Here is a 47,660-nt window from a genome sequence, read left to right on the forward strand (position 1 = left end):
CTTTCCGGAGAGCACGTTCTTGAGTTTGGTGCGCACGAACGCGCCGCCCTTGCCCGGCTTGACGTGCTGGAACTCCACAACGGCCCACAGCTCCCCGCCGTCGAGCTTCAGCACCATGCCGTTCTTGAGGTCGTTGGTCGTCGCCACTCGTTCTCTCCCGCGTGTGGCCGCTCTAAAGGACGAGCAGCTCCTTGGTCGTCTTGGTGAAAAGTTCCGGCCCGCCCTCACGTGTCACGAGGGTGTCCTCGATGCGAACCCCACCCCGGCCCGGGAGGTAGACCCCGGGCTCGACGGTGATCGGAACTCGATCCTCTAGTCTACCGGTCCTGGCGGGGCCCAGGAACGGCTCCTCATGGATCTCCAGGCCGACACCGTGGCCCAGGCCGTGCCTGAAGTGACCGCCGTGGCCGGCGTTCTCGATGACGGAACGGGCCGCCGCGTCCACCTCTCCCGCCCCGGCCCCGGGGGTGAGCGCGTGCCGGCCGGCCCGCTGCGCCTCGGCGACGAGGTCGTACAGCTCGCGTTGCCAGGTTGCGGGCGGGCCGATACTGACCGTTCTGGTCATGTCGGCGTGGTAGCCCCGGTAGCGCGCGCCGAAGTCCATGGTCACCAGGTCGCCGGCGCGCAGCTCCCGCTCGGTGGGCACGTGGTGCGGGACGGCACCGTTCTCGCCGGCGGCCACGATCGTGTCGAACGCGGGCTTGTCGGCGCCGAGCTCGGTCATGCGGTCCTCCAGGAGGCGGGCGAGGCCGCGCTCGGTGAGCCCAGGGGCGATCCGCGCGGAGACGTCGGCGAACGCCTGGTCGGTGATGGCGCAGGCGGTACGGATCCGCTCCAGCTCCCCGTCGTCCTTGACCGCCCGCAGCAGCTCGACCACCGGCCCCAGCGGGACGAGCCCCTCCCCCAGCTGGTGGTAGGTCGCCACGCTCATGCTCCCCGCCTCGATCCCGACGCCCGGCGCCGCCAGCCGGCCCGCCACGTCCGGCGCCTCGACGCACGGCACGTCCAGAGTGCGCGCCGCCTCGATGTAGCGGTTGTCGGTGGCCAGCAGCGCCGTCCCGTCGGCCCTGACCAGGACGGCCGCGTTCGAGCTGACCAGCCCGGTGAGGTACCGGACGTTGACGGGGGAGGTGACGAGCAGGGCGTGGACCTCCCGGCCGGGCAGCAGCCCGGCGAGCCGCGCCCGGCGGGCCGGGTAGTCGAAGGTCATTGGGACAATGTACGCGTCATGACCCATGCGTCACTATTGCCCGCCTCGTCCCATCGGATCCCCGGCGGCCGCTACCTCTGCGGGAGCCGCCAGTCCCTGAGGAAGTCCGAGGCCGGCCCGGTCGGCTCCATCTCGCCCTTCTCCTGAGCCCTCAGCAGGTCGTCGTAGATACCGGCGATGTGGTTCAGCGTGGAGTCGACTTGGCCCTCCTGGAGCTTCCTGGCCGCCTTCCTGAGCTTCTCGCGGGCCTTGCCGGCCACTTCGGGGCTGATGCCGTTCATGCTCTGCTGGGCCATCAGCGCCTGGTCGAACTCCGCCAGCCACTTGCCGTACCCGCCGGCCGGGATCTCCCGGCCCAGCGTGGCCTTGGGCGGCGCCGTCCCGCGCAGGGAGGTCGGGTCCTCGCCCCCGAGCGTGGTCACGATGCCCGGGGAGGGCTCGCCGGTGGGGGTGGGGGTACTGGCGGGCGGGGTGCTGGCGGGCGGGGACGTGGTGGTGGGGACGGCGACGGGGGTGGGCAGCGCGACCGGCGGCTCCTCCCGCGCCCCCGCCCACAGCACCATGCCCACGGTCACGGCCGCGATGGCGGCGACGGCCGCGCCGAGCTGGATGACGAGCTTGCGGTTCGGGGCCGGGTCACGGCCGGGTTCGAGGTCGCCGGCCTGGTAGACCGCGGTGTCACCGGCCCGCGGCGGCCGGCCGGGGCCTCCGGCCGCGCCGACGTGGAAGACCTCGGTGGCCCCGTGCCCGCCGCCGGCACCTCCGGCACCCGCCCCCGTGAGCCCGGCGCCCGCGCCTGACGGCAGGGCGCTCTCGCGCAGGGAGACGCCGGTCACGGGCGGGCCCGCCGGACCGGCCGGACCGGCCGGACCGGCCGGGGCGGCCGGGGCGACCGGGGCGACCGGGGCGACCGGGGCGACCGGGGCGACCGGGGCGACCGGGGCGACCGGGGCGGCCTTCGGGCGGGCGATGGCGGCCAGGGCGCGCCGGATCGACTCCCCGCTGGCCGGCCGCTTCGCGGGATCCGCGGCGATCATGGCCAGCACCAGCCGATCCAGCTCGGCGGGCACCTCGGCCCTGATTGTGCTGGGCGGCGCGACGGGCTGTCCCGCGCGAGCCGGCTCGTCCTCGAGCTGCTGTGCGGGCGGCCGCCCGCACAGCAGCTCGTAGCAGACGCACCCGAGCGCGTACACGTCCCCGGGGGCCTGCGCCGCCTCCCCGGCGGCCCGCTCGGGCGCCTGGTACCGGCCGTTCCCCTGGGCCCGCTCGTCCATCCCGAACCCGACCACCTTGAGCACGCCGCTCGCGGCCAGCCGGAAGCTGTCCGGATCGACCTGGCCGTGCACGATCCCGGCCCGGTGGGCGGCGTCGAGCCCGGCCGCCGCCTGCCCGACCAGGTCGCACACTTCCACGATCTTCATGGGCCCGCGCGCGGCCAGCTCCTCGCCGAGGCTGAGCCCGGTGAGGTACTCCATCACCAGGAAAGGGGCGCCGTCGTGGTCGCCGACGTCCAGCACCATGGCCACGTTCGGATGGATGACCCTGGCCACGGCCTGGGCGTGCTGCCTGAGCACCTCCCGCGTGGCGGCACCGGCGGCCTTGGCGCCGAGCACCTTCACGGCCACGACCCAGTCGGCCCGCGTGTCGTACCCCCGCCACACCTCGCCCATCGGCCCGCTGCCGATGCGCTCGTCAAGCCGGTACCGGTCGGCGACCAAGGACGGCGTGCGCTCCGTAGCGTCGGACATATCCCCGCCAATTACTCGAACATCAGGATTTCCGACCCACCATAGGCCCCCACGGCACCTGACGCCCCACGATCGCCGGCGCACGGATGAGGGGGGCGGTCGGCCCGCCCCCCTCGCACGTCGGATCAGGCCGCCGCGGCCGCGGGCACGCGCGGGGCTGACGCCTCGTCGAGCGGCTGCGACGGCGCGTTGAAGACCGCCGTGTCCAGGCGGCCCTCCGAGCGCGCCACCAGCACCGGCACCACCATCTGGCCGGTCACGTTCGTAAGGGGACGTTGCATATGATGTGAAGGCAGGGTCTGATGACCGCTCCTCCCCCCATCATCTCTCCGGAGGCTTCCCCAGGCCCGGTCTTGGGCGCAATCCTCGAATACGTGCGAGTCCGCATCCACATCACCGAGGGCCAGCGCGCCGCGCTGATCGCGGTGCTCGACCGCTCCCCCGAGGAGGACGTGCGCGTCGCGGCGTTCACCCTCTCCATCGACCACGCGGACCCGATCGGGTGGCTGGAGGCCCGGCTCGCTGAGTGGCCCCGTGGCGCGTTCCCGCGGGCCAGCCTGTACGCGGTCCAGCGGAAACTCTCGCAGGCGATCCAGGGTCAGGTTGAACCTGACCTCTCGGCGACCGAAGCGACTGAGCCCCTGGGTCAGGCTCAGCCTGACCTCGGAACGCCGAGCAGCGAGGAGGCGGGGTCATGACCGAGCTGACCTCTGTCGCGACTGCACGGCAGATCGCCGACCTGGCTGAGGAGCTCGCGTCGCTCACCGCCGAGGGCCTGCCCGACATCCTGATCGCGCTGAGCAGGGCCACCACTCACATCGCGGACTTCGTGGCCGCCGCCCCCGCGCACTACCCGCACGTGGCCAAGCGCGCCGCCAACCAGCTCCATGACGCAGCTGGTGCGCTGGAGCTCGCGCTGAACGAAGAGCTCAACCCGCCGGACCCGGCCGACGACTCCGAGCGGCTGTATCTCGCCGAGGTCGAGCGCCAGAACGCGGCCGAGGTCGTCGAGCTGCTCGACCTGCCGTCTGGTCGGTACCCGGAGCTCATGCTGGGCGGTGAGCTCTGATGGCCCGCCGCGACCACGTGACCGAGCCCGAGCAGCTCGCCGCCAACCTGATCCGGTTCTTCCGAACCATGGAGAACCACGCCGCGGGCGACCCGGCCAACCTGGTCTACATCGACGAACTCCAGGAGGCGCTGCGCGAGGCCAAGCTCCGGGCGATCGCCCGGGCGGGCAGCGCGGCCCAGGAGGGCGGCGACTACAGCATCAACCACATCGCCGGGATCCTCGGGATCCGGAAGCAGTCCGTGCACGAACTGATGCGCAAGGGCATGGCGTTGATCGCCGAGCAGCGGGCCCGGCTCGGTGTCGTATCTCTGCGGGAGCGGCGCCGGGCCCGCCTGGAGGCCGCCGGTGTGCCGGACCGGCGCGCGAGCTGAACGCGAAGACTGCCCCGCCGGGTCCACGAGCCGGGCGGGGCAGTTGGCATCCAGATGTATCAGGATTCTTCTACTTGGTGGAACGATCTTCTACCTCGGCGGAGAGTGGTGCACCCGCACCAGTTGTGCAGCGATGCACACGAGCTACCGTCATGTTTCGGCCGCACCACCGGGTGCGCCGCACGGTCAGGCAGCCCCCCAGGCGTCGTCCTGGCCGTGCGGTCCACGGGGAGTCATACGCTTTGCCTGTGCTGACCTTCGCCTTCGACGTCGGCGAAACCATCGTTCGCGACGACCGCTACTGGGCTTCCTGGGCCGACTGGCTCGACATCCCCCGCCATACGCTCTCCGCACTCGTCGGCGCCGTGGTGGCCCAAAACCGAGACAACGCCGACGCCCTCCGCCTCCTCCGCCCCGGAATCAACGTCGACGCCGAGTACGCAGCCCGCGAGGCAGCCGGCCGCGGCGAACGCATCGAGGAGGAGGATCTCTATCCCGACGTCCGGCCCGCGCTGACCGCGCTACGAGCGGCCGGCCACCGCACGCTGATCGCGGGCAATCAGACCGGACGTGCCGCCGACCTGCTGCGCGGTCTCGACCTGCCAGTTGACGGGATCGCCACGTCGGGCGAGTGGGGCGTCGCCAAGCCGGACCCGGCGTTCTTCGCCCGCCTGGCCAAGTTCGCGGATGCCCCACCAGACCGGATCGTGTACGTTGGCGACCATCCGGCCAACGACGTCATGCCCGCCCGGGCGGCCGGACTGCGGACTGCGCACATCCGCCGCGGGCCATGGGGCCACCTCTGGGCCGACACCCCCGTTGCCGCCGCGGCTGACTGGCAGATCAACAGCCTGCTCGATCTCCCGAGTCTCGCCAGGTAGCGCGAACCTCTGGGCGAAGCCGTCACCAGGCAGCTACAGTCCGAGGTGACACGCCTCCCACCGGAGCCCCCAATGCCTTCAGCCCCACGCGGCAGGCTCGGCAAGCGCATCGCCTACCACCGCAGCGTCGCCCGCCTCACGCAGAAGCAGCTGGCCGACGCCGCCGACATTCACCTCGGCACGCTGACGAAGATCGAGCGCGGGGCGCGGGGGGCGAGCGACAGCGTCGTGGAGTCGATCGCGGCCGCGCTCGGCATCGACCCGTCGCTGCTGCTGGCCGATCGGGCGCAGGCGAGTTCCCGCATCAAGGCGGCAATCCCCGCCCTCTCCGCCGCGATCGCGGCCTACGACGTGCCCGACGACACGCCGGTCCGGGCCCTGCCCCTGCTGCAGGGTGCCGTGGCAGAAGCGGTGGCCTGGCGACTGGCCGCCCAGTACGTGCGCATCGCCCGGCAGGTGCCCGAACTCCTGGGCGAGCTGTTCCGCGCGCTCCAGGCCGCGCCGCCCCAGCACCAGCCCGACGTGGCACGGCTGGTCGCGTCCGCATGCAGGTCAGCCGACGCCGTCGCCTACAAGTTCGGCGCCCACGATCTCAGCGCCCGGCTCATCGATCTGATGCGCTGGGCCGCCCCGCACGCGGACGACGACATCCTGAACAGCGTGGTCGCCTACGTCCGTACCGAGACGTTCTTCGCCGCCGACGCCCACGCGCAGGGCCTCCGCGCCCTGGAGGTCGCGCTCGACTCCGCTGCTTCGCCGGGCAGCGCAGCAGCCATCGCAGCCCGCGGTGCCCTCCACATGCGGGCAGCGGTCATCGCTGGGCGGGCCGGCGACGTGCACGCGTCCGACACCCACCTCAGGGAGGCGCGCCTCCTCGGCGACCAGGTGCCCGAAGCGATCTACTCGGGGACGGCGTTCGGGCCGTCGTCCGTGCGCATCCATGAGGTGTCGGTCGCCGTGAGCCTCGGCAGCGAGCACGTACACCGGGCCCTGGAGGTCGCCCGCGAGTGGGCGCCGCCGCCGGAGCTTCCGGCCGAGCGGCGGTCCGGGTTCTACATCGAGCTGGCCCGCGCTCAGCTCTGGTCGGGTCTACCGGACGACGCGTTCGAGTCGCTGAAGGTCGCGCGGAAGATCGCACCGCAGCACACCCGCGACCACCAGTGGGTGCGGGAGGACACGGCCACGCTGCGCAGGCTGAAGCGCGCCGACGCCGAGAGCCTCACCAGCTTCGCCGAGTGGTGTCACGCCACCTGATACAGGGGTAACCCACACTGGGTTACTTACGGCCTCGCCGCGCCGCCACCATCTGACCCATGACGGAGTCAGCAGCACCGGCCGCACCGATCGAAGTGCGCGACTCCGTCAGCATCGCGCGTCTGCACGGCTTGGCCTGCATCGACTGCGGCGCCGTGACGAAGTGCCTTCAATCTGCCGGATTCGTGATGCACCGCGGCCGCCTCTGGCCCGTCGTCGCCTGCGAAACCCACGTCGCCAGGCATAAGCCGCCCCTGGGCCACGCGACGTCACCGCGCGCCCAGGGACTTGATCAGGAAGCGAGGCTCCTGACCCATGAGCAAATCTAGTCCGCCGAGGGTGCTCCCTGATGAGGACTTCCTCTACTCCTGGGCCGCCCGCGATGAAGAGCGCGGGTCGTGCGGTGTGACCCGGGAGCGGGGTCGGGCAGCCCGAAACGTACGCCAGGCCCTGGCCACGCTCGCCCCGGACGCCTCCGGAGAGATCGAGGTGGTACGGCTCGACCGTGACGCCCGCCGACCGACCTACGTCCACGGAGCGGTCGTGGCGCGATTCGGCCGACCGACGACCGAGCCTGACGGCGGCGATGCCGCATGATGAGCGACGCCGAGCTGGACAACCTCCTGGCCACCTCGCAGCGGGTACTGCGCACGATCGTCGACAAGCTCGCGCTCTCGCCGGCCGCGGCCGACCGCCAGCTGGCGCTGATGCAGATGGCGTTCCCTGAGTGGCGGCTCTTCCACCAGGCCAACGGCCTGAACCAGGTGTCGTGGTGCGCCGCGTTGCGGTTCAGCGTGACGACCACGATGCGGCAGGCAGGCGTCGCCCGAAGGGTCCGGTGCACCAGCGCGCATCGCCTCGGCGAAGTCCTCCTTCGTCAGCTGGAGCTGTTCGACCGGATCCGCGAGGCGGGATAGCTGATGTATCCGGCCCGTGCGATACCCGTATCTCCGCCGCCCGCCGTTGAGGACGTGTGCCGCTTCTGCCGGGCCACGATCCGCCAGGTGAAGGCGGTGCCGATCGCCACCGAGTATTGGGAAGCGACCGAGCCACAGCCCGGCGTCCCCCTGACGAACGCGTGCGCCGCGCGGCCGACGACCCCTGGCGTCTTCGGCCCGCACGAGCCCGCATGACGGCCCGTCCTGCCTGCCTGCGAATGGCCGGCTGGCCGGGCGGTGGTCCCGCACGCACCCCTCCGGGTGCGGGGCCACCACAAGCAGGCGCGGCGGCAGTCCAGGAGCCGCCACCGCGTCACCGACCGGCCCCCGCCTTGTGCCCTGCGGGGCGGGGGCCATCCAACCGTCCGGCTCCTGGGCAGGCTGCCGGGCACGGGGGCCGGGGTCCGTCCTCACGTCGATTCTGCAGACCCCGGCCCCTCCACGAGCAGGCGCGGCGGCGAGCCCTCCCAGGCGTCCGCCGCCGCGCCGCCCTGAGGGAGGCAACCAGAGCCATGATCACCGCGACGGACTTGGTAGGCCCGCTGATCGTGATAGCCGCCGCCATCAGCGTCCGGCCGATCGTCAGGCGGATGGACGTGCTCGCCCTGGCGAACCCGTCGCACATGTGCGACAGATGCCGGGCCGACCGCCGCACCCTCCCCCTCCAAGCCCGCGCGCTCATGCCCGGCTGCGGCAACCCATCCTGCGCCACCCACCCCCGCTACGCAGAAAGGACGCGACCATGACCAGCCCGGCACCCCCCGCCCTGGATTTCATGTGGCTGGAGATCACCGGCAAGTGCCAGCTCGAATGCCGCCACTGCTACAACGAGTCCGGGCCGAAAGGCACAGACGGCAGCATGGGCTACAGCGACTGGATCGCCGCCATCGACCAGGCCGCCGCCCTCGGCGTAAGCATGGTGCAGTTCATCGGTGGCGAGCCGACCTTGTACGCCGGCCTGCCTGGCCTGCTCACGCGCGCCCTCTCCGTTGGCATGGAGGTGGAGGTGTACTCGAACCTCGTGCACGTGCGCCCTCAGATGTGGGAGCTGTTCTCGCAGCCGAGGGTCCGACTCGCGACCAGCTACTACAGCGACAACGCGGCCCAGCATCGGCAGATCACCGGCCGCCCCAGCCTGCCCCGCACTCGTGCCAACATCGCCCGAGCAGTCGAGGCTGGCATACCGCTCCGGGTTGGCATCATCGACCTCGGCGACGAACAGCGCATCGAGCAGGCGCACGCCGATCTCACCAGTCTCGGAGTCACCAACATCGGGACCGACCGCATGCGCCTCCTCGGCCGGGCGGCACACGGCGGATGCGACGTCTCGGAGCTGTGCGGCCGGTGCGGTGATGGGATCGCGGCGATCCTGCCGGACGGCACCATCGCGCCCTGCCCTCTCGCCCGCTGGCTGACTGCCGGGAACGTCACGAAGGACTCGCTCGCCGAGCTGGCGCCCCGCGTGCGTTCCATCGCCGCGAGTCAGATCGGGCCGGCCCATCCGGACGCCTGCAGGCCGCCGTGCGAGCCGCAGTGCACGCCAGGCTGCAACCCTTCCGTGGATGAGCCAGGCGGCGGTGACGGGTGCACCCCCAAGCAGAACTGCCAACCGAACCAGTCGTGCAAGCCCCAGATGCCGTGCCAGCCCGACGTATCCTGCAAGCCGAAGTGAGGATCCCCATGACCATCGATCCGTGGGTCGACGGGCGCATCGACGCCCTGGACGAATACCTGGTCGCCGCGGGCGTGCTCTCCCCCAACTGTCCCGATAGCCGCTTCTGGCGCGGCGCTCTGCGCAGGGTCCCCCGCCACCTGTTCGTCCCGCGCCGCGCGTGGATGCAGCCGCAGGACGACCGGGAAGAAGAGCTGATCGACCAGGACACCGATCCTGCATTCTGGTACCACACCGTCTACAGCAACACCGCGCTCATCACACAGAGGGGCGATGGGACCGCCGACGTGGCCGACAGGAGCGCACCCCCCACCTCCTCCACGTCGTCTCCTCACGTCGTGTTCGAGTTCCTGCGCCTGCTCAACCCTCAAGACGAGCACCGGGTCCTGGAGATCGGCACCGGCACCGGGTGGACGGCTGCTCTGCTCGCTGAGCGGGTGGGTGACAGCCAGGTCACCACGGTGGAGGTCGACAAGAGCATCGCGGAGGTGGCCGCTGAGAACCTCAAGGCGGCTGACTACGGGCCGACACTCCTCGTCGGCGACGGCGCCCTGGGCGCCCCGGACCATGCGCCATATGACAGGGTGCACGTCACCTGCGGCGTGCGGGACATCCCTTACCCGTGGGTCGAGCAGGCCCGGCCCGGCGCGGTGATCGTCATGCCGTGGATGCCAGCGCACGGCGGCTGGGGTCAGCGCCTGCGCCTGGACGTCCTCGACGACGGCACCGCAGTGGGCAGTTTCCACGGCACCTGCAAGTACATGATGATGCGCGCTCAGCGGCTGGAGGCCTGGCCGCCCTACCCGGACGACGGCATGCAGAGCAGCACATGGGTTGACCCTCGCGAGCCGTGGAACGCGCTCGATGACGGTTTCGGCCTGCACCTGGCCGTCGTCGCGCCTCACCTCACCATCACCACTGCAGGCTGGGAAGGCCAGGAAGACGCGAGCTCAGCGTGGGTGATGCGGCTGCGGGACCTCGCGCACCGCGACGCCTGGGCCGTCATCACCGCCCGCCCTGGCCAGGACGCGCAGGTCTCTCAGAGCGGCGGCCGCCAGCTGTGGCACACCATGGAGGCGACCTACATGGAGTGGCTGAGGGCAGGCCGGCCTGGACCGGGCGCGTACCGAATGACCGTCACACCGAGGGGCCAAGACGTGTGGCTGCGCTAGTCCTTGCCCCGCTGAACGACGTAGATGCCCATGCCGGTGACGGTCTCGACCAGCCCTTCGTCCTTGAGGAGCTGCACAGCCTTGCGGAGGGTGTCTCGGGCGACGCCGAACTCGGCCTCGAGCTCGGTGAGGGAAGGGATGCGGCGACCGGGCGGGATCTGGCCGGACATGATGCGCTGGCGCAGCACGGCGGCGACCTGCTTGTACGGCGGGACCGGTCCCTCCCTGTCGATCATGCGCCGAGCCTATGAGTCTAGGGCAGACGGACCATAGCTAGCCCGGACCACCCCAGGGGCTAGCCGGGGCTAGTAGGGCTGACCTAAAGTCCCATTTGGGACTCCAAGAACCCCCCGGCAGGGACCGGAGATGGGACACCGCCTATGTGAGGTGTGCCGTCCCGGGCGTCAAATCCCTGTCGGGGCCTCCCCTCACGCCGTCTCGGCGCCAGCCTCATCGGGCCCACGCAACTCGGCCAGCGGCACCAGCTCAGCGAGGGCCTCGACGTCGCGGACGTACCCGGGCCCGAGTGCCGCACCGCGCTGGGTGACGCGGAACCACTCCTCCCCCGGAGTTGCCTCGGGATCCACCATCCGAGCGAAGATCAGGTGCGCGCCGAACAACTTCACCGGCTCCACCCTGATGCCGTCCGGCCCCACCAGGTACTGGCCCATGCCGGCCAGGCTACGCGGCGCCCGAAGGTTCGTCACCGGCCGCCCTGGCCGCCTGCCTGAGCGCCGCCTCCGCCTCCTTGGGACCACCGTCACCGTCCCACCGCTTCACCGCCAACAGCGCGTGCAAGGCGGCCATGCGAGCATCCCGCGCCGCCTGCAGTTCGACCCGTTGCTCCTCCGTCACGATCGCTTCTCCAGCAGCAACGGCGACGCTGGACGGCAGCGCATCCGAGATGCGGCGGCACTCGGCATCGGCGGCATCAAACGCCCTCTGCGCCTCGATCGCGGCCGGCGGCGGCGGTGTCAGGTCAGCCATGATCTCCCCCTGCGATGCGGTTCAAGGGGGATCATATGGACACGCCTGCGAGCGATCTTGCGGCGGGTCGAGGATGAGCCCATGCAAGAGGAAGACCTTGACGAGCTCGTGCCAGCCGAGCGCCTGCGCACGGAGCTGGAGGCGCACATCGGGGATGTAGAGCAGCCACCCTCCGAGGTGGGCCAGGCCGTGCGCGCCATGTACCGAGAACGCATGGGTAAGTAGCAGCAGGCCCGCATCACGCTCAACCAGTAGCCCCACACGCAAAGAAGCGGCCCGGCCCTCCGAAGAGGACCGGGCCTTATGTTGCCCCTTGGCCGAAGCCAGCGCCTGAGGCGCATCAGCCGGGGCGGCTGAAGTCTGCGTGCTGGACGGGCTGCAGCTTTGGCCAGCCATTCAACCCGCGCGCAGTGCGGGCACCCCTCCAGCAACCCGCCGCTAAGCCGCCAACCTTTCAACTCAGCGTTGAACGTTGGGCGGGCGCCACGGTTTCCCACGGCAGAGGCGAGGCTCGGCGAACCATTTCCGATCTGGAAATAGTTCGACCAGGCGTTCAGAGTCGTGCAGGGCCAGGCTACCCCTCGACGCGGCCCTGGATGACGAGCGGACGGCCCTGGGCGTCGCGCGGGTCAGCAGTCGGCGTCACCGACCGGCGGATCAGCCACACCGCGATCGCGCCAGCCACGAAGTCCAGCGCGCCGGCGAGCATGGCCGGGTCGAGGAAGCCGGGCAGAGTCACGCCGAAGACGACGACCAGGACGTGCACGAGCGCGGCGAGCACGCCGACGATCGCGCCTTTGATAGCTGCGGGTTCACGGGACATGTCCCCTCCTCAGGGGTTGGATCACAGCGCCTTGACGGCGCCGAGCTTCTTCAGGTCCTGCGGCGAGCTGCCGATGGACCAGTCGGTGATCTCGCCGGTCTTCTTGTCGAGGGTCACCGTGAGCGTGTCGCCCTTCGGCGCCCGGTCGCCCTTCGCGACGGGGGCCAGGTTGCCGACGAAGTCGCCGCGCATCTGGATGGTGACCACCGGCTGGTCGTCCGAGACGCCCGCGTTCCCCTTGACCTTCTTGCGGGTCGTTTCCACCGCCTCGATGCTGTCCGGGGAGGCGTCACCGTTGTACTTGGCGAACGCCACCGCCTGCTTCCGGACGCCCGCCGCCGCGACCGGCTCCCCCGCAGCCTGCTTGGCCGCGGCCGGTGCCGGGCTGCACATGTTGTTGAGCGACGTCTGCTCCATCTCCGTGGCGGACGCGGTGGTGTAGTACACGTCGGCGAAGTCGTCCTCGATCGAGTCGAGCGTCGCCCCGGACCAGGTGCCGGTGGAGATGGACCGCTTCTGCAGGTAGCGGCTCTTGCCGTGGGAGTAGACGTACGGGTCGGTCGTCTCACCACCCACCTGGATCACCTGGCCGGTGGTCGGGTACGTGTACGTGGTCGTGCCCACCTGCGTACCGCCGAGGAAGATGTTCCAGGTGCCATTGGCGTTCGAGCGGCCCGTCACGTTCTTCCAGGTGCTGACCTGCGCCAGCGAGATGAAGTGACCGTGATAGGTGCCGGACACTCCGCGCAGGTACTCGCCCCAGAAGTAGCGGAAATGCGTGGTCGGGTTGTCGATGTTCGCGATGGTGCCCTTCAGGTAGCCGGCCTCCCAGGCGGCTGGCGCTGTCACGTACCAGACCTCGTGCGACGCGAAGTGCGTCGACGGGGTGTCCAGGTGGAGGCAGTCCGTCCAGAGGTCGAGGCCGAACCGGTCGAAGCTGGGCTCGTGATACTCGGCGATGCCGTAACAGTGCGGCGCCGGGTTCAGGCCGCAACTCCACGCCCCCGCAGGCACGGCCGGGACGGTGAGGGCGGCCCCGAGCAGCGCGGTGGCAGCAACAGCGGCGAGCTTGCTACTGATCTTCAAAGTGGTGTCCGTTCTTGGGCATGAGAAAGCCCCGACCGGGTCCCGGTCGGGGCTGGGTGGAAGAGGTCAGGAGACGGGGCGCTCCCAGGCGGCCCGCCACGTCGCCGGGCCCACCACACCGTCGTCGTCGAGCGGCCACCCGTGCGCGGTGCTGTCCCGCTGGAACGCCATGCAGATGTCCCGCGAGCGAGGCCCGTATGAGCCGTCCGGGATCAGGTCCCAGCCGCGGTCCCGCATCTTGACCTGCCAGGAGTAGGCGTCGGCACCGGTCGTCTGCGGCGGGTACTTGAGCAGGCGGCCGGGGAACGGCGGCGCTGCCGGGCTTTGGTTGCCGCCCGGGCGGGGCGCGCCGCGCTTCACCCAGTCGTACAGCCGCGGCCCAGGGCAGTCGGTGGCGTAGCCGTCCCGGTGGCCCTTGATCTCCGAGCCGGCACCGCCCTCGGCACGGAGCCACTCGATCGCGTCACGGATGCCGTGCAGCATCCCGTCAGGCGGGACGGTCAGGCCGGAGTTGCCGACCAGGCCGAGGACGGCGTAGTGGCCGGCGTTCAGGCCGGCCCCGTTGGCGGCGGGAAGCACGAGCGGGCCGCGGCCGACGAATACCTTCCGGTGGCTGCAGACCGCCGCGGTGTAGCCGATATCGAGCCAGCCGTTGCCGTCCTGGTGGCCCTTCTGGATGCCTCGGACGGCGGCGATGCACAGGTCGTGGTCGTCCACGGTGGCCGGGTCGACGCGTCCGCCCGTGTAGTGGACCTTCACGCCGCGTGTCCGGGAGAGCCGGTCGTACGTGCCGCGCGGCGCCCGGGCCCGCCACTCGGCGCGTGAAACAAGGTCGATGGCCATGAGGGTCTCCTACGGTTTGAGCCCGAGCGCCAGGAGCAGCGCGGCGGCGACGATGGCGACGATGAGGGAGAGCCCGGCGGCGATGAGCGCGCCGACGACCATGCGCCGGTCGGCGGCCTTCCGCTCGCGCTCGGTCTTGAGGTCCTCGCGGAGCTGGGCGATGTCCTCCAGCAGGGCGGTCCGGTGGGCCTCGTACAGGTCGCGGGTGACGAGGATGCCGATGGTCGCGTTCAGCTCCGAGAAGCGGCGTTGGGTGTCTTCCACGAAGCGGTTGAGCGTCCTTGCTACTTCGCCGAGGGTCGGCTCGTCTGCAGGCATGGTCAACGCGCGCCCTCTCCCTCGGCTCGATGCCATCGAACGGGGGCGGTTCTCAAGACACCCTCGTGAGTCTCAGCATGGAGTTTGTCTTCACAACAGACGGCGTCACGTTGCTGGTCCATTGACACCATCGAAAACGCAACGTTCCCGCCGTTCCTGCCACCTGCAATACGCCCCTGGGCAACGCGACCATGTCGATCGGGCTGCTCGTGCTTGCCACCACGAGATCGGATCCCGAATAACACCTTCTGTCGACGTCACCACTTACAGCAGGCGGTTCAAAAAGGGCGTCATTCGTCCACCGGAACGTCGATCCCACCGGAAACGACCACGTGAATTGGATGTCAGCAGCGGTGGGTCCGTTGTAGATGATGAACCCCTCGACCCAGTACTTGGTGTTGGCCGCCACGCTGAGGAACAGGTGCGTGTCATCGACAGGGCTCGTGGTACTGGCGATGTTCTGATCAGCGGCCTTGAGCACGAGGTCGTGCTGCGGCAATCTCATCAGGTCGGCGGCCGACAGGATTTGCCCGGAGACCCAGTTAACGAAGCCCGGCATGTCCTGCCCTTCTGTCAGAAGCCGAGAGCGTTTTCATTCAGCCGCCCCAGGATTGAGTTGTTCAGCACGAGGAATGATCCGTATTTGGTGGCGCTCTGGAGGTTCCAGGTGGTGATCCAGGTCGCGCCCGTCGTCACGTGCGAGATGCCGCGAATGAAGCCGTCGCGGACGATCTCATCGCCGCCCCCGGACGGCTGTCGGATGATGCGGATGCGGTCGCCGATCTCGCGGCTGAGCACGATCGGGAACAGCGTGTCCGGGTCGGCGTGCGCGTGGATCTCGATCGAGTCGAAGCGCACCTCCGGCTCCCGCGACACGTACAGGATCCAGTTCGCGTAGCCCGCCGCTGCCGTGTCGTCCTGGAGGAGCAGCCCGGTCGCCGGGAACGTCTTGACCAGGAACTCTGCTTGGCTGGCTGCATCGCCCGCGACCTGCTCGACGCCGCCCTCGCGCTGGGCCCTGATCTCGTTCCACAGGGTGGCGTCGTCGGTCGAGAGCTTGGCCCGCGCCGGGGTGAAGACGCCGTTGGTGCCGAAGGTGGCCTGGACGGTGTTAGAGCGGCTTTCCAGGATCACCGCCTGGCGGTTCCGGAAGACGACCCGCCCGGCCGCGTCGATATACAACTCGCCGATCTCGCTCTCAGCGACGGCCTGGAGCTCGGCGAGCGCCTCGCCCTCCAGCTCGGTGGCTTGGAGCGTGGAGTTGCCCGTGGCGATCACCCGGTCGGCCGCGGGCCAGCCGGCGCTGTCGAGGATCCGGTTGACGCGGGCGCCTGCGTTCTCACCCGCGCCGACCGGAGCAACGGCGGGCCGCCGGCGATTCCTCAACACCTTGAACCCGTCCGACGCGGTGACCAGGACTTCGCTGTAGACGTCGGCCACGTGCTCGATATCGAACTCGTCGACGAAGCCACGCCACAGGTCGTAGGTGACGGAGTTCCAGGTGGCCTTGTATCTGATCGGCCGCATCGCTGTGACCTTGGTGCGGAAACCTGTCGCGTACACGCCGTCCAACACGGTCGGATCGAAACGCCTGTCGGTGTTTTCGAGCGTGCACGACGCGATCCCGGCGTCGTATCGGATGACCGGGCTCTCCACCCTGGACGAGCCGCGCCGGGTGGTGATCCCGTGCTTGCCATGCAGAGTGACGTTGGTCCACGTGCCCATCACCGGGCCGATCCGCTGGTCGGACACGGCGATGTTGTCCATGTGCCAGTAGCCGCCCGCGTCCCGTTGCAGGTGCCACTCGACCATGCCCGGCTTGCCGCTCGGCCAGGCCAGGGTGGAGCTGACGGCGTAGTCGGTGGCGATCGCGCTGTCCGGGTCATCGAAGCGCCAGATCTCCGCCGTACCGTTCCCGGCCGAGTCGATCGTGTAGCGCAGCTCGACCCGCACCCACTGGCCCGTGGGCACAGGGGTGGTGAGCGCGGCCGCGATCGATATGGAGAACCCCAGGTAGACGCGCAGAAGCCGCCCCGTGGTGATCCATACGCCGCTGACCACTCCGCTGGGCCCTTGCACCACGGCCACGCGCTGGATGGCGCTGGTCGCGCTCACGAGGTACATGTACAGGCGCAGGCAGATCGTGTCCCCCGTCTGTGTGACGCCTGTCCAGTCCATGTGGCAGTCGGCGCCGCTGGTGGGGTTCATGGCCGACAAGCCCGACCCGCCGAACACCTGCGCGTTGCTGAAGCGCGGGCTGCCGGTGATCACGTTGAAGGCGCTGCCTGACGAACCGCCGCTGTTGCCTGTGCTGATCGTGACGCCGTTCGTGCCGCCGTCGAAGGAGTTCGTCTTCGCGTTCCCGGCCGGGGCCGCGTTGTCGAACATCACCTCGACGTTGACGACGGGCAGGCTCACGTCGTCCGCCTCCACGCCGCACCCGACCGGCGCTCGTACTCCTGGATCGCGCCGACCACCCGCCGGCCAATCTCCGGCCCCGAATCCAGACCGCCGTGCACCGTGACGTTGTAGACCGGCGCCGGGCGGTACACGCCGCCGCCGCCCGCGGACACAGGCGTGCGGCTGATCGGCATTGTCTTGTAGAAGCGGCCACCGAACCGCTCGGCGACCTCCGACAGGATGTCCTCGCTCCGGCCGCGCTTGCTCATCGCCAGCGGGATGTACGCCTCGCCATGCGTCTCCGGTTCGTTCCAGATCCGGATCGTGCCCGGTGAGGCGATCTGCGCGACGTGGTTCTCGGCGCCGCCGGCGAAGTACCGGATGCCGCCGTTAGCGTAGGTCAGGATGCCGCCGTCCGCCTGCCAGCTCGCCCGCGCGCCGTGCTCCTGCAACTCGGTTCGGATCGTGATCACGCGGTCGCCCATGATGCCTTCGTCGATCGACAAGCCGATCCGGCGGGCCGCCTCGAACACGCCTACGCGGCCGTTGTCCATCGCTTCCCTGACCTTGTCGGCGACGGCCTGGCCGTGCCGGTAGCCGATCTGGCGCAGCACGTCGTCCGCCTCATCGAGGTTCTTGGCGAACTGCTCGCCCGACTCCTTGCCGGATCGGCCGTACAGGCCGATCAGCTTGGCCAGCTCCGCGTCCGACATCTGCGCCGCCGTCGCCACCACACCCGCCGCGCCGGGCCCGAGCTTGGCCAGCTCGTCGAGCATCTCCGGCGGCACCCGGCCCGCGAGGTGCACCAAGTTCGCGCGCCAGTTCTCCTGGTCCTTGACCTGCTTTTCGAGCTGCCTGAGCAACTCGTCCGAGGTCAGCTGCGCATCGCCTCGAAGCTTCGCCCACGACTCCAGCACGCTGTCGTTGGCGTCCCTCGTGTCCCGGGCCACCTCTTGCCGGGTATCCCGCACCGCCCGCTCGGCGTCCGCGATCTCCCTGGACGCGTCCCGCACCGCGCGCGCCGCCTCAGCCTGGGCTTCCGCGACCGTGCGCGCGGAGTCCTTCGCCACCTCGGCAGCGTCGGCCTGCGCTTCGGCGACCTCCTTCTGGGCGTCGGCGACCTGGCGGGCGTTCTCCGTCCGCGTGCGGTCCAGCTCCGCTTCGGCGTCCGCGAGCGCCCGCGAGGCGTCCTCCCGCTGCCGGGCGGCGTCCCGGTGTGCATCCGCGAGGGCCTGCTCAGCGTCGGCGACCTGGCGGTTCGACTCTTCCCGCTGCCTGGCCGCGGCGTCCGCGGCTTCGGCCTCGGCGCGGCGGGCGTCCTCGATGCGACCGATGGCGTCGACGACCTCAGCGCTGCCGTCGATGCCGCGCCGCTGCGCGTCGGCCAGGTCCTCGCGCAGCTCCTGGTTACGGCGGCGGACCTCGTCCAGCCGGGCGAGCGCCTGCCGGAACGCGAGCTCCGCCTCACGCCGGTCGAGGTCACTGGCCTCGGGGTCGGCGTTGACCTCGTCCATGCGCTGGCGGGCCCGCTCGATGGCCAGCGCGGCGCCCTCTTCGTCGAGGGCGGCGCCGGACTCGGCGGCGATCAGGTCTTCGAGCCGTTCTCGCGCCCGCTCCCGGGCGAGAGTGAGATCCTCGACCGCGTCTTGCGTACGCCGGTGGGCGTCCTGCACGCGCCGCTCGGCGTCTTCCTGCCGAGCAGCAGCATCCGTCACAGCGTCCGCGAGTCGGCGCTCAGCGTCGGCGATGCGGCGGCCGGCGTCCTCGGCGACCCTGGCCGCCTGCTCCCGGGCGTCCTCCACGCGCCGCTGGGCGTCGGTCTCCCGCTGGGCGCCCTGCTCAACCGCGGCGGCGACTCCGGCCTGGGCCTCCCGTACGCGGTCCTGAGCGGCCTCGACCGCCTCGGCGGCCTGCCGGTGCGCGTCCTTGACGCGCTGCTTCGCGGCGGCCACCCGCTCCGCGCTCTGCTCCTGAACGTCGGCGAGCTCCCGCTCCGCCCGGGCGATCCGCTCGGCGCCCTGGCGCTGCACCTCAGCCGCCCGGGCCTGCGCCTGCGCGAACGCCTCCTGCCCGGACGCGTGCTGCTGGCCCGACGACAACAGCTCACCGAGCTGCGCGAACCCCGCGTACGCCGACGCCCAAGCCTCCTGCATCTCCTGGCTCGCCTCGTCGGCAGCCGTGGAGATCACACCGAAGTCCTGGGCGGCCTGAACGGTGGACTGGCTCATCGCGACGTTGGTCCGCTCGACCTTGCCCGCCTCGGCGATGAAGGCGCCCGTCGCCGCGGCGGCCGGGTTGATCGCGGCCGTCAGCGCCAGCACGGCCGCGGTGTTCTCCTGGGCCCACCGCACGAACTTGGTCAGCGACGCGATCGCGTCGCCGGTCCACTTCGCGATCCGCGACATGTTGACCGCGAAGTCGACCAGCAGCTGCGGGTCGTCCTCGATGGCCTTCGTCACCGCCATGATCGCGGCGGCCAGGTTGCGCATGATTTCCGGCATGCGCGGGCCCAGCTGCTCGAGCACAGCGGAGAACGCGCGCTCGACGGCATCGATGGCGGGCGACAGCTCCGACAGGGAGTCGATGCTCTGCTCGGCGAAGTCCTCGACCTCGGGCGCTAGCTTGGCCAGGTTGCGGCGTACGACCGGCGACAGCTCGCCGAGCTCGCGTTCGGCGGCGAGGACGATCGCGGTCCAGACCCGCTCGAAGGGCTGGCCCATCTGCTCGGCTTCGCGCTTCACCGACTCGCGTAGCTGGCCGATCGCGTCCTGCGCCGCATCGCTGCCGTGCGCGGCGGCCAGACCTAGGCCGGCTAGCGCGGCGCCGAGTCCTGTGGTGACTGCCCCGGCCGCGAGGGTGGCCACGGCCGGCAGCGACACGATCGCGGCCCCGACCTCGAACATGGTCGAGGGGCCGGACGACCGGATCATGGCGAACGCGGAGTTGATCAGTCCGAGCGAGGACGCCGCCGACTGCGCCCCGTCCACGTCCACCTGGACAGTCACACGGCGGTCAAGGTCGCGAGCTTCCCGCTCGACCTTGTCCAGGTCGCGCAGTGCCCGCTCGACGTTCGCGCCGACGAAGACCTCGGGGTTCATCGCGGCCAGCTCGGTGAGCTCCCGGCGGATCCGCTCGGCTTCGTCAGCGGCCTGGCGGCCGTCGAGATCGATGCCGATCTTCTTGCCGGACAGCTCACCCAAGCGCTTCTTGAGGTCCGCCACTGCCCGCTCAGCATCGCTGCTGTCGGCCGTGATCTCGATCTCCGGCAGGCGCTTGGTGGCGTCCTCCAGCAGCCGCCTGGTCTTGATCGCGGTACGGCCAACGTCCTCCAGCCGCTGCCCGAACCGATCCGCCTGGACGCCGGACTGCGCGAGCGCTGCACCTTGCTGCCGGGCCTGCCGCTCCAGCTTTTCAAGCTCGCGCGTGGTGCGCTTGGAGCCCTCCTCCAGGCCCTTCAGGCCCTTCTCACCGCTGGTGGTGCCAGTGCCGTCCCACTTGCTTCGGATCGCGAGGATCAGGTCACGTGTCGTCACTGGTCACCCCCTCGTTCCGGGTCAGCACGATGTGGACGCCTTCGCCGTCCTCGGGCGGCACCGAGCGCCGCGCGCCCGCCTTCACTTCGCAGCCACGACACCACCGCGGCTCAGCGACGTACGCCCAGCGGTGGCCGCCGCGGCTCTCGTCCCACTCCTCTTCGCGGGTATGGCAGTCCGGGCACTCCTGCCGCCGCCAGATCCAGTGCCAGATCGCCTTGTCGCGGTCGTCCTGGGACCACGAGAGGAACTTGCTGTGCGGGATGCGGTACTCGGCGCAGACGTCCAGCTCCAGCGCTAGGGTTCGATCTGCGCCCAGCCTTTTGGGAGCGACTCATCCGGTGTGCGCACGTTGAGCCGGATCGCGGTGTTGCATAGCTGGATCTGCTCCGGACCCGACAGGACGTGCTTGAAGATGTGCTCCCAGTCGGCCTCTGACCGGCCGGACTCGTCGCAGGCCAGCAGACACGCCCGTGGAAACGTCGCGTTGTTCCAGATCTCGTCAGCGGAGTCCGGCCGCGGCTTGTGCTCCCCGACCAGCGCCTCGTAGTCGTCGACCTCCATGGCTCGCAGCGGGATCCACTCGTAGCAAGCCCTGACCTTGGCCTCGGCGCGCTTCAGGGCGGCCTTGGCCTTGCGGACGGCCGCCTCATCCGGGTCACCCTGCGTGCGCAGCAGCGCCAGGGTGAACTGCGCCTGCTCAACCTCGCGCCGCGCCTCAGTGTCGTCGTCGATCCGGATCGGATGCTCAGCCGACAGGCGCGGCCGGCTGAGCAGGCGGTCGCCCTTGCTCACGCCGGGATCGTCACGTTCTCGGCGGGCTCGGTGGTGACGCTGTACTGGATGACCAGCCTGGCCGCCTCGGCCCCCATGGTGCGCGGGTTGCCCAGGGAGAGCACGCGCACCGGGAACACGTCCATTTTCCTTCCGGCGACGTCGCCGCCGTCGAGCCACAGGATGTGCCCGTTGGTGTCGCGCGGCATCAGCGAGCGGACATCGACGCCGGTCACGCCCTGGTAGAACGAGATGCTCGACTCGTCCGCCTGGGTCAGGCCCGGGATGTTGCCCACGAAGCGGCTGTTCAGGTCGGGCGTGGCGATCGCCTGACCGCTGACCATCCACCCGGAGATGTCCAAGATGTCCTTGGACAGGTCCGAGCCCGCGTTCATCTCCAGCCGCGTCGGCGCGGCGATGTTGGCGATGCTGACGACCCAGTAGCACTTGGTGATGCCGGGCCTGAAGAACCTCGAAGCCGGAGTGATCGGCGTTGCGGGCATTAGCTATCCCCCCTGGTAGAGCGCCGACCCTTCGGCGTTTCGGGCAAAGAAGAAGCCCCGGCGTCTGCCGGGGCTTGGTCGGACTGGTCGGACCCATCAGGCGGCGGGTCAGGCATCGCCGCCATCACCGCCTTGCGGGCCTCCTCGGGTTCCCAGCCACCCGCGATCAGCGCGGCGATCGTCTCCGGCCGCCGATCGGGCGCGTCCACGAGGACCCAGCCGGCGCGCTGGTGCTCCTGCAGGGCGGACGCCGGCACCTCGGACGGGCCCCGGTCGGCGAGGTTCGGATGCGAGATCCACACGGTGTTCATGCGCCCCCCTTAGGCCGACGCGCCGACGATGACGACGTCGTACGTCACCGGCGTGCCGGCGGCGGCGTTGACGAAGTCGATGAGGTCGCCCGTGCCCGCTGTCACGGCCACACCGGCGGCGGACGGCGCGTACCAGAGGAAGGCGCCACCGGGCGGGACAGGCATGTTGGCGCTGACGGCGCTGAACAGCGGGACGCCGTTCGTGGCCGGGCGCTGCACCAGCAGGTTGTTCGTGTTGCCGGGCGCGGGAAACACCGCCAGCATCTTGATCCTTAGGAAGGTCAGCGTGCCGCCCAGAGGCGCCGACAGTGATCCCGCCAGGTCCACCGTGTCCGTCGCCGACGCGGCGACCGTGCGCTGATCGGACCACATGAGGTCCGCCTGGCCGACGCCCGTACCCTGCGCCAGCGCGAACTGGCGGGCGACCCGCAGTGCGGCGGTCGGCGTGGTGAGGTCGAGCGGAGACGTTAGTTCGGCCTCCAGCTCGAAGAACGATTGCAGCCTGAAGGCCATCAGCACTCCCCTTTGATCATCGGAACCCGTTGTCCCGCGCCACCTGGTCCACAACCCCGACCGTCTTCGCCAGCACGGTGTCCGCCGCCGCCCGCACCGCAGGCTCCAGGTACGGCCGTGTCCCTTCGGCCACCTCGCGGTCCCGATGGCCGAACACGGGATGGATGAAGTCCGAGGCCCCCGTGATCCCCTCGTAGGCGCGGCCGTGCGGTGCCACCGACCTGCGCACCCGGATGAGCACGCCCGGGTCGCGGGAGAACCGCACCGACATCGAGATCGCGCGCGGGATCCTCGTCGACCACGATGCCCGCGCCCGCGCGTCCGCGACGACCGGCTCAGCAGCCGCCCGCAACGCCGGCCGGAGCTTCTGACGCAGCTCCTTCGGGATGCCGTCCAACTGCTTGGCCAGCAGCCGGATCGCCGCCGACGGGTCCTGCGGATCGCTGAACGTCGCCATCATGCGAACGCGTCGATGTGGACGACGAACCTGACGGTGGCGACGGGGCCAGCCTTTGTCTGGTCCGTCATCATGTCCAGCGTCGACATGCGGGCCAGCATCACCGCGCCGCCCAGACGATCGTCACGGGCCAGTTCGGCGCGGAACCCGGCGATCAGCTCCAGCGCCCTCTCGCGCACCGTGCGGGTATCCGGCCGGCCGCCGCGGTGCGCGTCGCCGCGCCAGGCGCTGGCCATGCACATCACGTCGTACGACTCGCGGTCCGGCTCCATGGTGAGCTGTTCCTGAGCGAGCGTGTTGCGGACGTCGGGCTCACTCGGCGTACCGCTGTATCCGATCGCGATCACGTCGGGCTCGACATCGACCGTCGGCGGCCCATCGAGGATCATGACGTCCTCCGGCCAGGCGCGCTCAGCGAGCGCCACGAGCGCGTCGAGCGCGGCGGGGATAGTGGACACGCGGGAAGTCCTCCCAGGTCATTGGAGGTCAGGTTGAACCTGACCCTGGAATGGAGAGCACGGGCGGCCCGAGGTGGTCAGCCGACGTACAGCTGATCGCGCTCCTGGTCGCGCTTCAGGCCCAGGAGCTCGGACACCCTGTACGGCAGGGCGTAGGGCCGCCCGAAGCCAGCCGAGATCGCGTCGGAGTCGCCCAGGGCCGGGCGGCCGCCGGCCTGGTTGTGCTGGCTGCCCTGCCAGAGATGCTTGACCAGGTCGAGGGCCGCGAGCCTGAAGTTCGGTGGGAGCGGGCTCCTGCCCGCCCTGTAAGTGACGCGCACCAGTCCATGGGTGGCGGGCACGCTCATCACGCCCTCGGCGTTCTCCAGTGTCCAGCCGGGCGTTCCGGCGAGCGCGTCGGCCGCGAGCACCGCCGCGCCGCCTGGCAGCGTCACAACCGACGTCACCGAGATGACCGGCCGCTCCGGCAGCACCACCACGCCCCGGCGAGCAGACCGGTCCGCCACCACCGTCGTCGGCGTGACATGCCCCATCCGGTCCGCGATCACCTGGCAGGCCGCGCCGACGAACCGGCGCAACGCCTCGTCGTCCTCCGTGACGATCTGGTTCTTGCGTAGGTGCTCCTTGGTGTCCACCAGCGAGATGAACGGAGCTCCTTCGGCCGGCTCGACATCGATCACGTCAGTGATCGCGCACGCGTTGGCGCCTGTGGCCAGCCACCGCACACGGTGCAGGCCCGCCTGCACCGTGGCGTAGTTGAAGTCGTAGACGCCGGTCGAGCTGGACGCGACCGGATCGTGTGTCTCCAGGGTGCCGTCCGGCAGCGTGATCGTCAGTGCGACGTTGCCCGCATTCGCCGGGGCGCCCTGGTCGTCCGTGATCGTGATGCTCAGCGGCACCGGATCGCCGAGATCGAAGCTCATGCGCCCTCCATCCTGGGGCCACGGCGAGCACCGAGCCTCATCGAGACGCCCGCCCGCGCCGTGCCAACCGCCGAAGGGCCGCGCCTGGTCCGCATCGCCATCGACCCGCCCTGTGGCGGCGCCTCCGCCGCGACGTGCGCTGACGTGATCGCCGCGAGCGCCAGCGCCCCGGCAGGCGCTACCTTCCGGGCGCCCGCAGCTCCCGCGACCGCGACCACACCGCGGCCTGTCACCACAGCCACGTGGCCCACCTGCACCCGCCCGGCCAGCGCTACCGGCGTCACGCCGGCGGCCACGGCCACATGGACGGCGGACGCCCGGCCAAGCGCCCCCAGCACCGACACACCCGACGCGGGCAGCACCTTGCGCGCCGAGGCCGAGCCCCCCACAGCGATCGAGCAGGACGCGCTCACCGCCCGCGTCAGCAGCTGCGAGCGGTACGACCAGACCGCGGCGTACGCAGTCCCGGCCGCCGGCGCGACCTTCCGAGCTGTCGCACGGCCAACCAGTGCGGCCGCCGTGGTGCCCGCAGCGCGCGCCAGCTTGCGGGCGGTCGCGCTTGACGCCGCCGCGACCTGGCTGCGGCCTGTGGCGGGCGCCGCCTTCCGAGCGGCCAGCGTGGACGCGATCGCGGATGACGATCTGGCCGTAGCCGGGCCGATCTTGCGCGCCGTCCCCACACCGGCGACCCCCACGCACGAGCGCGCCGAGACCGACACGACCTTCCGGGCCACCGCCGTCGACGTGACCGCCGCGGCGCTGCTGCCCGTGGCCGCTACGCCGCCAGCCGCAGCAGGCGGGAGAACGATGAGCGGGATGGCCGATGCCCACGGGATGGGCGGGCCGTCCTCGGTCGTGGTCCCGGCCCCGCCGGACAGGGCGTTGCCGTTGCCGCTGTAGTCGACCGTTTCGGCCGTGTAGAACGGGTGAAACCTGAGAAGGTTCGAGGTGCGGCGGGGCGCGTACTGGCCGAGTTCCGCCTCCACCTCGCCCGCGGTGAGTGCGGCACCCCAGACCTTCAGGGCGGCGATGCGGCCGTCCCACCAGTCGTCGTATGGGTCGTCGCCGATCCACCACTCGTTAGGCGTGGCGGGCGGAGAGAAGTTGTCTACGGAGGCGGACCCCAGCGGGGAACCAGCAGCCGACCGGTGGAAGGTGGCATTCGCGCCGTTGACGACGACGCCGATCCGATACCAGGTTTCCGGGGTCGCGACGAGCGGGCCCACGCCGTTGAAGCCGTACGACCCGTTGTCGATGAGCTGCAGTTCGCTGGTGAAGTCGCGGATCACGACCCCGGAGAGCTGGTCGCTGAACGTGCGCAGCCAGTAGACGGCCCTGAACCTCACCCCCACCGCGGCTGGCCAGACCCACGCCGTCAGGGTGTACGTCGAGCCAGGCAGGCCGTTGGTAGCGCTGTACTGCTCGCCTGCCGCGTCGAACCGGACCGCCATGAGCGCCTACGTATCCGAGTAGGCCAGTTCGGCGTCGAGCAGATGCGCGGCGCCGGCCAGGTTGTCGTTGGCGTGGCCGCCGAGCCGCTGCAGCCGGATCCAGATCAGGTCACCGGCCGCTGCGCCGTCCAGGTTGGTGATGACGATGTCGTGGCCGTGCACCCGCTGCCCGGTCGTCCCAAGGTGGGTGTCGTCGGTGTCGGTGCTCGCGGCGAACGCCTTCGTCTCCACGTCGGTGGTGTCCACGTTCGGGGTGATGCAGGCGACCGCCGCCGACCAGCGCACCACGCCCGACGTCGCTGTGTCCGCGTACCAGGTGATGTTCAGGGTGAGGTTGCCGGAGCCGTAGCTGATGAGCCGCCGCTTGAAGAACGCCGACGACGTGGCGGCCGCGTCGAAGGCCAGTCCGGTGACCGGGAGGTTCGTGCCGTTGACCTGCGACGGCACCGCGAACCCCGACGACAGGAAACGGCCCTCGTCCGGGCTGATGAGCTGACGTACGGTGGCCATCAGTCCTCCCGAGCCCTCAGCCGGCCGATCCGGCGCCACAGCACGTAGGCCAGGATCGCGGCCTTCTGATCAGTGGTCGCCGACGTACGAAACGGCAGAGGAAGGGCCTGGTTGTAGGAGACGGTGTTGTCCTCCACCCACTGATCCGCCGCGGCCACGGCCGCCGCCAGGTCGGTCTTGTTGAAGGAGCACGAGGTGACGTTCTCGCGCATCCACTGCGCCGCCACCCTCGCGCGGGCCGTAGCGTCCAGCAGCGCCATCAGAAGGCCGTCGAGTCCAGCACCAGGGCACCGGCCTGGACCGTGATCTGCCCCTGAGAGCCGAACACCTCCGGGACGACGCGCTCGAAGAACACCTCGCCCTGCGTCGTCGCCAGGTCCACCGCAGCGCCGCCGCTGGTGAGCGCCACCTGGAACGTGTCCGTCGTCGCGCCCATCACGTAGTAGGCGGCGCCCTCGACCAGGCCGCCCGGGATCGTCTCGGTGAAGATGTTGTAGAAGATCACCCGATCGCCGTTGGCCAGCCCATGCGCCGGGCTCGTGATCGTGTTGGCGGTCAGGTCGGCCGCGTCGACCACGCCGAACCCGCGCGCGGCGCCACCGTTGATCGGCGCGAACCCTCGATACTGGGTGCCCGAGTTGCCCGTGCTCGCGGTCCAGTACGTCAGGAACCCGTACTGCCCCGGCGGCACATCGATCGCCAACAGACCCGAGTTCGAGCGCTGGCCACCCGCGGGAGCCGCCCACGTGACCGCCACGCGGGCGTACACCGGAGACCCGCCCGTCGCCTCGGTGGACGCCGCAGTCGTACCAAGTCCAGGGCTCGTGTCACCCGGCGGCGCGGTCACCAGGGTGTTGACCCCGATGTGCGTGATCGCGTTCCCGATGCCGCCCGACAGGGCATCGTTCTTGCCAGCCACGTTGAACGGCACGGGCACCCCCTACTTGTTCGTGGCGCGGCCCCGCGCCTTGTTCGCCGGTGTGGCCGCGGCCTTCTCCTCGGGCTCCGGTTCGGGCTCGGGCTCGTCGAGCAGGCCGTACCGCTCGGCGTCCGCCCGCTTGATCGGTGCGCCAGGCACGCAGAACAGCCAGCGCGCCGCCTCATCCGTGTCCGGAACCAGGCGGCCATCCTCGGTCAGGCAAAGCCGCGCCGTAGCGATCACGTGAGCGTCGTCGTCCGCCAGCTGCTTCACGAACTGCAAGGCCATGACGCCCCCCTCTACTTGTAGAAGACGACGACGCGGAACTTGCCGGCGGTCAGAGCGGCCACGGCGACCGTGATGGCCAGGCTCCGCCGAGCCGTCGTCTTGATCGACGTAGCGCCGGTCCACGCTGGCGTGACGTTCTTCCGGCCCGTCGTCGACCACGGCGCGCCCGACGTGATGGCCGCCGCCTGCAGGTCCGCCGCGCCCTCGCTGTTCACAGCGATCGTGCCGGTGTTGCCGGACGCCGAGGTGACGAGCGTGTCCACCTCGATGTAGCCGCCGAGGATGATCGCACCGGCCGGGATCTCGCCCCCGTTGGAGTCGCTCGGCGCCGACCGCAGCGTGATCGTGCCGACCGCACCGCCATCCACAGCGAAGTCGTACTCACCCTGCGCGCTCTTCAGGCCGCGGGTGCCCTCAATCAGTGGCATTGCCTTCTCCTAGGTTCGCAGGACCGCGAGCACAACGTCGGCGCCAGCGGATCGGATGGCGTACAGCACGTCCCCGGGCTGGAGTTCGACGGTGACCTGCGTGGCCGCCGCCAGGAGGAAGCCCGTGCCCGCCGTGACGCCCGAGGCGCCCAGGTCGGCGCCGTTGGTCGCGTCGGTGTTCCGGACCGTGAGTCGCTGCCCGGAACTGCTCGCCGTGTTGAGGGCCACGGCAGTGGTGCCAGCCGTGACCCTCGCACTGGTGACTGCCATTACAGGCCCGTGACCTGCCCGAACGCCTTGGGGCGGTAGTGGATCACCGCGCACCGCACGTCGGCGCGCACGGCGAGCTTGCCCTCGACGAAGTACGTGCCGTGGCTGTTGCTGACCTGCACGTCGATGCCGCGCCGGACGGCGAGCTCGCTGAAGTTCACGTAGTCGCCCGCGATGGCCGCGGTCGCCGGAGCGGCCGTGGTCTCCGCGACCGGAACGCCCCACAGGGTGGGCACGCCCGGAACGCTGGGGTGGCCCCAGATGTACTGGCCGTCGGCCGTCTTGAGCAGGCGCACCTGCTCCCAGATGGCCGGCCGCATGAAGATCGCGGACGGCTCGGCGAAGCCGTCGTCCCTGATCTTGCGGAACAGCTTGTACGCGGCGTCCGGGATCGGGTCGGAGCCCTTGGCCTGCGTCTGGATACCCACGACGCTGGCGGTGCCGAGCAGGTTCACGCCGGTGCCGTCACCCACGAGGACCTGGGAGTCCAGGCGCTGGCGGAGCATGAACGGCAACCTGTTGTTGACGTACGCCTCCGACCGCTGCTCGTCCTCGAGCTGCTCGTCCGTGAGCGGCAGGAACACAGCGATCTTGCGGACCTGCTGTGCCCTCTCCGTCAGGGCGAGCGTGGCCTCCTGGTAGGTGCCACCTTCCGCCGTCTCGACCGCGGCGTTTGAGTACGTCGTCTCCTCCATGTAGACGACGCTGGCCTGGCCAGTAGTCGTCTGCGGCAGGAACTCCACCACGTGCGGCGCAGGACGGGTCGGGAACATCTCCACGCGGCCGGTCCGGATCGACTCCGGCGCCCAGCCCGCGGACGTCTGGAAGAGCGTCTTCAGCTCCAGGTCCAGGTTCGCCGCCGGACCGACGCCCAGCCCGGTCGTGTAGCCCTTGAAAGCCGGGCTGCCGATGAACAGCTCGCCCAGCGACTTGCGCTGACCACCCTTGGTACGCGGCTCGTCAGGCAGGTCCTTCGCGCCAGGCTCCTCCTGGCCCGCTTCCGCCACTGCGCCGGCCGGCCGCGCGGGCGATGGCGAGCAGCTCGTCGACCTTCGCCTTGCGCTCGTCGATCTCGGCGTTGAGCTGCTTGATGAAGTCGACCTTCGCCGTCCGGTCACCCGGGACGGACTTCACCTGGTCCATGTCGTAATCAGCACCGGCCTCCTTGAAGATGGCAGCCAGCTCGTCGCGCTTCGCGTTGAGGCCTGCCTTGGCCTCCTTCAGCGCCGGAAACTCCTTGACCCTCTCGGGTGCCTCGATAGTCATGATCTCCCTCACAGTCCTTGAAGCTGGGCGATGGACCGGGCGAGCACCGAGGCAACCTCGGCGTCGGACGGGTCCTCAGGGCCCAGAGGTGTGGAGAGCAGGGACTTCAGGCGCTGCAGGTCGGCGTCGATCCAATCCAGGAGCTCAGCCGACCGGGGCGCCATGCCCCGCCCCTTCTTCGAGCGGAGAGCCACGACTTCCGCAGTTCGATCGACGAAGGAGGACACCGCGGCTAGGACCGCGTGCCCCTCTTCGGCGTACTTCAGCGACCCGCCCGGCTCGTCCTTGAGCTCGGGCGGCTCGATGTCCGCGTCGCGCAGGTGCGCGGCGAGGTGGTCGTAGACGGCCTTACGGTCGGCATCCGGAATGCCGCTCTTGCCGTCGTTCAACCGGGCGATGCCCATCAGGCACGCCCGGACGTTCGCAGGCCCGCCCACACCGTGGTGGTGCGGGAGCCTGTAGGAGCTCTTCAGCTCCTGATCGGCGCCCGGATCGACCCAGGCGAACACGGTCCGCAGCTCCGACGGGCGCAGGTCCTCGGCGAGGCCGGCCAGCGTCTTCGCGCCGTCCCACGACCTGGATGCGACCTCGCACTCGTGGGGCGGTAGCGGCCGGCCCGCCTTGACCGGAGCACCCGGCAGGGCCGACTTCGCCGACAGGGTGCGCGTGCCAACGCCAGCACCCACGAGAACTGGACTGACCTCGTGAACTTTCAGCGCGTCGAGGAAGCGCACCCGCTGGCCCTCGTGCTCGCCGTAGCTGTACTCGACCGGGTCGTAGCCGTACGACCACTGGCCCAGCTCCCCCAGCTCCTTCACGGTGGTGAAGGTGTCCCGCCCGGCGGCGGTGTCCATGAAGAAGCGGCCTTCGAGGATCGCCTGCTTGGCCGTCTGCCGGATCGTCGCTTTGCCCACCGGCAGCATCCCCGACCACGAGGTGTGGCCGTACGCGGAGATGGGCACCTCCGCACCGTCCGTGAAGGCGCCCGGCCGGGTCACATCACGGTCTGAGTCGATCGCGTTGAACGTCGAGAAGATGGCCTTGACCTCGCCCTTGGCCTCATCCTTGATCTCGACCCGCAGGCTCTTGGTGTCCATTCATCGCTCCTCTGCCGGATCGGGTCCGGATGGGTCATCGGGCGGCGTAGGCCCGCTCGGCGCGGGCTCGGCCGGTGTAGCCGTAGTCCCAGGCGGCTGAAGTTGCACGCTGTAGAGGCCGGTGTGCTTGAGCAGGGTCATGTCCTCCGCCTCGATCGCGGCCACTACGCTCTTCGGGTCGTATCCGGCGTCGACCAGCTGGCGGATCGCGGCGGCCTTGGCCTGCTGGATCTCCGCCGAGTCCTTGCGGTCGTCGCGGAGGAACGCGATGTCGCGGTCGTCGTACCAGAGCTCCGCGCCGGACGGGACGTCGATCAGCGACGCCAGCGACCCGGCCGCGTTCCTCCACAGCGGCCGCATCGTGCCGTCGGCCATGCGGCGCCGCGCGCTGCCGTAGTTCCCGGCGTTGAGGCTCGACCCCTGCAGGCCCTCGGAGAACCCGACGATGGTTGAGGGGATGCCGGCCGCGGCCGCCAGGCGACTCTCCCCCGCGCCCTGCGTGTTCTTGAAGTCGAGCTGGCGAAGATCCATGGTCAGCGGGGTGACATCCGCCGCGCCGCCCAAGTACAAGGTCTTGTACGCGTTGTCGACGCCCCGGTGGTTCTCCTCCATCAGCGCCTTGAAGCGCTCGAACATCTCCGGCGTGACGCTCGCGTCGAGACGGACCGCGAGCTGCGGGGTCGCCGCGTTCTCGAAGAACTTGAGCTTGTGCTGGGTTGCCGCGAGGTCCGAACTGATCTCGCGCAGCACCGGCGTCAGCCAGCTCATGCCGCGCCACGAGAACTCCGGATCCGGGATCGGAGCGAAGTGCGCCACCTGCGACGGCAGCAGCAGCGTGTCCGTCCGAACGCCCGGAGCCCGCGGCGAGTAGTAGTAGCCGATCACCTCGGCGTCGAGTGCCGCGCCGTAGAGTTCGGGCTCGCTCTTCGATGCGCTGACGATCGTGACCCAGTCCGGCCGGAGCCTCCGGAGGCGGTCCGTCCCCGGTACCTTCGCGATGAACGCGTTCCCGGCGAGGTCCGCGTCCTGGATCATCCGGGCCAGCAGGTCGCCCGTCGTCCCGCCCGGCCACGGATTCTCCAAGGTGGCGAGCGCCGAGGTACCGAACAGGTCGCCAGGCCGGCCGTTGCGCATCCTTCGGAAGGTGAACCGGGCTTCGCTGAACACCGCCAGGCGCACGAGCATCAGCGCGGCGATCGGCCCGTTCCGCTTGTAGATCCCCTGCACGTAGCCGGGAAAGTCGTGCTCGATCTGCTCACGATCAGACGTCATCGACGACGAGCCGATGAACGGCCACCTCAGCCGATCGAGATCCCAGAACGGCGGCTCAGACCAGCTCTTACGGGCACGCTGGCGCCGGCCGCGAGCCTCCGCCGCGACCCGATCGAGCAGACCCATCAGGAGCCGGAACCACCCTCAGCACGCGGCCGGCCGGCGTCACGCCACCCGGCCACCGCGGCAACCCACAACATCGTCGCGCCGAGCACCAGCGTGCGCAGACACCAGGCGACCCCGTACGGAATCGCCAGCGCCAGCGTGCCCAGCACCCGCAGCAGAGCGAGCAGGCCCTTACGGACATCCACCCGCCTGGCCTCCTGAGTGATCCGCTCCAGCGGCACCGTCAACGCCATCCGACCCTCCTACGCGTAGACCGCGAACGGCATGACCGGCGGCGGTTCCTCGATGTGGCCCTTGGTCGCGAACCCCCAGGCCGCGTTCGTGGCCGCGATCAGCGGGCTGCTCTCCGTTGTGGCCGCGACCGCGTCCCACGCCTTCGCCGTCGTGAGCGACCTCGTCGCCGAGCCTGCAGCGGCCACGTCCAGGGCCGGGTGCGGGATGTACCTCAGTGTCGGCTCGCCCTCCTCGGGCATCACGGCATCGACGAACTGACCGTAGGCGGCCGCCACGTCACGCGCCGACGGCTTGGTGACGTCCAGCCCTTTGGCCTCCAGATCGGCGATCAGCGACCCTGCCGGGCCGCCAGCATCGACCACCCACGCGCACGGGTTCCAGCGCTCATCCAGCTGCTTGGCCCGGTCGGGCACCCACTGAGTGCCCATCCGGTAGTCGACGATTTCGACGTGCAGCAACCCGTCAGCGCGCTTTCCCACCACGGCGATCGCCGCCCACGAGCGATCCATCGCCACATGAATCGCGAACGATGGGCGGCCCACCAGCTCCGAGTGCTCGTCGGCCAGCGCCCGCCACTTCGCCTCCGGGATGACCGCCCACTCCGGACGCAGGTCCGGCACGTGCTGGCACAGCACCTCGGTACGGAAGATTGGCTCCGGGTCCGTGGACAGCGCCGACGCGATCGCATCCTCGGTGATCGTGTAACCGAGCGAGGGGTTCGCCTGCGCCCACGCGTCCCGGTCCTGCAGTCGGCAGTCCGCGGTGTGCTTCTTGTCCGGCCGGCCGCACGTGCATTGAACGTCGTCGGGTGCGCTCCACTCGAAGTGCCCGAGGGAGGATTCCGCCCCCTGGTCGGCGGTGCCGCGGCCCTGCTCTTGCAGATCGTTGAGCACCACGCTCTTGTCGTCGCCCGCGTTGGAGTAGCACCAGATCTGCGCGTTCGCCCGCGCCATCGTCGTCTTCGTGACCGCGCCCCATGCGTCCCAGCTCTGGTGCTCGCGCAGCTCGTCCAGGTTCACGTCATCGCCGGACAAGCCGCGGCCCCCTCGGCGAGTGGCCGCCTTGATCTTCCAGCGGGAGCCGTTCGCCAGCTTGAGCGACTTCTTGCCGTTCGTCTTGTCTACGGCCTTGATCTCGCCCGCCAGCTCCGGCGTGCCCTCGGCGATCTCGACAGCCTTGTCCCAGGACTCCTCTGCGGTGTCCAGATCCTGCGCGGTGCCGATCACGAGCGGCACCTGCAACACGAACATCTTCCAGAGGTTCTTGAGCTCGACCAGCGACGTCTTGCCGTTCTGGCGAGCGACCATCACCAGGACGATCCGGAAGCGGAAGCCGCCATCTGGGCGTAGCTCCAGCGCATGAATCAGCAGCCAGCGCTGCCAGAGCAGAGGCCGGATGCCCACCACCTCAGTGGCGAAGTCCACCGCCGAGAAGCCGAGGCTGGTGGCAGGGGTCAGCGCGCACCCGCACCCGCACGGGCCCGGCCGCCCGGTGACGAGCGGAGGGGTGAAGATCCTAGGCGTCGTCCGCCCGAGCAGCGGCGGCGCGTAGCTGCGCAAGGCGACTCCCCACGGGCTTGTCTTCCTTCATCGCCTTCCGAGCTGCCGGGGTCCCGCCCAGATCGCGGAGCACGCCCTGAAGCTGCGGCCCGAGCCAGCCCACCGTCTTGGTCACGTCGCACATCGCCTCAAGGGCCTTCAGCCGCTTCAGCGCACTCATGTCGTCGGAGAGGTCCCGGCGGAGCTCGTCGAGCTGCTCGGCACGGTCGATCGCCTTCTCGATCTCCTCGGCCTGACGAAGAGCCAGCGTCTTCATCGCCTGGTCGGTCGGGGTGAGCCAGTCCATCGCATCGACGGCCGCCTTCACGGCGTCACGCAGGTCAGGCGCCCGCTCCCGAGGCTGGCCCGTCGGCACCGAGGCGAGCTTGCGACGAGTCATCAGCACCTCCGTTACGGAACGTGGCGAGGACTCCAGTCACACACCGTCATGTCGATCAAGGCTAGGGCGGTCACCCATTGTGAGGGGGTACGGGGAGTGGCGGGGGGAGAAAAACGGCGATCGGGCGCGGATCACCTCTTGATCGTTGATCTTGCGTGCCGAGGGTGCCCCCCTGCCCCTGACCTGCGGTTATGCGGGATCGATTCTGGCCTGGGTTCGTCACCCGTTGTGATGTGATTGATCATTGTTACTCAACGTAACGATCATCTTGTCACGTATTGTCACCATGACCGTGAGGACCTGGGTGGTGGGGTGCACTGGGGGTGACGGGGGCGGGCGCCACCCTGGGGGGCGGTACCCCTGGCCTGTCCCCTGTTCCCCTGTCCCGCCTGGTTGTACCAGCGGGTGGCCACGCCCTTGGCCGAGGGTGGTCGTTCCTCTGCGATGCGCTGCATGACCACGTCTCGACCTGGGTCGATGACGACGATCTCTGCGTTGTGCTCGGCGTACGTGGTTAGCCATTCGGGCTTGGGCATGGAGTGGATGACGTAGACGTCGGTGGTGTGCACGTGGCGTAGTGCTTCCCGGATGGCGGCGGTGCGGGCTCGGAAGGCGACCTGGCGTACGGCCTCGGGGTGGTCGTGGGGGTTGCCCTGATGTGGCCCCGAGAGAGCCCCTGCCAGGAGGTCGTAGTCCACGACTACGTCCCCCCTTTTGGCCCTCCCCCGTACCCATGTTGACTTGCCCCCGGCTGGAGGACCAGTCACCACGTACAGCACCCTAATCTCCGAGTGGACTGGGTTATCCGAAGTCTTCGAGAAGCTGATCAAGTGGATCCCGCTTCGCGTCCGCCTTCAGCCACTCTGGCAGTTGGGCGTACGTCTGGTGCTGCGCGTTGTAGACGTCGTTGGCGTCGTCGGCGCACAGGTCGATCCAGTCGCCCGGCTTCATGTCCTGCCCGGCGAACCGTCCGCGCGCGAGCGCGATGAACGCGGTCTGGGCGCGCTTGCCGCAACTAGGGCGGATGCAGTCGTGGACCTCGTCATGAACGCGATGGTCGATCATCTGCGCCTCGTTCATCGCCCCATTGTCGCAGCCCTGAGACTCCGGTCAGAGGCAGATTGCGAGGAAGTGCGCTTCACCAGGCGCGGGATGATCGGGGGGCGGAGGGTAGTTCCCGATCCCCCTTGCTCTGGTTGCAGGCCCGGCCGCACACGGGGCAGCGGTACCAGGTGCCGTGCGCGCGACGCAGGTAGCGCAGGTCGCAGGGGTCGAGGCCGAGGGCTTCGAGCTTCTTCAGCGACGGCACGTGGTCTGCCTCGTTCGCGTTTCCGCTGTGCGTGCAGATGTGGCACACGTCGGGCGCGGTGAGCAGCAGCATGGCCCTGGCCTTGCGCCAGCGGTAGCCGCTGCGGCCGTGGCTGCGTGGCATGGCGTTCCGAATCGTTGTGCGGTTGGGCCTGGTGCGGGCGGCGTGGACCGTTGCACGATGCCCGCATGAAGCTGGTGCTGGCCGTGGCGGGAGTGACGCTCGTGGTCTTAGCGGCGGTGGCCGCCCTGTTCATCGTCATCTCGCCTGGAACCGAGGCCGATCCTCCCGCGCCACTGATTCCGACGTCTCCGGCGCAGGTCGCGCCGCCTCCGGCGTTGCTCGATGTGAGCGGCAGGGTCGTCTTGAAGACATGGCCGGATCAGGTCGAGTACGGCGACTATCCCGCCTGCTCTGGCGAGGGCGAGTTCGCGGACATCCGGCAGCACACGCCGGTCGTCGTCACTGACGCGTCGGGGAAGACGATCGGCGTGGGGAAGCTCGGCACCGGCGTGCACAGGGAGGAGGGGTGTGTGTTCCGGTGGGCGCTGGCGGTTGCCCCTGGCCACGACTTCTACGGGGTAGAGGTGGCGCACCGCGGCCTGTCGAAGTACAGCGCCGCGCAGATGAACTTGCCGGTTGAGTTGGTGTTGGGCGATCAGGCGGGCTGAGGTTCGGGGCCGTCGCCTCGCCGTCTGTCGTACTCCCTGATGGCGTCGACCACCTTGCGCCCCACGTCGCCGGGGTCGGCTCCTGGGTCCACGGTGACGCCGAACTTGGGCGGTTCCTCGACGCCAGACCGGCAGGTGTCCGAGATGAGTCCGCCCGGGGCGAACTGGGCGCAAACCTCGGGCGCCTGCTCCGGGACGCTGTCCACGATCGGGATGGCGAAGCGATGTCTGGCGGGTTGGCTGTCAGGCTGCCAGGCGCCGTCCCAGAATCGGCCCCCGTCCTTCAGGGCGTACACCTCGGCGTAGACAGCATGCGGCTCGATACGCAGGCCACGGAGGTGCTGAACGTCGAGGCCCAGCGCTTCGATCAGCTCGGCGATGCGGGCCCGTGGGACGGTCTTCGGCACGCCGGGGATCCACCCGTCACAGCCGGTCGGCTCGTGCGCGACGTTCACCGTGCCGCCCGTGGCGGGCTGTTCCTGGTCGCTCAACGTCACACCCTCGGCGGCCAGGTCCACTGGCCCGGCTCATCACCAGGTCCAACGTTGAACTCAGGGAAGCCACCCGACGCGCCCGGGGTGAACACCCACAGGTGTACGTGGTGGTCGCTGTCGAGTGCCGGGACGTCTCCGGAGGCGATGCCGTCGGGGTCGAGGCTGTCGACGGTGCCGGTGACGATCGCAGCGCGCATGGCCATGCGGCCCTGCTTGCCTCGATAGTGGACGATCCGCCCGAGGGTGGGCTTGGGGATGTGCATGCCGACCATGGTTACGGCTCCGCTCAGAGGATGTTGAAGACGATGTGCGGCAGGAACCACACGACGAAGAGGATCAGCACGCCGACGAACACGGGCACCGAGATCCGGCGGTGAAGCGACGGCGGGGTGATGCCGAGCCAGCGCCGGATGTTCTCGGACAGGGTGTCGCCGTCGCGCCGGTTGGCCAGGGCGATGGTCTCCAGGACGGCGAACCCGGCCGCGGCGGTGATCAGCCAGACGATCCACATCCATTCGGGGATCATGAGGTGCCTCCGCAGTCGCATTCGCAGGATCCGCCGTGCCGCCACACGCCGGTGCAGCGGCATTCCTTGCCGCCGTGGGAGGTGCAGCCGCTCCCCCACTCCTTGAGGCACAGGCGGCTGGTCTGGCGGCGGCTCTTGGCGGGCACGACCGGCTTGACTGGCTTGCCGGACGGGCGAAAGCGCGCCATGGCCACCTCCCAGGGTTGGGTGTTGCTGGGAGGTGGGTGGGAGTTAGTCCCGGGTGGCCTTCACCCTGCGGTAGTCCTCGCCGTGCACCTTCTCGACCTGGTGCTCGGGCAGCCACACCTCGCGCGGAGGTTCGAGGCCGCCTCGGAATCCGGGCGCATCTTCGACGATCTCCACGAGCGCCCACCATTCGCCGTTCGCGCGGCGGTGCCACTGCAGTAGGCCGCCGGCCTTGACGTGGTGATCTTTCAGGCGGACGGAGGGTGGCAGGTCGGACATGCGGCGAGCATACCCAGCGCTCGAACGCTCATTCGAGTGGGGTCACCTTGGAAGGTCCAGATACGACAAAACCCGGCAAATCGCCGGGTCTTGGGATCACTGTCTACGCCGAATTATGCGGCCTTAAATGCTCCAAGGTCAACGCGTACACGCATCACCACGGCATGAGCTTCCTGCAGGGCACTTGGGTCGTACGTCGGGAGCGGACGGCCACGGCGGCCAGTACGGCGCACATCCACGGCCGGAATCTCGAACAGATCCACCATGGCGCGCACCTCTGCAGCGGTCAAGGCGGGATGAAGCAAGGCGGCCGCATCGTCAACAGTCCAGCTGTCCACACCACCATGATGTCCTGCGCCAACAGGGCACGCGCTGCTCAACTACTGGGACGCCGCCGACAGCTTTTCTGACTGCGACTGCGCACCCTTCGCCGGAGGCTGCGTGCGGACTGCGAACTGCACAGACGCGACCTTGTCGTCGTTCGCTTCCAGAACCCATTCGTAGCTACGGCCACCTTCCAGCGGCAACGGCGGGATTGGGATAGCGAAGCTGAAGCTGAGTGGAACCTGCATCCCGGCCCGCTCTACGCCCTCTGTGCTGGGTGCAATCTCGCCTCGGAAGGAGAGCGCCTCATCGTTGTCGAGGAAGGGACGGACCGGCTGTCCGGCATCATCTAGTAGGCGCACAGAGAAGCGGATCTTCTCTGGCACCTCCTCCCATGGAATCCGCAGGAAGCCGGTGACGGCCGACATCGGGACGACCGGCCCCGTCACTGACCAGCCCGCTCCGAGCGCGTTGATCTTCCCGGTCGCTGCATCGGTGCTTGCGGCGTCGCTTAGAACGAGGAAAGCCTGTATCACGATGCGGCCCTCTTCAGCTCCAGCGCTCCTGCTCCCCGTGTTGGGGCCGAGCCTATGGTGCCCGTTGCGCCCTGAATAACCATCTGGGCTGATGTCGAAGTGGTGCCTGTGACTGCGCCTGGCACCTTCACCGCATGGCAGACCTCGGCGCCGATCGCGAATGCATAGCGGCGGATCGTGGACATGCGTGGATCGCCACCGACTCGTTCGAAGTCGGATACGGCTGGCTGGCTGCGGCCCATCTTCTCGGCAACGTCGGCTTGGGTCAGGCCGAGTCGCTTTCGCATTGCAACCAGGGTTTCGATGAGACGCATGTCTCGCTCAACGGCTGCGCTCTCACGCTGAACCTCGGGATCGTCGGGGTCGATACCGAGCAGCGCGGCGATGTCGCGGTCCATGCCCACCTCCACTTATCGGGTTTACCCTATATTCTGCGCTGCCATTCCGCCAGCCGCTCTCTGGCGCTTGCGATAGCCCGGTCCTGGGCCCCGTTGCTCCCCTTCTTGTGGAACTTGAGGCCCAGCAGAAGGTGCTCCCCGTCTGTGAGAACTGCGTAGTACAGGCGATACTCGTTGCCTCCGTAACTGAGGCGGGCTTCGTTGAGCCCCTTGCCGAGCGTTCCCACGTCTCGATCAAGCACCTCTCCGTGCTCGATCCGCCACATGAGGTGGCTGAGCTCGATGAGTGGCGGTTTGCCCTGCAGGACCTCGCGGATCTCTTTCCTAACGAGGTCGGCCCCGGCAGGGGTGGAGTAGAACCGCCACGTAGCTTTGGATCGGTCCTCCACGGGCCACCCCTCTACCGCCAGTCACAGCGCCATTGCTGGCTTACGAATGTACCGGCAATGACCGACAGGATCACATGTGCACAAGGCCGTGTACGTATGTCGGACTTGCCGCCAGGCATGTAACCTGCGTCAACGCAACCCGCTAGAAGTTGTGTCTACTGCCTCGCAAGCCTCTCAGAAGTTCGTGCGCGCAGTGCGGGCAGACGCTGATCTCCTCCGGGCAGGCGTCCGTCGGCTCGTGCGGCCATGGGGCCATCACCTGCACGTTCGGGTCGGTCACCACAGCCAGCTCACCTCTTCGATCGCCTCACGACTGCAGCCGCCGATCTTCGCTGCCACCCGCCAGCGAACCTCTCGGATCGTTCCACGCACCCACGCACGGACCCGCTGCCGCCTGGTGGGCGGTGGCGGTGCCGGCCGGGTGTCGGGGATCAGCCCAAGGTCCATCGCCATCTCCTCGGAGATCGGGATGTGGGCGCTCATCTTCTTGACCTCGAACTCGTCGGGCAGGCTCACGGCGTCGCCCCTTCCGTCACGGTCTTGATCAGCTCGCCGAACTTGATGAACTGGTCGCCGTTGCAGTGGTGCATTACGACGGGTGGGCGCTCGTCGCCGGCGAAGGGGAAGTCGCCGTCGTGCCACACGTAGACGTCCACGCAGCGCGCGTCGAAGACGATCACGGCATGCGCGGTGTAGCCGCCCATCTGCGGGTACCAGCAGGCCACGCCTCGCGTGTCGGCGTCGAGTGACACCCAGGCATGGCTACTGCACTCCTCGTGCGTCGGCTCTCTCACAGCGTCCCCTCCTTCCAGCACGCGTCTGTGCAGTCCTCGCCGTCGTGCGGATACCCGACTTCGTGGAAGGCGTCCCAGTCTTCGATCATGCGCAGCGCCGAGGCGTACCAGCGACCCTTGTCCGTAAGCCACGCGGTGTCGATGCTCGATCCATGACCGAGAAGGTCCGCCTCATCGAGAGCCGACATGATCAGGTGGTGCGCCCCGGGGTTGCCGAGCAGCGTCTTCACGAGCGGCACCCAGCCATGCTCGTCATCGGCGATGAGGACCAGCACGTCGCGCACGAGCTCGTAAGCAGCTTCCGGTGTCCCGCAGCCGCACAGGCTGAGGTCCCCGTAGAAGAGCTTGTAGGCGTGATCGAGCACCACCTGAGGTAGGTCGCTCACGGGCGCCACTCCTCCGGCAGGTTGGTGCGCACCCAGTGGTCGCAGGCCGCGCAGAGGTCGAGCCAGCGCGGCCCGGCCTCCGGCTTGGTCTTGGACCTCGCGATGTAGGCGCACATGGCGCGCTGGCCGCATCTCAGACAGGGGTGGATCTCGTCGCGCTGCCGGTGCTCGATGTGGCTGCCGTCGGCGTGCTCGGGAGCCGGGGGCAGCAGGGTGGGGTTGACGGCGAGGAGGGTCAGCATTCCCTCGGCAGCGCTCACGGCCGCCACTCCTTCCGGTACGCGCGGTGGCTGGCGTACGGCAGCGCGAGCAGGCGCACAGTGGCGCACGGCACGCCGTGTTTGTTGCTGCACGTCGTACAGACTTCGTACTTGACGCGGGTCATCTCCGGGCCGATGCCGTAGCTCTGCTCCATGGCGTGCTCGTCGAGAACCCGCCGCTTGGCCGCGATCTCCGCCAGCATTCGCCCGGAGGTGAAGGTGCCAATGAAGATGCCGAACACCGCGCGGGCGTCGTCGAGCGGCCGGGACCTGACGAGGTCCTCGTACAGCTCCATCCAGGTGTCCCCCGAGATGCCGTCAGCCTCGCGGGCGATCTTCTCCTCTTCGTCGAGGCGTGCCCGCAGGAAGGCGGTCAGGTCGTCACTCGCCACGGTCGCGCATCTCCATCTCGTAGTCCTCGCGGTTCCTCACCACGAGCTCCAGCTCGCTGACCCGCTTGTCCAGCGCCACCACGCGGGATACGAGCGTCCACCACACCTCCGAGGTCACCCGGTCCGTGACCGGCGCGCCCAGCAGCAGGCACGCCTCGACGATGCGGAGCGCTTCCTCCTCGGTGTGGGTGGCGTTCGAGGAGGAAAACCACCAGCGGTCCCCGGTCTGGTGGCCGTGCTCGCGCAGGGCCGCGCGCAATTCCTCCTCGCGCTTGCGTCTGGCCGCAGCCTCTGCGGGCGGCTCGAACGGCATCAGTCCTCCTCGTAGCTGACGCCAGCGAGGATCCGGCCTGCCCGCTCGATCCGGGCCGTCTTCTCTCTCAGTGAGGTCAGCTCTCTGCGCAGCGCCTCGTTCTCCTCGCGCAGGCCGGCCACGGCCCGGTCGGCGTTGATGGCGGCGTCGGCGAGCGCCACGAGGTCCATGCGCACGACGTCGCCGTTCGGCCGGAGGACCTCGACCACATCGCCGAGGAAGGTCGCAGGCTCGCCGCGCTCGGGGTCGGGCGGCGGGCCGTAGACGGGGTTGGTGCTGGGCATGACGCTCTCTCTCGTGGTGGTGGCGTGGTCGAGGTCGGCGAGCAGGCGGCGAAGGTCCGTCGCGGCGTGCTGCAGGAACGCCGAGATGGCGTTGCGCTGGGCGACGCAGTCCTCGTCATGCGGCTCCGGACGCCAGCTGGTCTGCAGCATGACCGGCCCGATCCGCAGCCAGTCGCCGTAGTACTCCTCGGCGTCCTCTCGCCGCGTCCGGCTCCAGTCGATGTGGCCGACGGCGGCCAGGCGCTGCCGGATGTCGTCGTGGCTCATCTCTCCTCGCATCCGCAGGTGGCGTCGTGGCTGGCGTGGATATGGTCGTTATCGTCGAGGCGGATCGTGAGGCGGGGTGTGGGGACTACCCGGCAGCGCGGGCACCGGCCGTACTCCAGCAGGCGCTCCTGCTCGCTGCGTTCGTCCAGCTCGACCAGCTGGCGGACGCCAGCCGCGTCGAGGCGTGCCCGGAGGGCGGCCTTCATGCCCTCGACCGGGCTCACCGGGCCTCCGTCCCGGGCGCCAGCGTGAGACCGGCCTCCGCCATGAAGTCCTCAAGGCTGATCGACCCGTCCAGATCGTCGCCGTGCCTGAACCTCGCAATCTGGGTGCCGTGCGGCGAATCGACGGTGCCGACGCCCCAGCGGTACCGCAGGTAGTAGTACCGGCCGCCGGCATCCCAGGCGTCCCACTGCGACGGGCAGGCCCAGCAGGTCTGGACGACCTTGGCCAGGACGATCATGACGCCTCCGAGCGCGGGAAGTCCCGTCGCTTGATCTTCGCCCGACGGCCGTCCGGGTGGTGCCAGACCAGGCCCTCGTTCGACCACTCCATGAGCCACGCCGCCAGCCCGTCATAGTCGCGCGGCGCACGCTTCGCTGCCTCGCGCAGGCTCAGCGGCGCCCAGCCGTGCTCCATGAGCACGTGCGCCTCGAAGCCGTCCGGGTTGCCGTTCACCTTCGGCCCGAGCAGCTCGTACGTCCCCGGCCTGAGTCGGTGGGAGATGTTCAGCGCCTCGGCGTGCCAGCGCGCGAACCCGTTCTGCTCGAGCGGCTCCCAGCCCATGATCTTGCCGGTCTCCTCGTCGGTGCCGACCGGCCGGAACCACTTCGGCGGCAGCTTGCCCGGCTTCACCTCGCGGCGCGCCCACCATTCGCCCTGGTCGTCGAGCTTCACGCAGACGCCGTCCCACTTCACGGTGGCCTCGCCCTCACCGGCGAACACCCAGGCGCATTCGGGGTTCGGCTCGCGGGTAACGTACTTCGGGTTGCCGTCCCAGTCCCTCAGGAAGATGGTCGGGATCTTCTTCATGGCGCCTCCTGGCTGCCGTAGTGGTAGATCGCTCGCCCGTCGGCCCACGTCAGCACCGGGGTTCCGTCGAGCTGATTCTTGTCGATGCGTCCGCGGGGCCGCTCGCCCTTTTCGTCGACGCACTTCGCGTTGGAGCAGACGACGCGCCCGGACTCCTGGGCGAGCCGGATCGAGTACGTCTTGCAGTACGGGCAGGCGGGCGGCAGCTGCCCCTTGGGCACGTGGATCGGGATCCACTTCTCCGACTCGCCGATGTCGCGGATCTGCCAGGCCTGCTCAATCCACCGGTCGAGCCGGCCGCGGGCGTCCCGGGCCATGTCGTCGTCGACGCCGTGCACGAGCCGCACGATGGAGTCGAGCGCCGCGGTGGTGTTGCCGTTGCTGCCGCCCCGGCCCGCTCCCGTGTGGCCGGTCACGTGGTAGCGCAGGTCGTCTTCCAGTTCGCGCACGCCGGCGTGGATGACGAGCAGCATCGGGCCGGCCTCTGGGTGCCATGGTGCTGGTGACCCGGTGACCTTGTGGTGTTGGGTGCTGCCCTTGGTGGCGTCGGCGACGGGCTCGGGCAGCAGCTGCTCCAGGCGGGGCAGTATCTGCTTGATCTCGGTGACGAGTTCGGGGATCTCTTCGGCTGGGGTCAACCGGCACCTCCTCAGGGTGGACGACAGTCATGGCGGGCCTCAGAACGGCGCTTCGGTGGACAGCCGGGTCCAGGGCGAGCCGGATACGTCCCGCACCCACACTGGTTGCTCATCGGCCAGGGCGTCGTCCGCCTCCCCGTAGCTGATCAGTTCGGCGTCGGCATGGGGCTCGCGCCCGTCGGTGACGGTGTACTCCTGCCATCGGTTCGCGCGGAGCCGCTCCAGCTCAGCGAGCGCGGTGCGCAGCTCGGAGGTGAGTTGAGGTACAGCCCAGAGCGCGTTCGCGGTGTTCGGGCCGACGGGGTTCGGCCCGCGCTGCCACTCAGGCAGGGACGCCTCGTAGGCGGCGTCGATCGCGTCGAGGTCGAGCGGCTCCGGGTCCGGCTCGGTCGGCTCGCGGTAGTCGTCGCGGAGTTCTTCGGTGGTCCACTCGCGGCCGTTTTCGTCTTCGATGATCATGCTCTGCCTCTCTTCCGATATCGAATGCGTTGCCAGAGGGTGGCGGGCCGCCACGTCACGCCGATCGCGTGGCCGCCGTCGTGTACGGGCCACTCGCCGGCCCAGTCGCACGCGTCGCAAGCGTCGCCGATGCGCCAGAGAGCGCCGCACGGGCACCGCCACAGGTCGCCGAGGCGGCCGTCGGGCAGCTGGCTGTGGACCACGGCGGCCTGGGCGGTGGGTTGCGGCGGGTCTGCGCTCATCGACGGCAGCCGGTAGAGGACGTCGCGCATCGGCGGCGTGCAGGTGTGCGAGGCCGGGGCCGCCCGCCGTACCCAGGTCATGGGCCGATCTCCTGCGCCTCGCAGTAGGCGCGGGCGTCGGCCAGGCTTTCACCGAGGGGGCCGTACCAGGCGGGGTTGTCGTCGGGCTCGTCTTCGAGGTCGAGCGCCACGCGCAGGTCCGCTCCTCCGTTGTGGTCCTCCGCGCCGATGGTGACGTGGACCCCGGCGGCGATGAGCCAGTGCAGGTCGGCGAGGGCCGCCTCAGCCTGGTCGGCGCGGCCCTCGGCCGCCTGCCGGGCTTCGTGGGGGGTGAGCTTGCCGACGCGCTGGAGGACGAACGCGAACCGCTCGACCTCGCCGGCGAGCTTGACTTCCATCTCGACGTAGTTCTCGGCGTCGCCGATCATCTCGCGGGCGGCGTGCACCCACACGGCGACAATTTCTCTGGGCGGGATGAGGTTGAGCTCGAGCTTGCCGTCCTCCACGGTGAGGCTGCGCATCAGGGTCTGGTCGGCTAGGGCCTCCGCGTCGGTAGTGATGCGGCGCTCCAGCTCGGCGCGGAGTTCGTGGGCCTCGGCGCGGGCCTGCTCGGCGCGCTCCTTCCAGTCGGTGTTCGTCCAGACGTGCGTCTCATCCCGGCTGGCCTGGGCGGCGCGCAGCCGGTCCAGCTCGCGGTCCTTCGCCTGAAACGCGATCGCGATGGCCACGAACTCCGGCCCGTCCACGAGCTCGGCGAGCTCCGGGTACCGCTGGCGCAGGTGTTCGTCGTTCACGGTGCTCCTATCCCTCGTAGGCGGGGTTGGCGTGGTCGGTGATCCATGCCTCGTACGCCGGGTCGTGGTGCTCGGGGTCGTTGTGGTCCGGGATGGGGTCGGGCGTCACCGGATCTCCAGCTCGATTGGGGTGGGCACGCTGATGCTGGCCACGTAGGGCAGGAACAGCGTCCGGTACGGCTCCCGCTGGGCAGCGCGGAACCGGGCCTCGAACTCCGCCAGGCGCTCGGCGTCCACGTCCTTGCCGAACGAGATCACCATCTGCGGGCGGTCGAACCAGGCCGACGTGCCGCAGCCGTTGCAGATCCCGAGCCCCGGCGGGTGGCAGAGACAGGGCGTCTCAATCACGTCCTCGTGCGGGCAGGCCAGGAACTCGGCGGGCAGCTGGGCATCGCAGTCGGGGCAGAGCGCGGCGAGGACCTCGCCCGTCACGACCGACTCGACCGGCACTGCCTCCGCGTGCGCGCACCTCATACGGCCTTCACCACCACGTACTCCTTGGTGAAGCGGTTCTCCAAGGTGTCCTCGTTCTCCCTGCGACGCACCTCCCGCATGGCGGACTTGTAGCGCCAGTACTTCGGCCACGAGTACAGGTAGCGGGACATCTCCTTGGTCTTGAGGTCATCCCAGTAGGTGATGCTCAAGATCTGCCAGCGTTGGATCACAGGTCCTCCTTGCTGCTGGCGAGCCCCTTGCGGAGGCGCCCGGCCAGCGCTGCCGTCACGACTCCGACTGGAGCCACGAGCGCGGCGGTCGCGGCGAACCGCCAGTCGCCCACCCAGATCGCGGCCAGCAGCAGCCCGAACACGAGCACACTGGCGGCGCGCGCAGCCCAGGTCGCGCGGGTGACGATCCTCTCGGCCTGGCGGCGCTGCTCAGGGGTGAGCTGCGCGGTCATGACGCGGGCCTGCATTCGGTCTCGCCGTCGTCCAGCTCGGCGTCGTCGGCCTTCGCCCAGGCGGCGTTGCCGGAGATGACGATGCGCCACCCTTCCGGGAAGTGCGGGATCTCGGCGTCCTGGCCGTCGGGGACCATGACCATGCCGCCGGTGTAGTTCTGCAGGACGTAACGGCAGCGGGAGCACTCTTGGTAGAGGCCGCCCATCCGCGGCGGGCCTGCGATGTGGACAGTGGTCATGGTTCCTCAGCAGTGGAAAAGCAGGTGGCGGTGGGTGTCGGGGTGGTCGCGGCAGGGGCTGGGGTTCGGGTCCCCGTTGGGGAACGGGTCGCCGGCCAGCTCCCACCGCGTGCTGATGCCGGTGGGGTGGGCCACGTTGAGGCGGCCTGTCGCTTCGTCGTTGGTAACGCTGGTGCACACCGTCGCGACGCACAGGCCGACCGTGATGACGGTGAACGACTCCGGCACCGGCGCCTTGTCTGCCTGCTTGACGGCTTCGCAGGCAGCGATCAGCGCGCTGATGAGCGGCAGGGCGTGAGCCGCCCTGGCCTGTTGCGCGATCCGCTTCAGCCGGTCGAAGTCCACGCCGTCGGCGAGCTGCCTGACGTAGTCCGCGGCGACGGGCAGGACGGTGCGCAGGTACTCGGCGTCGGCCTCCGCCTTCTCAGCAACTGCGTCAGCCATGGAGGCTCCCCGGGAGTGCGGCCATGTCGATGTCGCCCTCGAACAGCAGTACCTCGGACAGTCGAAGCTGGTCCCGCAGGGCGGAGGCTGTGGCGGCGGCGCGTTCGGACACCTCGCCGCAGTTGCCGATGGCGAGCACATCGCCCGGCCGGACGATGATGATGCGGGTGGAGGAGACGAACTCGACCGTGCCTGCCTCCATCCGGAACCCGATGCCGCGGACGGTGGTCACGTAGTGCGGGTTCTTGCGGTCGTCGGGGATCAGCCGGCGCAGGCCTAGGACGTGCATGTCGAGCGTCTTTGTGTCTCCCGTCCACTTCGCGCCCCAGACGTCCCGCATGATCTTCGCGCGGGTCATGACCTGTCCCTCGTTGGTGGCGAGGTAGACGAGCAGGTTGAACTGGAGGCGGGGTAGCGCGAGCGCCCGATCACCGCGCCATGCGCGCCGCCCCTCCATGTCGATGCGGATCTTGGGCAGGTCAGCCATCACGCACCTCCCTGGATGCCGACGATGATCTGGGCCGCGTCGTGGTCGTGCGCGTGCCCGTTCTCGAACGCCCACTCAGCGACGTCCATGGGGTACCGGAGGTCGTGGTAGCCGATCACGACGTCGTGGCCGTCCTGGCGTGCGGTGTGCAGGGTGTCGCCGGGCCGGGTCGCTTCGGTCGCTACGGCGGCGGCCGACTCGGCGCTGATGCAGTGCAGGCGAATCTCAGGCATCCACGACACCTCCCAGCAGGCGGAACCGCTCGGGGTAGAGGCGGGCGGTGGCCTGCGCCATGAGCGCGTTCTGGATGCCGTGGACGTGGGCCAGGAGCTCTCTCATGTCGTTGGCTCGGGTGGGTCCGTCGCCGACCACCTGCCCGAGCTTCTCGGCGAGCCGGATCGTGAGATCAATTGAGGCGAGCTCGGCGGCGGTGAAGCAGTCGTCGCCCTCCTGGTCCTCGATAGCTTCCATGTGCTCGGCGCGCTCGCGGGCGAGCTGGGCGTACACGCTGGACGGCACGGGCGCCAGCATGGGGTGAGCCTCCAGGTAGGCGGCGAACGCCCGCATTCCCTC

General features: G+C 69.6%; 82 protein-coding genes (2 of these 82 cut by a window edge). 13 read left to right on the forward strand and 69 right to left on the reverse strand.

The window, feature by feature from the left end:
* The 4 genes from efp to ACTWPW_RS00235 all read right to left on the reverse strand — a co-directional run.
* Positions 1-147: the start of an elongation factor P gene (efp, locus tag ACTWPW_RS00220; protein ID WP_364118404.1), read on the reverse strand. 414 nt of this gene lie to the left of the window's left edge; 147 of the gene's 561 nt are visible here — the first part of the coding sequence; the start codon lies at positions 145-147; its stop codon lies beyond the left edge, outside the window.
* A 25-nt stretch (positions 148-172) separates the two neighbouring features.
* Complete coding sequence (locus tag ACTWPW_RS00225; RefSeq protein ID WP_443167548.1) at positions 173-1,210, reverse strand: M24 family metallopeptidase; 1,038 nt, start codon at positions 1,208-1,210, stop codon at positions 173-175.
* Between the two features lie 71 nt (positions 1,211-1,281).
* Positions 1,282-2,958, reverse strand: a complete 1,677-nt coding sequence (locus ACTWPW_RS00230) for a serine/threonine-protein kinase (protein ID WP_443167549.1) — start codon at positions 2,956-2,958, stop codon at positions 1,282-1,284.
* Between the two features lie 125 nt (positions 2,959-3,083).
* Entirely contained in the window at positions 3,084-3,218 is a 135-nt protein-coding gene (locus ACTWPW_RS00235; RefSeq protein WP_443167550.1) for a hypothetical protein, read from the reverse strand.
* A 42-nt stretch (positions 3,219-3,260) separates the two neighbouring features.
* Between ACTWPW_RS00235 and ACTWPW_RS00240 the strand changes: the two genes are divergently transcribed.
* The 11 genes from ACTWPW_RS00240 (at position 3,261) to ACTWPW_RS00290 (ending at position 10,318) form a co-directional block, all read left to right on the forward strand.
* The gene (locus ACTWPW_RS00240; protein WP_443167551.1) at positions 3,261-3,656 is read left to right on the forward strand and encodes a hypothetical protein; all 396 of its coding nucleotides are present in this window, start codon (positions 3,261-3,263) and stop codon (positions 3,654-3,656) included.
* Positions 3,653-4,027: a hypothetical protein gene (locus tag ACTWPW_RS00245; protein WP_443167552.1), complete on the forward strand. Its 375-nt coding sequence runs from the start codon at positions 3,653-3,655 to the stop codon at positions 4,025-4,027. Before ACTWPW_RS00240 ends, ACTWPW_RS00245 begins: the two co-directional genes overlap by 4 nt.
* Positions 4,027-4,401 carry a hypothetical protein gene (locus ACTWPW_RS00250; RefSeq protein WP_443167553.1) on the forward strand — a complete coding sequence of 125 codons (375 nt, stop codon included), beginning with the start codon at positions 4,027-4,029 and terminating at the stop codon, positions 4,399-4,401. Before ACTWPW_RS00245 ends, ACTWPW_RS00250 begins: the two co-directional genes overlap by 1 nt.
* A gap of 248 nt (positions 4,402-4,649) precedes the next feature.
* The gene (locus ACTWPW_RS00255) at positions 4,650-5,282 is read left to right on the forward strand and encodes an HAD family hydrolase (RefSeq protein WP_443167554.1); all 633 of its coding nucleotides are present in this window, start codon (positions 4,650-4,652) and stop codon (positions 5,280-5,282) included.
* A 72-nt stretch (positions 5,283-5,354) separates the two neighbouring features.
* Entirely contained in the window at positions 5,355-6,536 is a 1,182-nt protein-coding gene (locus ACTWPW_RS00260) for a helix-turn-helix domain-containing protein (RefSeq protein ID WP_443167555.1), read from the forward strand.
* Positions 6,537-6,595: 59 nt separating this feature from the next.
* A complete protein-coding gene (locus ACTWPW_RS00265) occupies positions 6,596-6,865 on the forward strand; it encodes a hypothetical protein (RefSeq protein WP_443167556.1) in 270 nt (89 codons plus the stop codon).
* Complete coding sequence (locus tag ACTWPW_RS00270) at positions 6,852-7,133, forward strand: hypothetical protein (protein ID WP_443167557.1); 282 nt, start codon at positions 6,852-6,854, stop codon at positions 7,131-7,133. Before ACTWPW_RS00265 ends, ACTWPW_RS00270 begins: the two co-directional genes overlap by 14 nt.
* Positions 7,130-7,453 (forward strand): hypothetical protein, encoded by a 324-nt coding sequence (locus ACTWPW_RS00275; RefSeq protein ID WP_443167558.1) that lies wholly within the window; start codon positions 7,130-7,132, stop codon positions 7,451-7,453. Before ACTWPW_RS00270 ends, ACTWPW_RS00275 begins: the two co-directional genes overlap by 4 nt.
* A gap of 533 nt (positions 7,454-7,986) precedes the next feature.
* Positions 7,987-8,220, forward strand: coding sequence for a hypothetical protein (locus tag ACTWPW_RS00280; RefSeq protein WP_443167559.1), 234 nt, complete (start codon positions 7,987-7,989; stop codon positions 8,218-8,220).
* Positions 8,217-9,146, forward strand: coding sequence for a radical SAM/SPASM domain-containing protein (locus ACTWPW_RS00285; RefSeq protein ID WP_443167560.1), 930 nt, complete (start codon positions 8,217-8,219; stop codon positions 9,144-9,146). The genes ACTWPW_RS00280 and ACTWPW_RS00285 overlap by 4 nt, the downstream gene beginning before the upstream one ends.
* Positions 9,147-9,154: 8 nt before the next feature.
* On the forward strand, positions 9,155-10,318 hold the full coding sequence (locus ACTWPW_RS00290) for a methyltransferase domain-containing protein (RefSeq protein WP_443167561.1): 1,164 nt from the start codon (positions 9,155-9,157) through the stop codon (positions 10,316-10,318).
* On the opposite strand, the gene ACTWPW_RS00295 is transcribed toward ACTWPW_RS00290, so the two are convergent.
* The 3 genes from ACTWPW_RS00295 to ACTWPW_RS00305 form a co-directional block, all read right to left on the reverse strand.
* Positions 10,315-10,554, reverse strand: coding sequence for a GntR family transcriptional regulator (locus ACTWPW_RS00295; protein ID WP_443167562.1), 240 nt, complete (start codon positions 10,552-10,554; stop codon positions 10,315-10,317). The two genes, ACTWPW_RS00290 and ACTWPW_RS00295, sit on opposite strands and share 4 nt — an antisense overlap.
* Before the next feature lie 192 nt (positions 10,555-10,746).
* Positions 10,747-10,989, reverse strand: coding sequence for a hypothetical protein (locus ACTWPW_RS00300; protein WP_443167563.1), 243 nt, complete (start codon positions 10,987-10,989; stop codon positions 10,747-10,749).
* Positions 10,990-10,999: 10 nt separating this feature from the next.
* Positions 11,000-11,305 (reverse strand): hypothetical protein, encoded by a 306-nt coding sequence (locus ACTWPW_RS00305; protein ID WP_443167564.1) that lies wholly within the window; start codon positions 11,303-11,305, stop codon positions 11,000-11,002.
* An 81-nt stretch (positions 11,306-11,386) separates the two neighbouring features.
* On the opposite strand from ACTWPW_RS00305, the gene ACTWPW_RS00310 reads away from it, so the two are divergent.
* On the forward strand, positions 11,387-11,530 hold the full coding sequence (locus tag ACTWPW_RS00310) for a hypothetical protein (RefSeq protein ID WP_443167565.1): 144 nt from the start codon (positions 11,387-11,389) through the stop codon (positions 11,528-11,530).
* A gap of 349 nt (positions 11,531-11,879) precedes the next feature.
* On the opposite strand, the gene ACTWPW_RS00315 is transcribed toward ACTWPW_RS00310, so the two are convergent.
* From ACTWPW_RS00315 to ACTWPW_RS00465, 31 genes are all read right to left on the reverse strand, one after another.
* Entirely contained in the window at positions 11,880-12,128 is a 249-nt protein-coding gene (locus ACTWPW_RS00315) for a hypothetical protein (protein WP_443167566.1), read from the reverse strand.
* 21 nt (positions 12,129-12,149) lie between these two features.
* Positions 12,150-13,214 (reverse strand): hypothetical protein, encoded by a 1,065-nt coding sequence (locus ACTWPW_RS00320; RefSeq protein ID WP_443167567.1) that lies wholly within the window; start codon positions 13,212-13,214, stop codon positions 12,150-12,152.
* 66 nt (positions 13,215-13,280) lie between these two features.
* Positions 13,281-14,057 (reverse strand): peptidoglycan recognition protein family protein, encoded by a 777-nt coding sequence (locus ACTWPW_RS00325; protein ID WP_443167568.1) that lies wholly within the window; start codon positions 14,055-14,057, stop codon positions 13,281-13,283.
* A 9-nt stretch (positions 14,058-14,066) separates the two neighbouring features.
* Entirely contained in the window at positions 14,067-14,321 is a 255-nt protein-coding gene (locus ACTWPW_RS00330) for a hypothetical protein (protein ID WP_443167569.1), read from the reverse strand.
* A 106-nt stretch (positions 14,322-14,427) separates the two neighbouring features.
* Positions 14,428-14,934, reverse strand: coding sequence for a hypothetical protein (locus tag ACTWPW_RS00335; RefSeq protein WP_443167570.1), 507 nt, complete (start codon positions 14,932-14,934; stop codon positions 14,428-14,430).
* Between the two features lie 14 nt (positions 14,935-14,948).
* Positions 14,949-16,793 carry a hypothetical protein gene (locus ACTWPW_RS00340; RefSeq protein ID WP_443167571.1) on the reverse strand — a complete coding sequence of 615 codons (1,845 nt, stop codon included), beginning with the start codon at positions 16,791-16,793 and terminating at the stop codon, positions 14,949-14,951.
* Positions 16,790-20,308 carry a hypothetical protein gene (locus tag ACTWPW_RS00345; protein WP_443167572.1) on the reverse strand — a complete coding sequence of 1,173 codons (3,519 nt, stop codon included), beginning with the start codon at positions 20,306-20,308 and terminating at the stop codon, positions 16,790-16,792. Before ACTWPW_RS00345 ends, ACTWPW_RS00340 begins: the two co-directional genes overlap by 4 nt.
* Before the next feature lie 297 nt (positions 20,309-20,605).
* Entirely contained in the window at positions 20,606-21,103 is a 498-nt protein-coding gene (locus ACTWPW_RS00350; protein WP_443167573.1) for a hypothetical protein, read from the reverse strand.
* Positions 21,100-21,585 (reverse strand): phage tail tube protein, encoded by a 486-nt coding sequence (locus ACTWPW_RS00355; RefSeq protein WP_443167574.1) that lies wholly within the window; start codon positions 21,583-21,585, stop codon positions 21,100-21,102. Before ACTWPW_RS00355 ends, ACTWPW_RS00350 begins: the two co-directional genes overlap by 4 nt.
* On the reverse strand, positions 21,585-21,896 hold the full coding sequence (locus tag ACTWPW_RS00360; protein ID WP_443167575.1) for a hypothetical protein: 312 nt from the start codon (positions 21,894-21,896) through the stop codon (positions 21,585-21,587). The genes ACTWPW_RS00355 and ACTWPW_RS00360 overlap by 1 nt, the downstream gene beginning before the upstream one ends.
* A 9-nt stretch (positions 21,897-21,905) precedes the next feature.
* Positions 21,906-22,409, reverse strand: a complete 504-nt coding sequence (locus tag ACTWPW_RS00365; protein WP_443167576.1) for a hypothetical protein — start codon at positions 22,407-22,409, stop codon at positions 21,906-21,908.
* Positions 22,410-22,425: 16 nt separating this feature from the next.
* A complete protein-coding gene (locus tag ACTWPW_RS00370) occupies positions 22,426-22,869 on the reverse strand; it encodes an HK97 gp10 family phage protein (protein ID WP_443167577.1) in 444 nt (147 codons plus the stop codon).
* A complete protein-coding gene (locus tag ACTWPW_RS00375; RefSeq protein ID WP_443167578.1) occupies positions 22,866-23,324 on the reverse strand; it encodes a hypothetical protein in 459 nt (152 codons plus the stop codon). The genes ACTWPW_RS00370 and ACTWPW_RS00375 overlap by 4 nt, the downstream gene beginning before the upstream one ends.
* Positions 23,325-23,401: 77 nt before the next feature.
* Positions 23,402-24,247, reverse strand: coding sequence for a hypothetical protein (locus ACTWPW_RS00380; RefSeq protein ID WP_443167579.1), 846 nt, complete (start codon positions 24,245-24,247; stop codon positions 23,402-23,404).
* Entirely contained in the window at positions 24,244-25,698 is a 1,455-nt protein-coding gene (locus ACTWPW_RS00385) for a LamG-like jellyroll fold domain-containing protein (protein WP_443167580.1), read from the reverse strand. Before ACTWPW_RS00385 ends, ACTWPW_RS00380 begins: the two co-directional genes overlap by 4 nt.
* 6 nt (positions 25,699-25,704) lie before the next feature.
* The gene (locus ACTWPW_RS00390) at positions 25,705-26,208 is read right to left on the reverse strand and encodes a hypothetical protein (RefSeq protein WP_443167581.1); all 504 of its coding nucleotides are present in this window, start codon (positions 26,206-26,208) and stop codon (positions 25,705-25,707) included.
* Positions 26,208-26,468: a hypothetical protein gene (locus ACTWPW_RS00395; protein ID WP_443167582.1), complete on the reverse strand. Its 261-nt coding sequence runs from the start codon at positions 26,466-26,468 to the stop codon at positions 26,208-26,210. Before ACTWPW_RS00395 ends, ACTWPW_RS00390 begins: the two co-directional genes overlap by 1 nt.
* Positions 26,468-27,139, reverse strand: coding sequence for a hypothetical protein (locus ACTWPW_RS00400; protein ID WP_443167583.1), 672 nt, complete (start codon positions 27,137-27,139; stop codon positions 26,468-26,470). Before ACTWPW_RS00400 ends, ACTWPW_RS00395 begins: the two co-directional genes overlap by 1 nt.
* Before the next feature lie 9 nt (positions 27,140-27,148).
* Positions 27,149-27,415 carry a hypothetical protein gene (locus tag ACTWPW_RS00405; protein ID WP_443167584.1) on the reverse strand — a complete coding sequence of 89 codons (267 nt, stop codon included), beginning with the start codon at positions 27,413-27,415 and terminating at the stop codon, positions 27,149-27,151.
* A gap of 11 nt (positions 27,416-27,426) precedes the next feature.
* The gene (locus ACTWPW_RS00410; protein WP_443167585.1) at positions 27,427-27,843 is read right to left on the reverse strand and encodes a hypothetical protein; all 417 of its coding nucleotides are present in this window, start codon (positions 27,841-27,843) and stop codon (positions 27,427-27,429) included.
* Between the two features lie 9 nt (positions 27,844-27,852).
* Positions 27,853-28,071 carry a hypothetical protein gene (locus ACTWPW_RS00415; RefSeq protein WP_443167586.1) on the reverse strand — a complete coding sequence of 73 codons (219 nt, stop codon included), beginning with the start codon at positions 28,069-28,071 and terminating at the stop codon, positions 27,853-27,855.
* Positions 28,072-28,112: 41 nt separating this feature from the next.
* The gene (locus ACTWPW_RS00420; RefSeq protein ID WP_443167587.1) at positions 28,113-29,120 is read right to left on the reverse strand and encodes a phage major capsid protein; all 1,008 of its coding nucleotides are present in this window, start codon (positions 29,118-29,120) and stop codon (positions 28,113-28,115) included.
* Entirely contained in the window at positions 29,074-29,391 is a 318-nt protein-coding gene (locus ACTWPW_RS00425; RefSeq protein WP_443167588.1) for a hypothetical protein, read from the reverse strand. The genes ACTWPW_RS00420 and ACTWPW_RS00425 overlap by 47 nt, the downstream gene beginning before the upstream one ends.
* Positions 29,388-30,476 (reverse strand): HK97 family phage prohead protease, encoded by a 1,089-nt coding sequence (locus tag ACTWPW_RS00430; RefSeq protein ID WP_443167589.1) that lies wholly within the window; start codon positions 30,474-30,476, stop codon positions 29,388-29,390. The genes ACTWPW_RS00425 and ACTWPW_RS00430 overlap by 4 nt, the downstream gene beginning before the upstream one ends.
* Complete coding sequence (locus ACTWPW_RS00435; protein WP_443167590.1) at positions 30,477-31,748, reverse strand: phage portal protein; 1,272 nt, start codon at positions 31,746-31,748, stop codon at positions 30,477-30,479. It lies immediately after the preceding gene.
* A gap of 125 nt (positions 31,749-31,873) precedes the next feature.
* Positions 31,874-32,107, reverse strand: a complete 234-nt coding sequence (locus tag ACTWPW_RS00440; RefSeq protein ID WP_443167591.1) for a hypothetical protein — start codon at positions 32,105-32,107, stop codon at positions 31,874-31,876.
* A 9-nt stretch (positions 32,108-32,116) separates the two neighbouring features.
* A complete protein-coding gene (locus ACTWPW_RS00445; protein WP_443167592.1) occupies positions 32,117-33,667 on the reverse strand; it encodes a hypothetical protein in 1,551 nt (516 codons plus the stop codon).
* Positions 33,624-34,046, reverse strand: a complete 423-nt coding sequence (locus tag ACTWPW_RS00450) for a terminase small subunit (RefSeq protein ID WP_443167593.1) — start codon at positions 34,044-34,046, stop codon at positions 33,624-33,626. Before ACTWPW_RS00450 ends, ACTWPW_RS00445 begins: the two co-directional genes overlap by 44 nt.
* Positions 34,047-34,327: 281 nt before the next feature.
* Positions 34,328-34,744 (reverse strand): hypothetical protein, encoded by a 417-nt coding sequence (locus tag ACTWPW_RS00455; protein ID WP_443167594.1) that lies wholly within the window; start codon positions 34,742-34,744, stop codon positions 34,328-34,330.
* Positions 34,745-34,847: 103 nt separating this feature from the next.
* Entirely contained in the window at positions 34,848-35,126 is a 279-nt protein-coding gene (locus ACTWPW_RS00460) for a hypothetical protein (protein ID WP_443167595.1), read from the reverse strand.
* 58 nt (positions 35,127-35,184) lie between these two features.
* Positions 35,185-35,478, reverse strand: coding sequence for a hypothetical protein (locus ACTWPW_RS00465; protein ID WP_443167596.1), 294 nt, complete (start codon positions 35,476-35,478; stop codon positions 35,185-35,187).
* 65 nt (positions 35,479-35,543) lie between these two features.
* Here ACTWPW_RS00465 and ACTWPW_RS00470 point away from each other — a divergent pair, with 65 nt between their 5' ends.
* Positions 35,544-36,026, forward strand: coding sequence for a hypothetical protein (locus tag ACTWPW_RS00470; protein WP_443167597.1), 483 nt, complete (start codon positions 35,544-35,546; stop codon positions 36,024-36,026).
* Here the strand turns inward: ACTWPW_RS00470 and ACTWPW_RS00475 are convergent.
* From ACTWPW_RS00475 to ACTWPW_RS00625, 31 genes are all read right to left on the reverse strand, one after another.
* Positions 36,014-36,517 carry a hypothetical protein gene (locus tag ACTWPW_RS00475; protein ID WP_443167598.1) on the reverse strand — a complete coding sequence of 168 codons (504 nt, stop codon included), beginning with the start codon at positions 36,515-36,517 and terminating at the stop codon, positions 36,014-36,016. The two genes, ACTWPW_RS00470 and ACTWPW_RS00475, sit on opposite strands and share 13 nt — an antisense overlap.
* Positions 36,518-36,519: 2 nt before the next feature.
* The gene (locus ACTWPW_RS00480) at positions 36,520-36,783 is read right to left on the reverse strand and encodes a hypothetical protein (RefSeq protein WP_443167599.1); all 264 of its coding nucleotides are present in this window, start codon (positions 36,781-36,783) and stop codon (positions 36,520-36,522) included.
* Between the two features lie 23 nt (positions 36,784-36,806).
* On the reverse strand, positions 36,807-37,046 hold the full coding sequence (locus ACTWPW_RS00485; protein ID WP_443167600.1) for a hypothetical protein: 240 nt from the start codon (positions 37,044-37,046) through the stop codon (positions 36,807-36,809).
* Positions 37,043-37,234, reverse strand: a complete 192-nt coding sequence (locus tag ACTWPW_RS00490; protein WP_443167601.1) for a hypothetical protein — start codon at positions 37,232-37,234, stop codon at positions 37,043-37,045. The genes ACTWPW_RS00485 and ACTWPW_RS00490 overlap by 4 nt, the downstream gene beginning before the upstream one ends.
* A gap of 43 nt (positions 37,235-37,277) precedes the next feature.
* Positions 37,278-37,511, reverse strand: coding sequence for a hypothetical protein (locus ACTWPW_RS00495; RefSeq protein WP_443167602.1), 234 nt, complete (start codon positions 37,509-37,511; stop codon positions 37,278-37,280).
* A 113-nt stretch (positions 37,512-37,624) separates the two neighbouring features.
* On the reverse strand, positions 37,625-37,849 hold the full coding sequence (locus ACTWPW_RS00500) for a hypothetical protein (RefSeq protein ID WP_443167603.1): 225 nt from the start codon (positions 37,847-37,849) through the stop codon (positions 37,625-37,627).
* 42 nt (positions 37,850-37,891) lie between these two features.
* Positions 37,892-38,371 carry a DUF6941 family protein gene (locus ACTWPW_RS00505; protein ID WP_443167604.1) on the reverse strand — a complete coding sequence of 160 codons (480 nt, stop codon included), beginning with the start codon at positions 38,369-38,371 and terminating at the stop codon, positions 37,892-37,894.
* A complete protein-coding gene (locus tag ACTWPW_RS00510) occupies positions 38,368-38,769 on the reverse strand; it encodes a helix-turn-helix domain-containing protein (RefSeq protein WP_443167605.1) in 402 nt (133 codons plus the stop codon). Before ACTWPW_RS00510 ends, ACTWPW_RS00505 begins: the two co-directional genes overlap by 4 nt.
* Positions 38,770-38,795: 26 nt before the next feature.
* Positions 38,796-39,158, reverse strand: coding sequence for a hypothetical protein (locus tag ACTWPW_RS00515; RefSeq protein WP_443167606.1), 363 nt, complete (start codon positions 39,156-39,158; stop codon positions 38,796-38,798).
* A gap of 276 nt (positions 39,159-39,434) precedes the next feature.
* Complete coding sequence (locus ACTWPW_RS00520; RefSeq protein WP_443167607.1) at positions 39,435-39,674, reverse strand: hypothetical protein; 240 nt, start codon at positions 39,672-39,674, stop codon at positions 39,435-39,437.
* Positions 39,671-39,952 (reverse strand): hypothetical protein, encoded by a 282-nt coding sequence (locus tag ACTWPW_RS00525; RefSeq protein WP_443167608.1) that lies wholly within the window; start codon positions 39,950-39,952, stop codon positions 39,671-39,673. The genes ACTWPW_RS00520 and ACTWPW_RS00525 overlap by 4 nt, the downstream gene beginning before the upstream one ends.
* On the reverse strand, positions 39,949-40,338 hold the full coding sequence (locus ACTWPW_RS00530; protein ID WP_443167609.1) for a hypothetical protein: 390 nt from the start codon (positions 40,336-40,338) through the stop codon (positions 39,949-39,951). The genes ACTWPW_RS00525 and ACTWPW_RS00530 overlap by 4 nt, the downstream gene beginning before the upstream one ends.
* A complete protein-coding gene (locus ACTWPW_RS00535; protein WP_443167610.1) occupies positions 40,335-40,598 on the reverse strand; it encodes a hypothetical protein in 264 nt (87 codons plus the stop codon). The genes ACTWPW_RS00530 and ACTWPW_RS00535 overlap by 4 nt, the downstream gene beginning before the upstream one ends.
* Positions 40,595-40,990, reverse strand: coding sequence for a DUF6221 family protein (locus ACTWPW_RS00540; RefSeq protein ID WP_443167611.1), 396 nt, complete (start codon positions 40,988-40,990; stop codon positions 40,595-40,597). Before ACTWPW_RS00540 ends, ACTWPW_RS00535 begins: the two co-directional genes overlap by 4 nt.
* A complete protein-coding gene (locus ACTWPW_RS00545; RefSeq protein ID WP_443167612.1) occupies positions 40,980-41,303 on the reverse strand; it encodes a hypothetical protein in 324 nt (107 codons plus the stop codon). The genes ACTWPW_RS00540 and ACTWPW_RS00545 overlap by 11 nt, the downstream gene beginning before the upstream one ends.
* Entirely contained in the window at positions 41,303-41,854 is a 552-nt protein-coding gene (locus ACTWPW_RS00550) for a hypothetical protein (RefSeq protein WP_443167613.1), read from the reverse strand. Before ACTWPW_RS00550 ends, ACTWPW_RS00545 begins: the two co-directional genes overlap by 1 nt.
* The gene (locus tag ACTWPW_RS00555; protein ID WP_443167614.1) at positions 41,851-42,078 is read right to left on the reverse strand and encodes a hypothetical protein; all 228 of its coding nucleotides are present in this window, start codon (positions 42,076-42,078) and stop codon (positions 41,851-41,853) included. Before ACTWPW_RS00555 ends, ACTWPW_RS00550 begins: the two co-directional genes overlap by 4 nt.
* The gene (locus ACTWPW_RS00560; RefSeq protein ID WP_443167615.1) at positions 42,075-42,317 is read right to left on the reverse strand and encodes a hypothetical protein; all 243 of its coding nucleotides are present in this window, start codon (positions 42,315-42,317) and stop codon (positions 42,075-42,077) included. Before ACTWPW_RS00560 ends, ACTWPW_RS00555 begins: the two co-directional genes overlap by 4 nt.
* Entirely contained in the window at positions 42,314-42,886 is a 573-nt protein-coding gene (locus tag ACTWPW_RS00565) for a hypothetical protein (RefSeq protein WP_443167616.1), read from the reverse strand. Before ACTWPW_RS00565 ends, ACTWPW_RS00560 begins: the two co-directional genes overlap by 4 nt.
* A complete protein-coding gene (locus tag ACTWPW_RS00570; protein WP_443167617.1) occupies positions 42,883-43,524 on the reverse strand; it encodes a hypothetical protein in 642 nt (213 codons plus the stop codon). The genes ACTWPW_RS00565 and ACTWPW_RS00570 overlap by 4 nt, the downstream gene beginning before the upstream one ends.
* Positions 43,525-43,563: 39 nt before the next feature.
* Positions 43,564-43,983 carry a hypothetical protein gene (locus ACTWPW_RS00575; protein ID WP_443167618.1) on the reverse strand — a complete coding sequence of 140 codons (420 nt, stop codon included), beginning with the start codon at positions 43,981-43,983 and terminating at the stop codon, positions 43,564-43,566.
* A complete protein-coding gene (locus tag ACTWPW_RS00580; protein ID WP_443167619.1) occupies positions 43,980-44,306 on the reverse strand; it encodes a hypothetical protein in 327 nt (108 codons plus the stop codon). The genes ACTWPW_RS00575 and ACTWPW_RS00580 overlap by 4 nt, the downstream gene beginning before the upstream one ends.
* Entirely contained in the window at positions 44,303-45,019 is a 717-nt protein-coding gene (locus ACTWPW_RS00585) for a hypothetical protein (RefSeq protein ID WP_443167620.1), read from the reverse strand. The genes ACTWPW_RS00580 and ACTWPW_RS00585 overlap by 4 nt, the downstream gene beginning before the upstream one ends.
* 105 nt (positions 45,020-45,124) lie before the next feature.
* Positions 45,125-45,493: a hypothetical protein gene (locus ACTWPW_RS00590; protein ID WP_443167621.1), complete on the reverse strand. Its 369-nt coding sequence runs from the start codon at positions 45,491-45,493 to the stop codon at positions 45,125-45,127.
* Entirely contained in the window at positions 45,490-45,684 is a 195-nt protein-coding gene (locus ACTWPW_RS00595) for a hypothetical protein (RefSeq protein WP_443167622.1), read from the reverse strand. The genes ACTWPW_RS00590 and ACTWPW_RS00595 overlap by 4 nt, the downstream gene beginning before the upstream one ends.
* Positions 45,681-45,932 carry a hypothetical protein gene (locus ACTWPW_RS00600; RefSeq protein ID WP_443167623.1) on the reverse strand — a complete coding sequence of 84 codons (252 nt, stop codon included), beginning with the start codon at positions 45,930-45,932 and terminating at the stop codon, positions 45,681-45,683. Before ACTWPW_RS00600 ends, ACTWPW_RS00595 begins: the two co-directional genes overlap by 4 nt.
* Entirely contained in the window at positions 45,914-46,156 is a 243-nt protein-coding gene (locus ACTWPW_RS00605) for a hypothetical protein (RefSeq protein ID WP_443167624.1), read from the reverse strand. Before ACTWPW_RS00605 ends, ACTWPW_RS00600 begins: the two co-directional genes overlap by 19 nt.
* A 6-nt stretch (positions 46,157-46,162) precedes the next feature.
* On the reverse strand, positions 46,163-46,600 hold the full coding sequence (locus ACTWPW_RS00610) for a hypothetical protein (RefSeq protein WP_443167625.1): 438 nt from the start codon (positions 46,598-46,600) through the stop codon (positions 46,163-46,165).
* Positions 46,593-47,087: a winged helix-turn-helix domain-containing protein gene (locus ACTWPW_RS00615; RefSeq protein WP_443167626.1), complete on the reverse strand. Its 495-nt coding sequence runs from the start codon at positions 47,085-47,087 to the stop codon at positions 46,593-46,595. Before ACTWPW_RS00615 ends, ACTWPW_RS00610 begins: the two co-directional genes overlap by 8 nt.
* Positions 47,087-47,320, reverse strand: coding sequence for a hypothetical protein (locus tag ACTWPW_RS00620; RefSeq protein WP_443167627.1), 234 nt, complete (start codon positions 47,318-47,320; stop codon positions 47,087-47,089). The genes ACTWPW_RS00615 and ACTWPW_RS00620 overlap by 1 nt, the downstream gene beginning before the upstream one ends.
* A protein-coding gene (locus tag ACTWPW_RS00625; RefSeq protein WP_443167628.1) for a hypothetical protein crosses the window boundary here: on the reverse strand, positions 47,313-47,660 show its 3' portion. Its footprint extends 129 nt past the window's final position; 348 of the gene's 477 nt are visible here — the last part of the coding sequence; the start codon falls outside the window, past its right edge; its stop codon occupies positions 47,313-47,315. The genes ACTWPW_RS00620 and ACTWPW_RS00625 overlap by 8 nt, the downstream gene beginning before the upstream one ends.

Origin of the sequence: Nonomuraea sp. KM90 (genome assembly GCF_052246675.1) — a bacterium.
Classification (GTDB): Bacteria; Actinomycetota; Actinomycetes; order Streptosporangiales; family Streptosporangiaceae; genus Nonomuraea.

What these genes read in the sequence shown, in the direction of transcription:
- ACTWPW_RS00575 (WP_443167618.1), bottom strand. Translation starts at nt 43,983, where the DNA reads ATGATCATCGAAGACGAAAACGGCCGCGAGTGGACCACCGAAGAACTC.
- ACTWPW_RS00390 (WP_443167581.1), bottom strand. Translation starts at nt 26,208, where the DNA reads ATGGCCACCGTACGTCAGCTCATCAGCCCGGACGAGGGCCGTTTCCTG.
- ACTWPW_RS00565 (WP_443167616.1), bottom strand. Translation starts at nt 42,886, where the DNA reads ATGAAGAAGATCCCGACCATCTTCCTGAGGGACTGGGACGGCAACCCG.
- ACTWPW_RS00590 (WP_443167621.1), bottom strand. Translation starts at nt 45,493, where the DNA reads ATGAGGTGCGCGCACGCGGAGGCAGTGCCGGTCGAGTCGGTCGTGACG.
- ACTWPW_RS00495 (WP_443167602.1), bottom strand. Translation starts at nt 37,511, where the DNA reads ATGTCCGACCTGCCACCCTCCGTCCGCCTGAAAGATCACCACGTCAAG.
- ACTWPW_RS00405 (WP_443167584.1), bottom strand. Translation starts at nt 27,415, where the DNA reads ATGGCCTTGCAGTTCGTGAAGCAGCTGGCGGACGACGACGCTCACGTG.
- ACTWPW_RS00260 (WP_443167555.1), top strand. Translation starts at nt 5,355, where the DNA reads ATGCCTTCAGCCCCACGCGGCAGGCTCGGCAAGCGCATCGCCTACCAC.
- ACTWPW_RS00450 (WP_443167593.1), bottom strand. Translation starts at nt 34,046, where the DNA reads ATGACTCGTCGCAAGCTCGCCTCGGTGCCGACGGGCCAGCCTCGGGAG.
- ACTWPW_RS00465 (WP_443167596.1), bottom strand. Translation starts at nt 35,478, where the DNA reads ATGCCACGCAGCCACGGCCGCAGCGGCTACCGCTGGCGCAAGGCCAGG.
- ACTWPW_RS00380 (WP_443167579.1), bottom strand. Translation starts at nt 24,247, where the DNA reads ATGAGCTTCGATCTCGGCGATCCGGTGCCGCTGAGCATCACGATCACG.
- ACTWPW_RS00490 (WP_443167601.1), bottom strand. Translation starts at nt 37,234, where the DNA reads ATGGCGCGCTTTCGCCCGTCCGGCAAGCCAGTCAAGCCGGTCGTGCCC.
- ACTWPW_RS00550 (WP_443167613.1), bottom strand. Translation starts at nt 41,854, where the DNA reads ATGAGCCACGACGACATCCGGCAGCGCCTGGCCGCCGTCGGCCACATC.
- ACTWPW_RS00225 (WP_443167548.1), bottom strand. Translation starts at nt 1,210, where the DNA reads ATGACCTTCGACTACCCGGCCCGCCGGGCGCGGCTCGCCGGGCTGCTG.
- ACTWPW_RS00560 (WP_443167615.1), bottom strand. Translation starts at nt 42,317, where the DNA reads ATGATCGTCCTGGCCAAGGTCGTCCAGACCTGCTGGGCCTGCCCGTCG.
- ACTWPW_RS00280 (WP_443167559.1), top strand. Translation starts at nt 7,987, where the DNA reads ATGATCACCGCGACGGACTTGGTAGGCCCGCTGATCGTGATAGCCGCC.
- ACTWPW_RS00325 (WP_443167568.1), bottom strand. Translation starts at nt 14,057, where the DNA reads ATGGCCATCGACCTTGTTTCACGCGCCGAGTGGCGGGCCCGGGCGCCG.
- ACTWPW_RS00295 (WP_443167562.1), bottom strand. Translation starts at nt 10,554, where the DNA reads ATGATCGACAGGGAGGGACCGGTCCCGCCGTACAAGCAGGTCGCCGCC.
- ACTWPW_RS00305 (WP_443167564.1), bottom strand. Translation starts at nt 11,305, where the DNA reads ATGGCTGACCTGACACCGCCGCCGCCGGCCGCGATCGAGGCGCAGAGG.
- ACTWPW_RS00315 (WP_443167566.1), bottom strand. Translation starts at nt 12,128, where the DNA reads ATGTCCCGTGAACCCGCAGCTATCAAAGGCGCGATCGTCGGCGTGCTC.
- ACTWPW_RS00270 (WP_443167557.1), top strand. Translation starts at nt 6,852, where the DNA reads ATGAGCAAATCTAGTCCGCCGAGGGTGCTCCCTGATGAGGACTTCCTC.
- ACTWPW_RS00600 (WP_443167623.1), bottom strand. Translation starts at nt 45,932, where the DNA reads ATGCAGGCCCGCGTCATGACCGCGCAGCTCACCCCTGAGCAGCGCCGC.
- ACTWPW_RS00355 (WP_443167574.1), bottom strand. Translation starts at nt 21,585, where the DNA reads ATGCCCGCAACGCCGATCACTCCGGCTTCGAGGTTCTTCAGGCCCGGC.
- ACTWPW_RS00265 (WP_443167556.1), top strand. Translation starts at nt 6,596, where the DNA reads ATGACGGAGTCAGCAGCACCGGCCGCACCGATCGAAGTGCGCGACTCC.
- ACTWPW_RS00440 (WP_443167591.1), bottom strand. Translation starts at nt 32,107, where the DNA reads ATGGCGTTGACGGTGCCGCTGGAGCGGATCACTCAGGAGGCCAGGCGG.
- ACTWPW_RS00605 (WP_443167624.1), bottom strand. Translation starts at nt 46,156, where the DNA reads ATGACCACTGTCCACATCGCAGGCCCGCCGCGGATGGGCGGCCTCTAC.
- ACTWPW_RS00545 (WP_443167612.1), bottom strand. Translation starts at nt 41,303, where the DNA reads ATGCCGTTCGAGCCGCCCGCAGAGGCTGCGGCCAGACGCAAGCGCGAG.
- ACTWPW_RS00240 (WP_443167551.1), top strand. Translation starts at nt 3,261, where the DNA reads ATGACCGCTCCTCCCCCCATCATCTCTCCGGAGGCTTCCCCAGGCCCG.
- ACTWPW_RS00430 (WP_443167589.1), bottom strand. Translation starts at nt 30,476, where the DNA reads ATGGACACCAAGAGCCTGCGGGTCGAGATCAAGGATGAGGCCAAGGGC.
- ACTWPW_RS00385 (WP_443167580.1), bottom strand. Translation starts at nt 25,698, where the DNA reads ATGGCGGTCCGGTTCGACGCGGCAGGCGAGCAGTACAGCGCTACCAAC.
- ACTWPW_RS00365 (WP_443167576.1), bottom strand. Translation starts at nt 22,409, where the DNA reads ATGGCCTTCAGGCTGCAATCGTTCTTCGAGCTGGAGGCCGAACTAACG.
- ACTWPW_RS00410 (WP_443167585.1), bottom strand. Translation starts at nt 27,843, where the DNA reads ATGCCACTGATTGAGGGCACCCGCGGCCTGAAGAGCGCGCAGGGTGAG.
- ACTWPW_RS00485 (WP_443167600.1), bottom strand. Translation starts at nt 37,046, where the DNA reads ATGATCCCCGAATGGATGTGGATCGTCTGGCTGATCACCGCCGCGGCC.
- ACTWPW_RS00335 (WP_443167570.1), bottom strand. Translation starts at nt 14,934, where the DNA reads ATGCCGGGCTTCGTTAACTGGGTCTCCGGGCAAATCCTGTCGGCCGCC.
- ACTWPW_RS00435 (WP_443167590.1), bottom strand. Translation starts at nt 31,748, where the DNA reads ATGACGTCTGATCGTGAGCAGATCGAGCACGACTTTCCCGGCTACGTG.
- ACTWPW_RS00290 (WP_443167561.1), top strand. Translation starts at nt 9,155, where the DNA reads ATGACCATCGATCCGTGGGTCGACGGGCGCATCGACGCCCTGGACGAA.
- ACTWPW_RS00230 (WP_443167549.1), bottom strand. Translation starts at nt 2,958, where the DNA reads ATGTCCGACGCTACGGAGCGCACGCCGTCCTTGGTCGCCGACCGGTAC.
- ACTWPW_RS00310 (WP_443167565.1), top strand. Translation starts at nt 11,387, where the DNA reads ATGCAAGAGGAAGACCTTGACGAGCTCGTGCCAGCCGAGCGCCTGCGC.
- ACTWPW_RS00370 (WP_443167577.1), bottom strand. Translation starts at nt 22,869, where the DNA reads ATGATGGCGACGTTCAGCGATCCGCAGGACCCGTCGGCGGCGATCCGG.
- ACTWPW_RS00580 (WP_443167619.1), bottom strand. Translation starts at nt 44,306, where the DNA reads ATGACCTGGGTACGGCGGGCGGCCCCGGCCTCGCACACCTGCACGCCG.
- ACTWPW_RS00300 (WP_443167563.1), bottom strand. Translation starts at nt 10,989, where the DNA reads ATGGGCCAGTACCTGGTGGGGCCGGACGGCATCAGGGTGGAGCCGGTG.
- ACTWPW_RS00275 (WP_443167558.1), top strand. Translation starts at nt 7,130, where the DNA reads ATGATGAGCGACGCCGAGCTGGACAACCTCCTGGCCACCTCGCAGCGG.
- ACTWPW_RS00395 (WP_443167582.1), bottom strand. Translation starts at nt 26,468, where the DNA reads ATGGCGCTGCTGGACGCTACGGCCCGCGCGAGGGTGGCGGCGCAGTGG.
- ACTWPW_RS00470 (WP_443167597.1), top strand. Translation starts at nt 35,544, where the DNA reads ATGAAGCTGGTGCTGGCCGTGGCGGGAGTGACGCTCGTGGTCTTAGCG.
- ACTWPW_RS00480 (WP_443167599.1), bottom strand. Translation starts at nt 36,783, where the DNA reads ATGCACATCCCCAAGCCCACCCTCGGGCGGATCGTCCACTATCGAGGC.
- ACTWPW_RS00460 (WP_443167595.1), bottom strand. Translation starts at nt 35,126, where the DNA reads ATGAACGAGGCGCAGATGATCGACCATCGCGTTCATGACGAGGTCCAC.
- ACTWPW_RS00510 (WP_443167605.1), bottom strand. Translation starts at nt 38,769, where the DNA reads ATGGACCGCGACATCGCCGCGCTGCTCGGTATCGACCCCGACGATCCC.
- ACTWPW_RS00620 (WP_443167627.1), bottom strand. Translation starts at nt 47,320, where the DNA reads ATGCCTGAGATTCGCCTGCACTGCATCAGCGCCGAGTCGGCCGCCGCC.
- ACTWPW_RS00245 (WP_443167552.1), top strand. Translation starts at nt 3,653, where the DNA reads ATGACCGAGCTGACCTCTGTCGCGACTGCACGGCAGATCGCCGACCTG.
- ACTWPW_RS00360 (WP_443167575.1), bottom strand. Translation starts at nt 21,896, where the DNA reads ATGAACACCGTGTGGATCTCGCATCCGAACCTCGCCGACCGGGGCCCG.
- ACTWPW_RS00610 (WP_443167625.1), bottom strand. Translation starts at nt 46,600, where the DNA reads ATGGCTGACGCAGTTGCTGAGAAGGCGGAGGCCGACGCCGAGTACCTG.
- ACTWPW_RS00250 (WP_443167553.1), top strand. Translation starts at nt 4,027, where the DNA reads ATGGCCCGCCGCGACCACGTGACCGAGCCCGAGCAGCTCGCCGCCAAC.
- ACTWPW_RS00615 (WP_443167626.1), bottom strand. Translation starts at nt 47,087, where the DNA reads ATGGCTGACCTGCCCAAGATCCGCATCGACATGGAGGGGCGGCGCGCA.
- ACTWPW_RS00285 (WP_443167560.1), top strand. Translation starts at nt 8,217, where the DNA reads ATGACCAGCCCGGCACCCCCCGCCCTGGATTTCATGTGGCTGGAGATC.